The sequence below is a fragment of the Agrobacterium sp. RC10-4-1 genome (genome assembly GCF_014138475.1).
GTDB classification, from domain to species: Bacteria; Pseudomonadota; Alphaproteobacteria; order Rhizobiales; family Rhizobiaceae; genus Agrobacterium; species Agrobacterium pusense.
The window spans coordinates 571,496-629,166 of the sequence record NZ_JACJIT010000001.1 but is presented as its reverse complement, the minus strand read 5'-3'; the positions used below and the strand labels follow the sequence as shown (position 1 = coordinate 629,166).

General features: G+C 59.9%; 46 protein-coding genes (1 of these 46 cut by a window edge). 19 read left to right on the top strand and 27 right to left on the bottom strand.

Annotated features, from left to right (window positions below; genetic code table 11):
* The 4 genes from FHW77_RS02865 to FHW77_RS02850 all read right to left on the bottom strand — a co-directional run.
* On the bottom strand, positions 1–571 hold the 5' portion of the coding sequence (locus tag FHW77_RS02865; protein WP_244467014.1) for a PLP-dependent cysteine synthase family protein. It extends 392 nt beyond the left edge of the window; 571 of the gene's 963 nt are visible here — the first part of the coding sequence; it begins with the start codon at positions 569–571; the stop codon falls past the left edge of the window.
* Positions 572–644: 73 nt separating this feature from the next.
* Positions 645–1,898 (bottom strand): acyl-CoA dehydrogenase family protein, encoded by a 1,254-nt coding sequence (locus FHW77_RS02860; RefSeq protein ID WP_100911186.1) that lies wholly within the window; start codon positions 1,896–1,898, stop codon positions 645–647.
* A 46-nt stretch (positions 1,899–1,944) separates the two neighbouring features.
* Positions 1,945–3,036 carry a rhodanese-like domain-containing protein gene (locus FHW77_RS02855; protein WP_004445347.1) on the bottom strand — a complete coding sequence of 364 codons (1,092 nt, stop codon included), beginning with the start codon at positions 3,034–3,036 and terminating at the stop codon, positions 1,945–1,947.
* A gap of 41 nt (positions 3,037–3,077) precedes the next feature.
* Positions 3,078–4,685: an ABC transporter substrate-binding protein gene (locus FHW77_RS02850; RefSeq protein ID WP_004445348.1), complete on the bottom strand. Its 1,608-nt coding sequence runs from the start codon at positions 4,683–4,685 to the stop codon at positions 3,078–3,080.
* Positions 4,686–4,714: 29 nt separating this feature from the next.
* Between FHW77_RS02850 and FHW77_RS02845 the strand changes: the two genes are divergently transcribed.
* From FHW77_RS02845 to FHW77_RS02775, 15 genes are all read left to right on the top strand, one after another.
* Complete coding sequence (locus tag FHW77_RS02845) at positions 4,715–5,032, top strand: hypothetical protein (protein WP_072493089.1); 318 nt, start codon at positions 4,715–4,717, stop codon at positions 5,030–5,032.
* Between the two features lie 45 nt (positions 5,033–5,077).
* Entirely contained in the window at positions 5,078–5,920 is an 843-nt protein-coding gene (locus FHW77_RS02840; protein ID WP_004445349.1) for an NADPH-dependent oxidoreductase, read from the top strand.
* Positions 5,921–6,219: 299 nt separating this feature from the next.
* Positions 6,220–7,248: a ketopantoate reductase family protein gene (locus tag FHW77_RS02835; RefSeq protein ID WP_044459231.1), complete on the top strand. Its 1,029-nt coding sequence runs from the start codon at positions 6,220–6,222 to the stop codon at positions 7,246–7,248.
* Between the two features lie 51 nt (positions 7,249–7,299).
* The gene (locus FHW77_RS02830) at positions 7,300–7,872 is read left to right on the top strand and encodes a TetR/AcrR family transcriptional regulator (RefSeq protein WP_022562817.1); all 573 of its coding nucleotides are present in this window, start codon (positions 7,300–7,302) and stop codon (positions 7,870–7,872) included.
* A 12-nt stretch (positions 7,873–7,884) separates the two neighbouring features.
* Entirely contained in the window at positions 7,885–8,487 is a 603-nt protein-coding gene (locus tag FHW77_RS02825) for a 2-hydroxychromene-2-carboxylate isomerase (RefSeq protein ID WP_004445352.1), read from the top strand.
* 96 nt (positions 8,488–8,583) lie between these two features.
* Complete coding sequence (locus FHW77_RS02820; protein WP_044459230.1) at positions 8,584–9,960, top strand: FAD-binding oxidoreductase; 1,377 nt, start codon at positions 8,584–8,586, stop codon at positions 9,958–9,960.
* 38 nt (positions 9,961–9,998) lie between these two features.
* The gene (locus tag FHW77_RS02815) at positions 9,999–12,365 is read left to right on the top strand and encodes a molybdopterin guanine dinucleotide-containing S/N-oxide reductase (RefSeq protein WP_234942511.1); all 2,367 of its coding nucleotides are present in this window, start codon (positions 9,999–10,001) and stop codon (positions 12,363–12,365) included.
* Positions 12,366–12,737: 372 nt separating this feature from the next.
* Positions 12,738–14,393 carry an ABC transporter substrate-binding protein gene (locus tag FHW77_RS02810; protein ID WP_035206982.1) on the top strand — a complete coding sequence of 552 codons (1,656 nt, stop codon included), beginning with the start codon at positions 12,738–12,740 and terminating at the stop codon, positions 14,391–14,393.
* Between the two features lie 38 nt (positions 14,394–14,431).
* A complete protein-coding gene (locus tag FHW77_RS02805; RefSeq protein ID WP_111813886.1) occupies positions 14,432–15,442 on the top strand; it encodes an ABC transporter permease in 1,011 nt (336 codons plus the stop codon).
* The gene (locus tag FHW77_RS02800) at positions 15,439–16,284 is read left to right on the top strand and encodes an ABC transporter permease (protein ID WP_004445358.1); all 846 of its coding nucleotides are present in this window, start codon (positions 15,439–15,441) and stop codon (positions 16,282–16,284) included. The genes FHW77_RS02805 and FHW77_RS02800 overlap by 4 nt, the downstream gene beginning before the upstream one ends.
* Positions 16,263–17,981 (top strand): dipeptide ABC transporter ATP-binding protein, encoded by a 1,719-nt coding sequence (locus FHW77_RS02795; protein ID WP_044459229.1) that lies wholly within the window; start codon positions 16,263–16,265, stop codon positions 17,979–17,981. The genes FHW77_RS02800 and FHW77_RS02795 overlap by 22 nt, the downstream gene beginning before the upstream one ends.
* Positions 17,978–19,111 carry an LLM class flavin-dependent oxidoreductase gene (locus FHW77_RS02790; protein WP_004445360.1) on the top strand — a complete coding sequence of 378 codons (1,134 nt, stop codon included), beginning with the start codon at positions 17,978–17,980 and terminating at the stop codon, positions 19,109–19,111. Before FHW77_RS02795 ends, FHW77_RS02790 begins: the two co-directional genes overlap by 4 nt.
* A 108-nt stretch (positions 19,112–19,219) precedes the next feature.
* On the top strand, positions 19,220–20,323 hold the full coding sequence (locus FHW77_RS02785; protein ID WP_004445361.1) for an LLM class flavin-dependent oxidoreductase: 1,104 nt from the start codon (positions 19,220–19,222) through the stop codon (positions 20,321–20,323).
* A gap of 113 nt (positions 20,324–20,436) precedes the next feature.
* The gene (locus FHW77_RS02780; RefSeq protein ID WP_004445362.1) at positions 20,437–21,618 is read left to right on the top strand and encodes an acyl-CoA dehydrogenase family protein; all 1,182 of its coding nucleotides are present in this window, start codon (positions 20,437–20,439) and stop codon (positions 21,616–21,618) included.
* A 51-nt stretch (positions 21,619–21,669) separates the two neighbouring features.
* Positions 21,670–22,230: an NAD(P)H-dependent oxidoreductase gene (locus FHW77_RS02775; protein WP_004445363.1), complete on the top strand. Its 561-nt coding sequence runs from the start codon at positions 21,670–21,672 to the stop codon at positions 22,228–22,230.
* 362 nt (positions 22,231–22,592) lie between these two features.
* Here the strand turns inward: FHW77_RS02775 and FHW77_RS02770 are convergent, their stop codons facing one another.
* The gene (locus tag FHW77_RS02770; RefSeq protein ID WP_004445365.1) at positions 22,593–23,366 is read right to left on the bottom strand and encodes an SDR family oxidoreductase; all 774 of its coding nucleotides are present in this window, start codon (positions 23,364–23,366) and stop codon (positions 22,593–22,595) included.
* Positions 23,367–23,453: 87 nt separating this feature from the next.
* On the opposite strand from FHW77_RS02770, the gene FHW77_RS02765 reads away from it, so the two are divergent.
* A complete protein-coding gene (locus FHW77_RS02765) occupies positions 23,454–24,071 on the top strand; it encodes a TetR/AcrR family transcriptional regulator (protein WP_004445367.1) in 618 nt (205 codons plus the stop codon).
* Between the two features lie 114 nt (positions 24,072–24,185).
* Here FHW77_RS02765 and FHW77_RS02760 read toward each other — a convergent pair whose 3' ends face one another.
* The gene (locus tag FHW77_RS02760; protein ID WP_004445368.1) at positions 24,186–24,638 is read right to left on the bottom strand and encodes a hypothetical protein; all 453 of its coding nucleotides are present in this window, start codon (positions 24,636–24,638) and stop codon (positions 24,186–24,188) included.
* 426 nt (positions 24,639–25,064) lie between these two features.
* On the opposite strand from FHW77_RS02760, the gene FHW77_RS02755 reads away from it, so the two are divergent.
* The gene (locus tag FHW77_RS02755; protein WP_004445370.1) at positions 25,065–25,787 is read left to right on the top strand and encodes a DUF72 domain-containing protein; all 723 of its coding nucleotides are present in this window, start codon (positions 25,065–25,067) and stop codon (positions 25,785–25,787) included.
* An 87-nt stretch (positions 25,788–25,874) separates the two neighbouring features.
* On the opposite strand, the gene FHW77_RS02750 is transcribed toward FHW77_RS02755, so the two are convergent.
* The 5 genes from FHW77_RS02750 to FHW77_RS02730 form a co-directional block, all read right to left on the bottom strand.
* Positions 25,875–26,174: a hypothetical protein gene (locus FHW77_RS02750; protein ID WP_004445373.1), complete on the bottom strand. Its 300-nt coding sequence runs from the start codon at positions 26,172–26,174 to the stop codon at positions 25,875–25,877.
* Between the two features lie 463 nt (positions 26,175–26,637).
* Positions 26,638–27,942 carry an HlyD family type I secretion periplasmic adaptor subunit gene (locus FHW77_RS02745; RefSeq protein ID WP_004445374.1) on the bottom strand — a complete coding sequence of 435 codons (1,305 nt, stop codon included), beginning with the start codon at positions 27,940–27,942 and terminating at the stop codon, positions 26,638–26,640.
* 2 nt (positions 27,943–27,944) lie between these two features.
* Complete coding sequence (locus FHW77_RS02740; protein WP_004445376.1) at positions 27,945–29,696, bottom strand: type I secretion system permease/ATPase; 1,752 nt, start codon at positions 29,694–29,696, stop codon at positions 27,945–27,947.
* Between the two features lie 396 nt (positions 29,697–30,092).
* The gene (locus FHW77_RS02735; RefSeq protein ID WP_044459379.1) at positions 30,093–31,523 is read right to left on the bottom strand and encodes an NAD-dependent succinate-semialdehyde dehydrogenase; all 1,431 of its coding nucleotides are present in this window, start codon (positions 31,521–31,523) and stop codon (positions 30,093–30,095) included.
* A gap of 542 nt (positions 31,524–32,065) precedes the next feature.
* Complete coding sequence (locus FHW77_RS02730) at positions 32,066–37,999, bottom strand: Ig-like domain-containing protein (RefSeq protein WP_004445379.1); 5,934 nt, start codon at positions 37,997–37,999, stop codon at positions 32,066–32,068.
* 254 nt (positions 38,000–38,253) lie between these two features.
* Here FHW77_RS02730 and FHW77_RS02725 point away from each other — a divergent pair, with 254 nt between their 5' ends.
* Positions 38,254–39,117, top strand: a complete 864-nt coding sequence (locus FHW77_RS02725) for a LysR substrate-binding domain-containing protein (protein ID WP_004445381.1) — start codon at positions 38,254–38,256, stop codon at positions 39,115–39,117.
* Between the two features lie 68 nt (positions 39,118–39,185).
* On the opposite strand, the gene FHW77_RS02720 is transcribed toward FHW77_RS02725, so the two are convergent.
* The 11 genes from FHW77_RS02720 to FHW77_RS02670 form a co-directional block, all read right to left on the bottom strand.
* Positions 39,186–39,581, bottom strand: coding sequence for a c-type cytochrome (locus FHW77_RS02720; protein ID WP_182590347.1), 396 nt, complete (start codon positions 39,579–39,581; stop codon positions 39,186–39,188).
* 67 nt (positions 39,582–39,648) lie between these two features.
* The gene (locus FHW77_RS02715; RefSeq protein WP_004445384.1) at positions 39,649–40,209 is read right to left on the bottom strand and encodes a gluconate 2-dehydrogenase subunit 3 family protein; all 561 of its coding nucleotides are present in this window, start codon (positions 40,207–40,209) and stop codon (positions 39,649–39,651) included.
* Complete coding sequence (locus FHW77_RS02710; protein WP_034496957.1) at positions 40,209–41,894, bottom strand: GMC oxidoreductase; 1,686 nt, start codon at positions 41,892–41,894, stop codon at positions 40,209–40,211. Before FHW77_RS02710 ends, FHW77_RS02715 begins: the two co-directional genes overlap by 1 nt.
* Before the next feature lie 149 nt (positions 41,895–42,043).
* Positions 42,044–42,898, bottom strand: coding sequence for a sugar phosphate isomerase/epimerase family protein (locus tag FHW77_RS02705; RefSeq protein ID WP_004445388.1), 855 nt, complete (start codon positions 42,896–42,898; stop codon positions 42,044–42,046).
* A gap of 100 nt (positions 42,899–42,998) precedes the next feature.
* Positions 42,999–44,168: a Gfo/Idh/MocA family protein gene (locus FHW77_RS02700; protein ID WP_004445391.1), complete on the bottom strand. Its 1,170-nt coding sequence runs from the start codon at positions 44,166–44,168 to the stop codon at positions 42,999–43,001.
* Between the two features lie 11 nt (positions 44,169–44,179).
* The gene (locus FHW77_RS02695; RefSeq protein ID WP_004445393.1) at positions 44,180–45,229 is read right to left on the bottom strand and encodes a sugar phosphate isomerase/epimerase family protein; all 1,050 of its coding nucleotides are present in this window, start codon (positions 45,227–45,229) and stop codon (positions 44,180–44,182) included.
* A 33-nt stretch (positions 45,230–45,262) separates the two neighbouring features.
* Entirely contained in the window at positions 45,263–46,285 is a 1,023-nt protein-coding gene (locus FHW77_RS02690; RefSeq protein WP_004445395.1) for a LacI family DNA-binding transcriptional regulator, read from the bottom strand.
* 3 nt (positions 46,286–46,288) lie between these two features.
* Entirely contained in the window at positions 46,289–47,257 is a 969-nt protein-coding gene (locus tag FHW77_RS02685) for an ABC transporter permease (protein WP_004445396.1), read from the bottom strand.
* A 1-nt stretch (position 47,258) separates the two neighbouring features.
* Complete coding sequence (locus FHW77_RS02680) at positions 47,259–48,203, bottom strand: ABC transporter permease (protein WP_004445397.1); 945 nt, start codon at positions 48,201–48,203, stop codon at positions 47,259–47,261.
* Positions 48,200–49,693 carry a sugar ABC transporter ATP-binding protein gene (locus FHW77_RS02675; RefSeq protein ID WP_004445398.1) on the bottom strand — a complete coding sequence of 498 codons (1,494 nt, stop codon included), beginning with the start codon at positions 49,691–49,693 and terminating at the stop codon, positions 48,200–48,202. The genes FHW77_RS02680 and FHW77_RS02675 overlap by 4 nt, the downstream gene beginning before the upstream one ends.
* A gap of 102 nt (positions 49,694–49,795) precedes the next feature.
* Complete coding sequence (locus tag FHW77_RS02670) at positions 49,796–50,818, bottom strand: substrate-binding domain-containing protein (protein ID WP_004445399.1); 1,023 nt, start codon at positions 50,816–50,818, stop codon at positions 49,796–49,798.
* A 284-nt stretch (positions 50,819–51,102) separates the two neighbouring features.
* Between FHW77_RS02670 and FHW77_RS02665 the strand changes: the two genes are divergently transcribed.
* Positions 51,103–51,498: a (R)-mandelonitrile lyase gene (locus tag FHW77_RS02665; RefSeq protein ID WP_004445400.1), complete on the top strand. Its 396-nt coding sequence runs from the start codon at positions 51,103–51,105 to the stop codon at positions 51,496–51,498.
* Between the two features lie 86 nt (positions 51,499–51,584).
* Here the strand turns inward: FHW77_RS02665 and purU are convergent, their stop codons facing one another.
* From purU to FHW77_RS02640, 5 genes are read right to left on the bottom strand one after another with little or no spacing between them, the layout of a single operon-like run.
* A complete protein-coding gene (gene purU / locus FHW77_RS02660) occupies positions 51,585–52,469 on the bottom strand; it encodes a formyltetrahydrofolate deformylase (protein WP_004445401.1) in 885 nt (294 codons plus the stop codon).
* A gap of 54 nt (positions 52,470–52,523) precedes the next feature.
* Positions 52,524–53,078 (bottom strand): sarcosine oxidase subunit gamma, encoded by a 555-nt coding sequence (locus tag FHW77_RS02655; RefSeq protein ID WP_004445403.1) that lies wholly within the window; start codon positions 53,076–53,078, stop codon positions 52,524–52,526.
* 13 nt (positions 53,079–53,091) lie between these two features.
* A complete protein-coding gene (locus FHW77_RS02650) occupies positions 53,092–56,082 on the bottom strand; it encodes a sarcosine oxidase subunit alpha (RefSeq protein WP_004445405.1) in 2,991 nt (996 codons plus the stop codon).
* Entirely contained in the window at positions 56,079–56,399 is a 321-nt protein-coding gene (locus FHW77_RS02645; RefSeq protein ID WP_004445406.1) for a sarcosine oxidase subunit delta, read from the bottom strand. Before FHW77_RS02645 ends, FHW77_RS02650 begins: the two co-directional genes overlap by 4 nt.
* 11 nt (positions 56,400–56,410) lie before the next feature.
* Positions 56,411–57,664, bottom strand: a complete 1,254-nt coding sequence (locus FHW77_RS02640) for a sarcosine oxidase subunit beta family protein (protein WP_004445408.1) — start codon at positions 57,662–57,664, stop codon at positions 56,411–56,413.
* Positions 57,665–57,671: the final 7 nt, after the last annotated feature.

The window sequence follows — 57,671 nt, the reverse complement described above, 5'->3', positions numbered from 1 at the left end:
ACACGGTGCCGCCCGTACCAACGGTGGCGACCAGGATATCGATGTCACCTTCGGTATCGCGCCAGATTTCCGGCCCGGTCGTCTCGAAATGAACCTGCGGGTTGGCATCATTGGAACGCTGGCCGGTATAAAATGCATACGGATTTTCAGCCTTGATCCTGTCGATGATGCGATGGATGGCATCGGGCTGGAAGAGCTCCTCATTTTCGATCAGCTCGATCTCGGAGCCGAATTGCCTGAGGATGTTGATCTTGTCTTCGCTGATGGTATTGCGAAGATAAAATTTCGTGCGATAGCCGCGTGCGGAGGCAACCGCCGCAATTCCGATGCCTGTATTGCCACTGGTCAAATCGAAAAGAAGATCGCCCGGCTTCAATCGGCCGCTCTTCTCAGCCTCACATATGATGCCCCAGGCGGTGCGGTCTTTGACACTGCCTGCGGGATTGAGGTACTCGATCTTGGCGAGAATGCGCGATTGGAGATTGTATTTCGTCCGAATTCTGGCGAGTTCCACCAGCGGCGTATTGCCGACGAGTTCTGTAAAATCCCGATAAATCCTGCCCAATTTCACTATCCTGTTTGCACTGCGTGGATACCGAACAACAGGCTCCGATGCGTATCGCCCGTCGGACCGGATGTTTTGATCATGCTTCGGATTTTTCCTTCTGCGTTTGCGGTGCTATCCCCACGCCTCCATTTGGCGCCGGTGAGGCGCCGTTCACGGCGAAATCTCCAACGATACGGTCGTGATAGATACGGGGATTGTGTGAGGTTATCGTGCGGGCGTTTCGCCAGTGACGATCAAGACCATGGCTGCGTTTTGCGGCCGAGGCGCCAAGCGCATCGAAGAGGACAGTGGACGCATCCAGGATAAGGTTGCTGACCACCGTAACCGACTGGCTGACTTCCAGCTCCGCGTCACGGTTCGCAGATGCAATATGCTCCTCGTCTCCAGAGAGATTGGCATCATAGGCAGCCTGCAGGGCTTCTGCGGCCTTTAACACGATGGCGCCGGCGCTATAGGCCGCACCCCTGATCCGCCCCACGACCTGAAGCACCTGAGGGTCTTCAGAAAAACGCGCGGCGTTACTGCGTTGATAGACGCGTTTGCGCTCCGCAACATGGGGGGCGATTTCCAATGCGGCCGCGCGGCCGATCCCGGCAAGCGAGGCCAGATGGACGAGCTGGAAAAAGCCGCCTGAATAGCTGAAACGAAGCGCGCTCGGCTTGATGAGGTCCTCGGAAATCGCCACGTCGGTAAATCGCGCCGTGCCGCTGGCCGTCAGCGCCTGTCCGAAACCATCCCAGTCGTTGACGATTTCGACGCCTTCAGCCTTTGTGGGGACAAGCGCGCCAACCGGTATGCCGTCCCCATCCACGGCTCCAAGCGTGATCCAGTCGGCATAGAGCGAGCCGGTCGTATAATATTTCTCGCCATTCAGCCGCCAGCCGCCGCCATCCCGCGTGAGCTGGGTGGAATAGGTTCCAAGTTTGGCATCCCCGATTTCCGAAAAGCCGCTGCCAATGGTTTCGCCACGTCCGATCCGCTCCAGCCACGCATCCCGCCATGGCGAAGCTGGTGCATTCAGCAGATCTTCCGTAAAGCCAAGATGGCTGCGGTAAGCATTGGTGAGGTTGGGATCCGCCTGCGCGAGTTCAATGATCAAGCCAAAAAGCTCGGGAAGCGTCAGGCCCAGACCACCAAATTTCTCCGGCAGGCGCAATCTGGAAAAGCCGGCCTTTTTCAAAGCTTCGTAGTCATCGAAACGAAGCTCGCGTTCCAGATCGTGTCGTATTGAATCTTTGCCGATTTCGGCAAAAATTCCCCGAAACCTCTCGGCGATCGCGTCAAAACGTTTGCTGGGCGCAGAACCCCAGGCATGGCTGGCATTGGTCATTGCAAATTCCTGTCTGTGGAGCAGTCTGGCGAACACCCGCCCGGGTCTAGGCGGCTGCCGCTTCGGCACCCTGTTCGAAGTCGTGTAAATGGAGCGCGATTTCGAACCCTCTGCGTTTCAGCCAGTGGGCCACGACCCTGGCGCGGGCGCCGAGCAGGTCATCCACCAGAATGACCCGGGCACCGCGCACCGCGATCGTTCGATAGGCGACACCGAGAAGCTGCCCGCCTTCCGACGAAATTGAGCCCTGCAGATGGGAAGTCTCGAACTCTTCCGGTGTGCGCACGTCCAGGAAATAGGTCGTTCGTGATGGGTCCTTCAACCATGTCTCGGCGGTCGGGCGGTCGATGAAGAGCAGATCGTCATCCCTGGAAAAGGCCTTCAATCGCGCCTCTGCAATCTCTTTCGCGTTGGCGCTCACATGCGAATATGTCCGGGAGGGGCCTGTTTCCAGCTCAAATCCATCATCCGTCCAGCCGCGCGTCCCATCATGCAGGTAACTGACATCGTTTTCGACACCGGCGTCGATCAATGTCTGCGCGCCGAGAATTGCGCGGGGCAGGCCAGCGCAGGAGACGACGACCCTTGTTTTGGGCGAGGGAACGAGATCGGAAAAGCGCAGCAGGAGTTCTGCCCCGGGCACAGCAATCGCACCGGGCACATGTTCCTTTTCATATTCCGGCAATGTGCGCGTATCGAGGATGACAACATCCTCACCGGCTTCCTGCCACGCCTTGAGCTCACGCGCAAAAACCACAGGCGTGTTTTTCTCGCTTCTCACCTTCTGAACGAAAGGAACGCCAGGAATATCGAATGTCGGCAACGCCTCAACGCCACCTTCGATCCATGCCGGGATTCCGCCACGCAGAAAATGAATGTCGGTCCAACCCTTGGCGGCAAGCCGTTCGGCCGCCTGCTTTGCGCTGCCTTTTCCATCATCCACCAGCACGGTGCGCACGACGGGGCGAGGAATGAAGCGATCGATTTCCGCCTCCAGCCTGTCAACCGGAAGGTTGGCGACAAATAGCGGTGAAGCATACCCCACGTCCTCGGCGGCACGGATATCCAGAACCGCAAGTTCCCTGCCATCCCGCAGCCATTCGATGAGACGATCTTTTGTTACAGCAAATACGGACATTGCGTTTTCTCCTGACAAATCCGGAATTTTCATGCGGGGTTTCAAGCGGTCGGATCGAGCCACAGATCGCCGAAACTCCAGTTCAGCCCCTGCGCGCCGGTGACATAGTTCCTGACCCGCTTGTGCGCCACGATCTGGCTTCCCGCCGCCACGAGATCGACGGAGGCGACGTCGTCATGGATGAGATGCTGGAACTTGCTCCAGGTTACCCAGCGTTTCTTCGGATCCGGTTCGATGGCGGCCGCCTCAAGAAGCGCATCCGCCTCTGGATTGGCGTAGTTTGCCGCATTGGAAAAGGGCAGCCCGATCTTGAAATTCTTGCTCCAGTAGGCGCGCTGGATGCCGAGCGACGGGTCGAAGGTATTGGAGAGGGATTCCACCACAAGATCAAAGGCGCGGTCGGTGTAGACAGTTTTCAGATAGGTTGGCAGGTCGTATTTGCGGATTTCAACGGCAATGCCGATCTTTTCAAGCTGGCTGCGAAGAACATCGGCATAGCCAGGTGTCAGATAGGAATTATACGTCAATCGTACTGGAAAGCGCTTGCCGTCCTCCTTGCGCGGATATCCCGCCGCGTCGAGTAACTTTTCCGCTTCTTTCGGGTCGTAGGCATATGGCTTGACCGAAGCATCATACCAGTTGGGAAGGGCCGTGCTGACGGGGCTGGGTGATATCTGCGCATAACCGAAGAGCGCCACATTGACGATCTCGTCGAGGTTGATTGCCTTCGCAATGGCCAGGCGAACATCTTTCTTGCGGAAGATTTCGTTATCGTAATTGAAGAACAACTGCTGCTGCGGACCCGCATAGGCATAGGTATTCGTATCCAGAACGAGATCGGGGTTCTGCTTCAGCCGTTCGAGATCCGCCAGCGGCACCGGGTTGTCGCCAAGATCCACTTCCCCCGTCTCCAGCGCCACTGCCCGCGCAGCCGGATCGGTGATGATGCGCAGGATGATGCGATCAAGATAGGGTTTGCCGGCATCCCAATAATCGGGATTTCGATCGAAGATCAGATGGCTCCCCGGCGTCCATTCGGTCAGTTTGAAGGGGCCGGTGCCGATAGCAGTCTGCAGCGTCTGGCCATCCGCGGGCTTCAGCTTTTCGAAAATATGCTTCGGCACAATCGGCGATTCCGAACTCGATTGCGCAGCAATGAGAAACGGTGCGGGTTTGGACAGAACGATAATCGCAGTGAGGGGATCTGGCGTCTCCACCGCCTGAACGTTCTGGTACGTAATGCGGCCGCGTGGATGCGCTTCCTTGAGGCGGAAAATCGAAAAGGCAACGTCTTCCGATGTAAAATCTTTGCCGTCATGCCATTTCACATTTGGCCTGAGTTTGAACGTATAACGCAGGTGGTCATCGGAAACGGACCATTCCGTTGCCAGCAAGGGCTGCGGCGTGAGGTCGAAATCGAATGTGAGGAGGCCTTCAACAATCTTTGGGCCGATCGCCTGCCCCGTGCCTGACGATGTGTTGATGGCGAAAAGCGCGTTGCCGGGATCGACACGATAAAGCAGCCTGAGCGTGCCGCCGGAGACGGGCCGGCTCGCATCGCCACCCGCTGCGAAGACCGAACCAGGCAGGGCCGTTCCTGCCGTTGCCAAAAGAAGCATTTTATTGAACTGCCGGCGTCCGATCGTCATGAAAATCCCCGTTGGAAAACGTCGTTTCGATGACGAAAGCATCGGGGCAATGCAGCGCATTCCTAAGGATAAAATTCTTCCTCCTTGTCGAAGAAATCATTCCTTGCGGAATTTTATTTCAATACTTACGCAAGCAGGCACCAAAACTCGCGCTGAATTGCCCCATCCATCGGGATCTTCGTTGCGCATCCGGAGCAGATGGTGGAATGCGAAGAAATCTCGCCGGCGTTTGTTTCAGCATTCCCGTGGAAATGTTGTTTCATCTCAAAATCGCGATTGAGAAGGACATTGCTCGGCAGATGCCTCGGCCGGCCATATCAAATCACAGGAATTTGCCGCCTTTCTGATCCGCACAATTGAGCCCGCCCCCCACAATTATGGAGTTTCATCCGATGACCCCGCCCAGTCCGATTACCAAACTGGAAATCCCACAGCAGCGCGTCGAGGCCCGTTATGGAACGCAGGCCGATTTTTCTCCGCCTTTCTGGAATGACACCATCGACGCCTTGCTGAACCATCGCACCGCCCGCGCCTATCTGCCCAAGGCTCTGCCGGAGGGCAGCCTGGAGCTTCTGGTCGCCGCCGCGCAATCAGCGCCCACATCATCCAATCTTCAGGCGTGGAGTGTGGTTGCGGTGCAGGACAAGGAGCGCAAGGCACGACTGGCGGGTTTCACCGGCGGCAACGCCCATATAAAGGATGCCCCCCTTTTCCTCATCTGGCTTATCGACCTGAAGCGGCTGCGCACGGTCGCTTCACGCCAGGGGAATGAGGGTGAAGGACTGGATTACCTGGAAAGCTTCCTGATCGGCGCCATCGACGCTGCATTGGCAGCGCAGAACGCTGTAGCCGCGATTGATTCAGCCGGCCTGGGCTCCTGCTACGTCGGCGGCATCCGCAACAGGCCGGAGGACGTGGCCCGCGAACTCAACCTACCTGCCGAGACGGTTGCCGTCTTCGGCCTGACGGTCGGCTATCCTGACCCGGCGGTAAAAACAGATGTCAAACCGCGCTTGTCACAATCATCCGTTCTGTTTCATGAAACCTATTCGGAACCCGCCCACGATGACCTCAATTCTTATGATGAGGTATTAAAGGTGTTTCAGGAAAAACAGGGCCTGCCCCAAAATGGCTGGACAGGGCCCATTGCCCAGCGTGTGGAGAACGCCGCCGCGCTGAAGGGCCGTGCGGAACTGAGCCGGACGCTGCGTCGCCTCGGTTTCGCTATCAAATAAATTCCATTGCGGCTGACGGTATAACGAAGGCGCGCCCTTGCCCCGGCGATACAAGGCGCGGGCCGGGGCGGCGCAATCTCTCCCGAAATCACCGGTTTCGGGAACTTATTTTCTATAAAATTAGTAGATATAGAATGACCGGTCTTCCTTTGCCCCGCTCGAAGGCCTTACGATCCGTTCAGAATGCTCCTGAACGCATCCTGCCACCGTCCTCAACCGCCGCCGAAACCGCCGAACCAATCACCATACCAATATCTCCGTAAATCCGGAGCGTAAAAAGACAGGACGAGAAACGACAGATGCCACGTTATGTTATCATTGGCGCCGGCGCGGTGGGCGCGAGCCTTGCAGCACAGTTTGCACTTTCCGGCATTGATTATGCACTTTTCGGGCGGGGAGCCCAGATAAGCCATATCAGGCAGCATGGCCTCACCTTTCAACGACCCGCACAGACGCGGCAGATCGATCTGAAGGTCTTCGACCTGACGGATCTTCCGGAATTGAGACGGGATGATATCCTCCTGCTCACGGTGAAGGCTCAGGATGCCATAAGCGCACTCGCCTTCTGGTCCTGGCAGAACGTCTCCAACACGACGGCACCGGCGGCTGCACAGCTGCCTATAGTGACTTTTCAAAATGGACTGGCGACTGAAGCCAATGCCCTGAGAACATTTTCCAGGGTGTATGGCGCAAGCATTCTGACACCGGCGCGGTTCACAGAAACCGGGAAGGTGGTGGTTGGCGGCGAGCCGCAACTGGGCATCGTGACGGTCGGGCGTTTTCCGCTCGGACAGGATGACGTGACGACGCAGGTCACGGCAGACCTCAACAGGGCGGGATATCTTGCCGAGGCAAGCGACGATATCCGCCGCTGGAAAGCAGCAAAGCTCCTTCACAACGTTCGCAACGTCCTCGAACTCTTCGACGGCCCGGCCGATCTGAACGATAAGATCAGCGCGGCGCTGGTGGATGAAGCCCGCCATGTGCTCGACGCGGCAGGTTACACCCTCGCCTCGCCCTCCGAGCGAACCGTAGACATCTCGAACTGGCGAGTAGCGCCGAACAGCGGCATTCACCCGGGCCAGCAATCGACGTGGCAGAGTTTCAGGCGCGGAGCCTCAAGTGAGGTGGATTTCCTCAACGGAGAGATCGTATTGCTCGGCCGGCTTCACAATGTGCCAACGCCCTATAACGACGCTGTTCAGACGCTGGCCGGCAAACTGGCGCAACAGGGCGGGTTTTCAAAGCCGCTGCCGCTCGATGCAATCACGTCGCTCATCGCCGGCCCGTACCGGCCGGCGCAGCCCAATCCCGCCAGCCCTTCGTGATCGGCGGCCTCAAGCAGTGCGATTTATCAAACGACAGTGTGAAACGATATAATGAGAGAAGCCATATCAGACCATATACTCACCGCCGCCGGCACGCTCTTCTATCGCGAAGGCATCCGGGCTGTCGGCATCGATCGGATCATCGAGGAAGCGAATGTCGCGAAGGCGACGCTCTACCGGCATTTCCCTTCGAAGGATCATCTTGTTGCAGCCTATCTGGAAGCGCGTCATGAGCGGGTGATCCACGCGCTTCAGAACGTCGTGGATGCGGACATGGCTCCGAAGGAGCAGATCCGGCTGATTTTCGAGCAACTCCACGAAAAGGCCGACAGCCCGGATTTTCGCGGCTGCGCCTTCGCTCTTGCGGTTGCCGAACATGGCGAATCCGAACGGGTCGTGTTCGTTGCGCGTACCCATAAGGCGAAGGTCAGGGACCTGTTCGCCGCTATCCTGGCGAGAGCCGGCAGCACAGTGGAGATCGCCGCCGCCCATCTCTCACTTCTCTACGAAGGGGCGCTGGCGACCGTCGCGGTTGGACGCGACCCCAAGGCGGTGCTGATCGCGCGTGACTGCGCTCTCTCCGTTTTCGCCACGGCCGCCGCCTCCACCGATCAACCGAACTGAAAGCAGCAGACAATGACAAAGACGATCGATTATTTCTTCAGCATCGGCTCACCCTGGGCCTTCATTGGTGTTGAACCCTTTGCCGCCCTGGCGAAACAGCAGGGCGCCACTATCCGCCCTCACCTTATTCCGCTGATCGAGGAAAACGGTGGCATTTACTCGAAAAATCGCCCGGAGGCCAGACGCGCCTACTGGATCACGGATCTGAAGCGGTGGGCGGCATTGCGCGGAAAAGTGCTCAATTTCGACAATCGCGCTGCGCTCTCGGATCCGTCCCCGGCAGGCCTGATGGTTGCGGCGGCAATCGAGAAGGGTGAAGACTGGCTGAAGCTTGCAGTTGCACTGCAGGAGGCTTTCTGGGTCCGCCGTGAAGACATCGGCAAGGCCGACATCCGCCAGGCCATCGCGACGGCTGCAGGTTTCGATGCTGTGGCCCTCGACGAACATGGCAAAAGCGACGCGGTTGCTGTCTTGCAGAAGGCGAGCTTCGAAGCTGCCAGGGCCGCCGGTGTGTTCGGGGTTCCGACCTATCGCTATCAGGATGAACTCTACTGGGGGCAGGACAGCCTTCCGTTCCTCGAGCGTCATCTCAGGGGCGAAAAACTGGCCGCCTGATGTTCACTGCCAGATGGCGTCGCCGGCCGCGCGCCTCGCCCTCAAGGTTTGTAAGTCTGTCGCAGCGTTTTGCGACCCGCCTACACGGAATGTTTTATGCCTGACCTGTCTCCTTCTCTCATCCGATCCCTGCGAGACCTCCTTGGGGAGCGTCTTTCAACGTCGCCGACACTGCGCGAGCAGCACGGGCGGGGCGAGGCGCATCACGCAGCCGCCTTTCCCGATGCGGTCGCTTTCGCGGAAACCACCTCCGAAGTGTCCGAGATCGTGCGGCTATGTGCGGCGGAAAGCGTGCCCGTCATCGCTTTTGGCGCCGGCACTTCGCTGGAAGGGCATCTGACAGCCGTCAATGGCGGGGTCTCGATCGACCTTTCACGCATGTCGAAAATCACCCGTATCAGCAGTGAAGATCTGGATTGTACGGTCGAGGCCGGGGTAACGCGGGAGCAGTTGAACACATATCTGCGAGATATGGGACTGTTCTTTCCCATCGATCCCGGCGCAAACGCTTCGATTGGCGGCATGGCTGCAACCCGCGCTTCCGGCACCAACGCCGTCCGCTACGGGACAATGCGTGAAAACGTACTGGGCCTGACCGTGGTGCTGCCGACCGGCCAGGTTATCAAAACCGGCGGTCGCGCCAGAAAGTCTTCTGCCGGATACGACCTGACCCGGCTTTTCGTGGGTTCGGAAGGAACGCTGGGGATCATCACCGAAATAACCCTCCGCCTCTATGGAATACCCGAAACCATCTCGGCGGCGCTCTGCTCTTTCGAGAGCGTCGAACAGGCAGTCGCGGCGGCCATTCAGGTCGTTCAACTCGGCATCCCCGTCGCCCGCATGGAGCTCATGGACCGTGGCCTGATCACGGCCGTCAATGCCTATTCCGGGCTGGAGCTGAAGATCGAGGACACATTGGCTTTCGAGTTTCACGGCTCGCCCGCCGGCGTTCAGGAGCAGGTCGATATGGTGTCCGCCATTGTGGAAGACCATGGCGGCAAGGATTTCGAGTGGGCCAACGCCTCCGAAGAACGCAATCGGCTCTGGAAAGCGCGCCACAACGCGTTTTATGCTGTCGTATCGCAAAGGCCAAACGCCAAAGGCTGGTCTTCGGATGTCTGTGTTCCGGTCTCGCAGCTCAGCAACTGCATATTGAAGACCCGCGAGCTCCTGCAGGATTGCAGCGTACCGGCTGCCATTCTCGGCCATGTCGGCGACGGCAATTTTCATGTCGTCTTCGCGGTCGATCCCGGCAATGCGGAAGAGCTTGGCGAGGTGGCGGCCATCAACAAGAAGATGGTGCAATACGCCCTCTCGGTCGGCGGCACCTCGACCGGCGAACATGGCGTGGGCACCGGCAAGATCGCCTACCTGCGTGAAGAACATGGTGACGCGGTCGATCTTATGGCGCTCATCAAACATGCGGTCGATCCAGCCGGCATCATGAATCCCGGCAAAATCCTGCCGAGATAGAATGTTACTTTGCGATCCGCGACCGCTGGGGCGACACCATGAATTCCTTCAAGACTCACAGTTCTCACTGGGGGGCCTTCTCCGGGCGGCTCACAAATGGGCGACTGGAGATAAAGCCTCACTCCGGCGACCCCCATCCATCCCCGCTACTGGGCAATCTTCCGGCGATCGCCGACAGCCCCGTCCGCATCCGACGGCCCGCTGTCCGGCGGGGGTGGCTTGAGCGCGAAGCCGACCATGCACAGCGGCGGGGCGCTGACGACTATGTCGAGGTCAGCTGGGCCGAAGCGACGACACTGGTCGCCGACGAACTGAGGCGGGTCTACGACAGTCACGGTCCAAGCGCCGTGTTCGGCGGCTCCTACGGCTGGTCCAGTGCCGGTCGCTTTCATCACGCGCAAAGCCAGATCCACCGCTTCTTGAATGTCCTCGGCGGATATGTCCGGTCGGTCAACACCTATAGTTCCGGTGCGGCCATGGTCATAATCCCCCATGTCCTGGGCCCTTATGACAGCTTCGACCGAAAGAGCGTGACCTGGGATGCCATCGAACGCAGCAGCGAGCTGGTGCTCGCCTTTGGCGGGATGGCGATCAAGAATGCCGATGTCCACGGCGGAGGGATCAGCACGCACACGGTCCGGCAAAAACTTGCCGGCGCGAAGGCTCGCGGTGCGCATTTCACATTCATCAGCCCTCTGGCAGACGATTTCCCCGCTGAGGCGGATGCCGAGTGGCTTCCCATCATCCCGGGCACCGACGTGGCGATGATGCTCGGGCTGGCGCACGTCCTCGTTACGGAAGGGCTGCACGACCGGACGTTTCTGGAGCGTTATACGGTCGGATATGATCGGTTCGAAAACTATCTTCTCGGCAGGGAGGACGGCCAGCACAAAAGCCCGGAATGGGCGGCCGAAATCTGCAACATCGCGCCGGACACAATACGCAAGCTGGCGCGCAGGATGGCCGGTTCGAGAACCCTGATCACCGTCAGTCATTCGCTGCAGCGGGCCGATTACGGAGAGCAGCCGGTGTGGATGGGCATTGTGCTTGCCGCCATGCTCGGCCAGATTGGATCGGACGGCGGCGGATTTTCTTATTCCCTTGGCGCGCTGGGCAATATCGGCAAGAACCTGCTCGCCGTTCCCCTGCCAACGCTGCAGCAATTCAAAAACCCTGTGCCGGACTATATTCCCTGCGCACGCATCTCCGATATGCTGCTCAATCCCGGCACCGAGTTCCATTACAACGGGCGCACGCTTCTTTATCCTGACATCCGGCTTGTCTATTGGGCGGGCGGCAATCCATTTCACCATCATCAGGATATCAACCGGTTGCGAGCCGCTTTCAGGCGGCCGGAAACGATCATCGTCCACGAGTCCGCCTGGACCTCCACCGCCAGACACGCCGATATCGTGCTGCCCGCCACGACCACGCTTGAGCGTGACGACATCGGCGCCGCCGATCGCGATCCGCTGATGATCGCCATGAAGCGCCTGATCGCCCCCGTCGGCGAAGCACGCGACGATTACGAAATATTCGCCGGCATTGCCCGCGAACTCGGCAGGTTCGAGGCCTTCACCGAAAACCGCAGCAGCGGAGAATGGCTTGCCTTTCTATACGAAACGACCCGTCAGGCACTTGCCGCGTCGGGCCATGAGGCGCCGGACTTTGAAACCTTCTGGAAACGCGGAGAAATGCCCCTTCCAGTCAAGCCGGACGACGGTGGACCGGCGCGCGCTTTCCTTGAGAATCCCGCAACGAAACCGCTGGCGACCCCCTCAGGAAAGATCGAGATTTTTTCCGGGACCGTCGAGGGTTTCGGTTATGATGACTGCAAGGGTCATCCGCGCTGGTATCCACCCAGAGTGGAAACTCCAGACGATGCGCACCTCTATCCGCTGCATCTCGTCTGCAATCAACCATATCAACGCCTGCACAGTCAGCTGGACTATGGCGATTTCAGCCGTTCCACCAAGATCATGGACAGGGAGCCCGTCCGTATCCATCCAGCCGACGCCTCGGCCCGTGGAATATCTGACGGCGATGTCGTGAGGCTTTTTAATCAGCGCGGCAGCTGCCTGGCAGGCGCCCTTCTCAGTGAAGACGTCATGCCGGGGGTAATGCAGCTCGCTACCGGCGCCTGGTTCGAACCAGAGGATCCAACTGCCGAAAACTCGATATGCATCCACGGAAATCCAAATATTCTGACCCGCGATATCGGCACATCGAAACTGTCGCAGGCATCGACCGGCCAGATCGCGAAGGTGGAGATCGAGCGCTTCACCGGGGCTCTGCCGCCCGTGACAATTTTCCAGGCCATGCGATTTGTATCGCGAGACCAGGTCGGCCCAGACGCCGAGCCGTCGTCACTCCACGCCGGAACCCCGCATTCCAAGGGGCCCTGAAACACCAATCCAAACAGCCGCCGAAATGACGATAAAATAATTCACTAAATCCATAGAAAAAGAATAACCAGTCTTTCTCCCTCACGCCTGACTGCTAGGTTAAGGGCAAGACGGACAGCGCAGAAGGGATCGCGCCATGACTGGAATATGTAGAAGCGGGCGCGCTCCTCAGCCACGCAGGTTCTCGGGAACCGCTCGCTAGCGTCGCGTCGCCCAATCAGGCCACCAATGAACTCAAGCATCTCCTGCTCGGCCGAGAGGCCGGCGCGGCAACGGTTTTACATGCGTTTGAGCAGCCACCGCAGACGCACGCGCACACCAGGAGATGCCGAAATTGCAACGAAAAAACTTTGGAATTTTCAGGATCATACAATGACAAAGCGTCCTTTCTCATCGTCTCTTTCGCGTCGCCGCCTGCTTCTTACGGCTTCGCTCGCTGTTTCCGCCTCGCTGTTTTTATCGACGGCTGCACCTTTGAGTGCTGTGGCCGCAGACACGCCACATGATGGCGGTGACATCACGTTTCTGATCGATTCCCTGGGCGACACGTGGATCCCCAATAACAGCGCGATCTCCAGTTTCCAGGGCCATATATGGGGTCATGTCACGGATAAGCTGCTGTACGTCGATGCCGAAGGCAAGGTCAGCCCGTGGATTGCCGAGCGCTGGGAGCAGAACGACACCGCGACGGAGTTCACCCTCCACCTCAAAAGCGGCGTGACTTTCTCCGATGGCGAACCACTGGATGCCAAGGCCGTCGTTGCCAATCTCGACATCTGGTATGCCGGCCGCAAGAACGAGGGCATCAACCCGATCGGCCTCTTCCCCAAGACCTATGATCACGCCGAAGCGGTTGATGCGACGACGGTCAAGGTTTTCTTCAAGAAGCCCACGCTCGGGTTCATTCCGACGCTTGGCTACCACGGCTCCATCCTGATCTCTCCCAAGACCATTGCCCAGCCTGCCGGCCAGCAGGCGGACCTCAGCAAGACCGCCGGCAGCGGACCTTATGTGGTGGAGTCCTGGAAAGAGGGCGACCACGTCACCCTGGTCAAGCGCAAGGACTATAATTGGGGTCCCGCCGCAGTCGGCCACACCGGCCCCGCCTATCTCGATACCATCACCTACAAGCTGGTCTCTGAGCCATCCCTTCGCGTCGCCTCCGTTCAGTCCGGTCAGGCGGATGTCGCGTACAACGCCTCGCCCCAGGAACTGAAATCGCTCAAGGAGGAAGGCTTCACCATCGCGACCCCGCGTTATCTCGGCTTCGTCAACGGCTGGGCCGTCAACACCAAGCTTCAGCCCTATGATGATGTGAAGGTGCGTCAGGCACTTCAGGCAGGTATCAACCGTCAGGAAATCATCGACACAGTCTATACGCAGGACTGGAAGCTCGCGACGTCCTTCATCCAGAGCAACGTCCCGGGAGCCACGGATCACAGCGATCTCCTCGCCTACAACCCGGACAAGTCGGAAAAGCTTCTGGACGAAGCCGGATGGGTCAAGGGTGCGGACGGCGTTCGCGTGAAGGACGGCAAGCCGCTGGAATTGACGATCCATTCCAATCCTTATCTGGCAACCTCGAAATCAGTCGATGAGCTGATTGCCCAGCAGCTCGGCAGGCTTGGATGGAAGGTCAATATCAGGGCTTATGATGTCGTGACCTTTGGCGAGAAGGTCAAATTCGGTGGCGCCGCCGTTCCGACATATGAAGTCACCCGCAGCTTTATCGACGCCGGCACGGTCGCAAGCATCCTGACCAACGCCAATAATGGCGAGAACTGGTTTGCGCTGGACGAGCGTGATGCGACGCTCAACGACCTGCGCGACAAGATCGCTGGTGCAGGTTCCGTCGAGGATCGGAAGCCTCTGCTCGATGGCCTGCAAAAATACGTGCTGGAACAGGGCTACTTCATCCCGCGCACGCAAATCGTTCAGCGCATTTACGTGCAATCGCCGAAGCTGAAGGGCGAAGTCTATAACGGCGTCGCTTATGCCAGCTATTACACAGCGTTCATTGCCGAATGACACCAGCACCCACCGAGTAACGTCAAGGAGGTGACGGCATGAGCAATGCCTACCTAACCTACGCCGCAAAGCGGCTCGGCCAGGCGATCGTCGTCATCCTTCTGGCCTATGTCTTCACCTTCGTGGTCGTCAGCGTCCTGCCTGGCGACCCGATCACCAGCGTTCTGCGCAACCCGCAGAACGGCTTTACCGAGCAGGAGATCGCCGAAATCATTGCGGCACAGGGGCTGGACAGGCCGATCATCGTGCAGCTCTGGCACTCCCTGTCGGCCTTCCTGACAGGCGATCTGGGCATCTCGATGCGCTCCAACCGACCGGTCTCGACGCTCATCGCCGAGGTGCTGCCATCGACGCTGGTCTTCGCCACCGCCGGGCTGACCGTGGCGCTGATCCTCGCCTTTGCGGTCGCCTACGGCACGCAGGTCGTGCCGAAGCGTTACGGACAGGGATTGCTGCGCGCCTTCCCTTCCCTGTTCCTGTCGACACCAAATTTCGTCATCGGCCTGTTTCTGATCCACCTTTTCGGTTTTCAGCTCAGGCTGTTCCGGGTCATCGAACCCGACAGTTTCTGGGCCACGCTGTTTGCGGCGATCACCATCGGCATACCGTTTTCCGCACAGATTGCGGAGGTCCTGATCGCCAATCTCGATCATGAGGCAGAGCAGGATTACGCAGCGGTTGCCCGCAGTCGCGGCATCGGGCCAAGACGGCTTTTCACAACACATCTCCTCAAGCCTGCCTCCTTGCCCGTGGTGACGGTTATCGCCCTCACCGTCGGCGAACTTCTGGGCAACTCGCTGATTACGGAGACGGTATTCGGCCGCACCGGTATCGGCAGTCTCGTTCAGCGTTCCGTCAGCACTCAGGATCTGCCGGTCCTGCAGGCGATCGTCTCGCTGGGGGCCGTGGTGTTCGTCGTCGTCAACCTCATCGCCGATCTCCTCTATCCGCTGCTCGATCCGAGGGTAAAAATTATCGTTGGCCGAAAACGCCGCCTGTCGACGATCGATGACACGTCGCTTGGCCTTGAAACGGGGGCCAAACCATGAGCCTTATTTCCAGCCCGGCTTCCATCAGCAATCCGTTGGAGAGACTGAAAACTCTCAACATAACTGCAACGGTCGCCCTCTCCCTGCTTGTCATCGCAATCGTCGTCGCCTGGTCGATTGCACCGCAGCTTTTCACCACCCAAAGCCCGATCAACGGCGTCCCGGCTGACAAGCTTCTTGCGCCAAGTTTTGCCCATTGGTTCGGCACGGATCATCTCGGGCGCGATCTCTATACACGGGTCGTTTATGGCACCGCTTCATCTGTATCGAGCGCTTTGGTCGCTGTCGTCATCGGCGTCGTCATCGGCGGTGTGATCGGTCTGCTTGCCGGATTTTTCGGCGGCTGGGTGGATATCGTCTTTGCACGTTTTGTCGACGTGCTGTTATCCATCCCGAAGTTCCTGCTGGCGGTCATCATCGTCACGGCAATCGGCTTCGAGACAATCAACGCCGCCATTGCGACAGGCATATCGGCGATCGCCTTCTTCGCCCGTGTGGCGCGCTCAGAGGTCATCAAGACGCGTCAGGCGACCTTCGTGGAGGCATCGTTTCTCTCGGGTGGCTCACGCGGCTACATCGTGCTGAGACATGTGCTGCCAAACGCATCCCGCTCGATGTTGCCGCTGGCCGTCCTGCAATTCGGCGAGTCCATTCTCGTCATCGCCAGCCTCGCCTTCCTCGGCTACGGCGATCCGCCGCCCTCTTCCGACTGGGGCCTGCTGATCTCGATCGGCAAGGACTACCTCAAATGGCCCTGGCTCGTTTATGCGCCCGCGTTCGTTACGATCGTGACCGTCCTCTCTGTCAACAGGATCAGCCGATGGCTTCGCAAATCGCATTGAAAACAGCCCCGACCCCTCCCCGAATAGTGGCAGAGGCTCCGCAGCCCGCCATACCCCTGCTCGGCGTTGAAAATCTTGCCGTCTCCTACGGGCGGCAGGAGGTCGTGCACGGTGTCAGCTTCGAGCTTGAGCGTGGCGAAAGTCTTGCGCTGATCGGAGAATCCGGTTCGGGAAAGTCGACCATCGCAAAGGCTGTACTAAGACTGCTTCCCAACGGCGCAAACGCCACGGGCCGGGTCGTTTTCGACAGGCAGGACATTCTCGCATTGCCGGAACGGCGCTTCAGGCCTTTTCGTGGCCGCGAAATCGGCTTCGTGCCGCAGGATCCGGGCAACTCTCTCAATCCTGTGAGAACAATCGGCGCGCAGGCGCTGGAGGCGGCAGCGCTGACGGAAGAGGCCAACCCCGCAATCCGCAAGCTCCTCATTCTGGAAACATTCGCAAAGGTGGGTCTCGACAATCCGCAACGGGTTTACGATTCCTATCCGCACCAACTGTCGGGCGGAATGCTGCAGCGTGTACTGATCGCGCTCGCAATATTACCGCGCCCCGCATTGCTCGTGGCGGATGAGCCGACTTCGGCGCTCGACGTCACAATCCAGAAACGCATTCTCGATCTCCTCTCCCGTCTTCGCGATGAGCTGAACATCAGCCTGCTTCTCATCACCCATGATCTCGCAATAGCGGCGGAGAGGGCGGACAATCTCGTCGTGCTGAAGAACGGCGTCGTGCAGGAAGCGGGCAGGACATCGGCTGTTTTTTCCTCCCCCTCCTCTCCCTATGCCAAAAAACTCCATGGCGACGTGCCCGCGCTCAACCCGGAGCGTTATGCCAAATTTCGCGATCCGGGGTTCAGCCTTCTCGATAGTGACAAATCGCCAAAGATCGCTGTCAGCGGCGTTACCAAGCGCTTCACCGTCGATGGCAAAACCCTGACCGCTGTGGACGATATTTCGTTTACGGTTCCGACAGGCACGACACACGCGCTTGTCGGCGAATCCGGCTCGGGGAAAACCACGACCATCCGCCTGCTGCTGGGGCTCGAGCAGCCGGAAAGCGGCACCATCACGGTTGCCGACGAGAGCGTTACAAGCAAGAGCCGCGCTTCCCTGCGGTCGGTATGGCGGCATCTGCAACTGGTTTACCAGAACCCGTTCACGTCACTCGACCCGACATGGAAGGTGGGCCAGCTTGTTCGTGAGCCGCTCGACAGATTCGAGATCGGTGCTCCGAAGGAGCGATCCGAGCAGGTGCGGGAAGCTCTCGCAAATGTCGGCTTGAGCGAGCACCTCATGGAACGTAAGCCATCAGCCCTGTCAGGCGGGCAGCGTCAGCGTGTGGCAATTGCCCGTTCGCTGGTCCTCAAGCCTGATGTGATCGTGTTGGACGAACCCACATCCGCTCTCGATGTCAGCGTTCAGGCGGATATCGTCGAGGTTCTGCTGTCGCTGCAGGCGAAGCTTGGCCTGACCTATGTCTTTGTTTCGCATGACCTCGCCCTGGTCCGGCAACTCGCGCACAGCGTTTCCGTGATGCAGCGAGGCCGCATTGTCGAACATGGGACCGTCACCGAGATTTTCGGCAATCCGCGACACGAATACACCGCGTCGCTGCTGAACTCCATCCCATCGGGCATCGCCGGAACGGCCCGCACCCATGCAGCCCCGCACGCGCTGCGGAAGGAACAACTCGCATGAATATTGCAGCAGCGTCGCGCGACCTTCCCGCATTGTTCCGGCCGAAAAGCCGGCTGGGTTTCAATACGCGGGTATCATTCAACGACGATGACGGTCCGGCAAAGGGGCTCCGACAGGGCATAGAATTGTTCAGACAGGCGGAAAGGCTTGGGTATCAGTCCGGCTGGGCCTATCAGCGCCATTTCGACCACTATCTTTCTTCGCCGTTGCCCTTCTTTGCGGCGGCCGGCCAGCATACGCGGCACATTACGCTTGGCTCCGCCGTCATCCCGATGCGTTATCAGGACCCCATTCTGCTGGCCGAAGCGGCGGGCACGACCGACCTGCTGATCGACGGCCGGCTTGAACTTGCGATTTCAACCGGGGCAAATGGGGCGTTCGATGCCGTATTCGGATCCGTGGATACCGATGCCCGGACAGAGGCAAAGCGGCGACAGTCGCGTTTTCTTGCCGCCATTGCCGGTGATGTTCTGCACGTTGTTACGCCGAACGACGTTGGTGCGCCTCCGGGAGCCGAGTTGCGGGTGACCCCACACAGCCCCACCTTGCGCAGCCGTATCCGACAGGGCTCCGCCAGTATCGATTCAGCGATTCAGGCCGCCGAACTCGGTATCGGCCTGATTTCCGGTACCGTCCTTCACGATCAGGACGAAGGCGAGACGTTTGGCCAATATCAGGCGCGTATCATCGATGCCTATCGCACCCACTGGCTGCGAATCTGGAAGACAACGCCGCCTCCGGTCGCCGTTGCAGCGTCGATCCTGGTCGGCACCACTCCGGAACTGCGGGAAAAATATGCCGCCTATGACCTTGAACGTCGCACAGTCGGCATTGCGGCCTCACGCCCGAAGGGTGCGCTGGCTCCTGCCGGCCAACCGGCTGGTGCCATGATTTCCCCCGTTTTTCAGGGCGCACCGGATACGGTCATTGAGGTGGTACTGAGCGACCCCGGGCTGGCGGCCGCAGATGAGCTTGTCCTCTTTTTGCCTCCGGCTTTCGGATTGACCGAAAACGTAAGATTGCTCACCGATCTTGCGACGACGGTTGCTCCCTCCCTTGGGTGGAAACCCAGCCCTTACGACGCAGATGCGGACCCGGCGGCAATCGCCGGTTCTAGGCCACCAGAATAGTCAGGCAATATTTTCTACATTTTCCATAGAAATAGAAAGACCTGTCTTCCTCATATGCCACGTCGGCTTTAGCTTTCACTCGACATTTAGAAACAGCAAGGAGCTCCCATGGCTGCGGAATTCATCAGCGTCAGCTTTCCCAACGCATCCAATGATCTGAACCCCATCCCTGATGCTCCGGTCGATCCGCTGTTTCTGGAACGTTACGCGCGTGCACTGGATGACTACGGGTTCAACTACACGCTCATTCCCTATTCCTCCTCTTCGTTCGATCCCTTCACGCTGGGTGCGACGGTGCTTGCGCACACGAAGAACATCAAGATCATTGTCGCGCTCCGCCCCAACACCGTTTATCCGACGGTTGCGGCCAAGTCCCTCGCCACACTCGACCAGTTGAGCGGCGGGCGCGTTGTCGTCCACTTCATCGCGGGCGGGAGCGACGAGGAGCAGGCACGCGAAGGCGATTTCCTCAACAAGGAAGAGCGTTACGAGCGTCAGGAAGAATATATCCGCATTCTTCGCCTTGCATGGGCTTCGACGGAGCCGTTCGATTTCGAAGGCAAATACTACCAGTTCAAGCAGTTCCGCAGCGCCGTGCGTCCGACCAATGGCCTTATCCCGATTTCGCTCGGCGGCTCTTCGGATGCTGCTTATCGTATCGGCGGCTCCCTTTGCGACATTTTCGGCCTCTGGGGCGAACCGCTGGCTGAAACAAAACAGCAGATTGACCGTATCTACGCCGAAGCCGCAAAAGCCGGACGCACCGACCGCCCCCGGATCTGGGTTACATTCCGGCCGATCGTCGCCGAAACGGATGAACTGGCCTGGGAAAAGGCGCACAGGGTTCTCGACCGTCTGAACGAGAACCGCCAGAAGGGCCTGTCTCGTGCCCCGGTCAATGCAGCGCCTCCTGCCAATATCGGGTCCCAGCGTCTGCTGGATATCGCCAAGCGCGGCGACGTCCATGACCGCGCACTCTGGTATCCGACAGTTACCGCCACCAATGCCAGCGGCGCGACGACCGCCCTGGTCGGGTCGCCACGCACGATCGCCGACTCCATTCTCGACTATATCGACCTTGGCGCCGATCTGATTTCGATCCGTGGATACGACAACTATAATGATGCCGTAGACTACGGACGATACATCCTGCCCCTCGTCCGCGAGGGTATTCGCGAACGCGAAGAGGCGAAGAAGAAGGCAGCCGCCTGATGACGGCAGTCCGACCACGCCGTCGGACCGATCCACCTCTCTTCCAAGACCGGGATCATCCACCCCTGTGACGGGTGATCCCGCCTGCCGACCATGAGAAAGCCGCTATCCGCATGTCCTATGACCCCACCGCACTCGACGCAGCCGCGCGCGTCCTTTCCGAAGCCGCTCCGGATGCGGATCAGACCGGTCAGTTTCCCTGGACCGGTATTCGCGCCGTTCATCAGGCTGGACTTCTCGAAAGCACGGTGGCCACGCGTTATGACGGACCGGGAGGAACCTTGAGCACCGCAGCCCATATTCTGGCGGCGCTCGGGCGAGGCGATCCTTCTGTAGCGCTGATCAGCGCAATGACGATTTTTACACATCTCGGGCAGGCCACGAAGGGCCATTGGCCGGACGGTCTCTATAGGGAACTTCTTTCACAGGCAAAGCAGCATCCGCTTCTTCTGAACGCCGCGCGTGTGGAACCAGAGCTGGGGTCGCCGGCCCGCGGCGGATTGCCGGCCACGCGTGCGCACCGGACGGCAAATGGCTGGTCGATCACGGGCCGCAAGCGCTTCGTAACGGGTGCCTATGGCCTCACCCATTTTCTGGTCTGGGCGCATACCGATGAGGTTCAGCCGCGGGTCGGCACCTTCGTTGTCCCCAACGGTCTGCCCGGCATCAAGATTATCGAGAACTGGAAAAGCCTCGGCATGCGGGCGACCGGTTCGCACGATGTCGAGTACACCGAAGTTGAAATCCCGGCAGAAAATGTGCTGGAGCTCGTTGATCCCTCGGTCGCCCAGCAGGATAATCGCGGCCACGCGGCAATGACGCTTGCACTCACCGCCATCTATCTGGGCGCGGCCGAAGCCGCCCAAGAAGCATTCATCCGCTTCGCGCATGAGCGCGTGCCGGCTAATCTTGGCCGCCCGATTGCGCAAACGGAACGTTTCGTTGAGCTCTCGGGTGAAATCGACCTTCTGGTTGCCGGCGCCCGCCAGATCATCTTTGGCGCGCTCGCAAACCATATTGGCGATGCCGAACACCTGATAAGGGCCCGCCTTCTCGCCGGGAGGCAAATCCGCGACGCTGTCCAGCTGGCGGTCCGCGGCATCGGCAACCCCGGTCTCAATGCCGATCTCGGGCTCGAGCGTCATTTCCGGGATATCCAGTCAGTCCTCGTCCATGCACCTCAGGAAGACACGTCCGTCGCCATTCTCGGACGCGCCGCCTTTGAGAAGTGGAAGACCGGCGAGAATGATCGATCGGCACATCCGGCCGGGCTGTCGATTCTCAAGACGGCCTAGGGCGCGCAGACACAAACCGCATTTATGCAGGATCACCCGAAAGAAAGTTCAATGAGCAACAATCTGATCGTCGGTTTCTCCGGCAACACATCGCGGCCATCAAGCACAAAGCGCTTCGTCGAAAGCGTCAGCGAGGCGCTGGCCGGCCAACTGAGCCTGCAACATCAGGTTTTCGACGTTGAGGATCTCGGCCCCTCCCTAAGCTCGGCACGATCCGTAGCGGACCTGGAAGGCAGCGCGCGGCAGGTTGTTCAGACCATCATCGACGCTGAAGCTCTGGTGATCGGTTCACCGACTTACAAGGGAAGCTATACCGGCCTCTTCAAACACGTCATCGATCTTCTCGATCCCGCAGACCTCAGGGGCAAACCTGTCATCTTGACGGCGACAGGCGGCGGAGACCGGCACTCGCTTGTGGTGGAACACCAACTCAGGCCGCTATTTGCCTTTTTCGAAGCCTTCGTGACGCCGACCGCAATCTACACATCCGGCCGGGACTACGTGGAAGGGCAGGTTTCTCCCGTGGTGAACGCCCGGGTAAATCAGGCAATCGCAGAAGCTGCGCTTCTCGTCAAAGCTCGTTTCGGAAACGTAACAATCGCGGCAGAATAATTTAGAAATGGACGGCCTTCGCCGAGGTAGGCTGCAGGCGCGACCGAAAGCTATCGGAATTCGGCGGAACCCGCCGCGACAGCGCCGGTGGCTTTGCCTTGGGCTGCATCCCGCTCGATGGTCGTGCAAAGCGTTTAGACGGCGTGCCGGCAGGATCAATCTGCAGGGATCGGCGCGTCACATGTCCGCGACCACGCGTTTGCGCGTAGCTCGGCGGCACCGCACAAGGGGATAACGACGCCACGGACACGCGTAGCGCCCGTGGATGTGATGATAAACGACAAGCAAGCTGAACTTAATCAGACTCTCCTCGTGGGCTGCTTTTGCTTGAACAGCTTTAGCTACAGCAAGAGCAACGTACCCTAGATGCGGGCGCCGCCCGTTGCATCGATCATCTGCCCCGTCGTCCAGCGGGCATCGCTGGATGCGAGGAAGGTAATCACGTCGGCGATATCCTCCGCCTTTCCGACGCGCGAGAATACAGAGAGGGCTTCGGCGCCAGCGCGCGCTTCCGGAGACGACAGCCACTCTGCATTCATGTCGGTTTCCGTGACACCCGGCAGCACGGCATTGACTGTGATACCGCGCGTAGCAAACTCCGGTGCCAGCGCCAATGTCAACGTTTCCAGCGCGCCCTTGGACGCGGCGTAAGCGGGATGAGTCGGCGCTGCGATGCGCGTAAACCCGGTCGACACGTTGATAATACGGCCGTTTTCACGGATGTGATCGGCCACGGCCTGGATCAGGAAAAACGGCGCCTTGTAGTTGATCGTCATCACCTCATCGAACGCGGCTTCGCTCGTCTGCGTCAATGGCAGTGCGGGCGCGATACCGGCATTGTTCACGAGAATGTCGAGAGCGGTCGAGCCCGTCTCGACATGCGCTGCTTCGCTGAACCGCGCCCACAGGCTGTCGGCCGCGTCCTTGCCCTGTCTGAGATCGGCCTTCACGGCGACGGCCTTGACGCCGAGCCCTTCGATCTCGCGCACCGTGGCATCGGCCGCATCCGCGTTGGCGGCATAATGCACGCCAATCAGCGCGGCACCCTCCCTGGCAAAGGCAAGGGCAACCGCCCGGCCGATCCCGCGTGAACCTCCGGTGATAAGGGCTGTCTTGTCTGCAAGTCGTCTGGACATTGATCACTCCGTTGCCAAAATAAATAGTGACCCCTACAATAAGGAACGAAACGCATCTGTCAACAATATAATAGGGATCACTATTTTATGGAGACACCAGTCCGCAGACGAGGCAGACCCCGCCTGCTCGATCGCGACGTTGGGCTCGACATCGCGGCACGGCTGTTTTGGGAGCGCGGCTACGAAGGAACCTCAACCGCCGATCTGACGAAAGCGATGGGCATCAATCCGCCGACGCTCTATTCGATGTTCGGATCGAAGGAGGAGTTGTACCGCCAGGCGCTGGATTTCAGCATTGCTCGTGAAAACAGCCGTCGATCCGACATATTGCAGTCCGATCTGCCGCTTTACGAAGCTCTGAGGCTGTACCTCTACGATATTGCCGATGGAGACACCCAGCCGGACAAGCCGCGCGGATGCATGGTTTCCACGGCCGTCCTGCAGCATGCGGAAGAAAATGCGTCCGTAGCGCGTCTGACGGCGACATTGCGCGAGGCATCGATGCAGGCGCTCAAGACCCGCTTCGACCGTGCAGTCGACGAAGGGGAACTGCCGGCGCGAACCGATACCGACACGCTTGCCCGCTTTTATGGTGCAATCATCCAGGGCATGTCCGCCCAAGCCTGCGACGGCGCCTGCAACGCCTTGCTGAAGCGGCTGATCGACCTTGCCCTCGCAGCTTGGCCGGGAACGCGTATCCCCTGAGAAGGAGCAGGCCCATCGGGTGAGCTGACGATCATATTGTTACCCAGATCGGAGCTGATAACTGAAGCCTGCGGCAGAACGGAAAATTCCGCAGCCCTTCGGGTCGGCACGTTCTCAGATCTGCACTGGCTTGATGGTGTCTATACGGACATCGCCGTCCATCACCCCTCGCGTCAGACCCTGTCGACCGTGTTCCACTTCGATCACCGTATAGAGTTTTTCATCTCTAAAGGCGCTTGCATTCAACGTCGACACGTCTTCAGCAGGAAGGGCGTCGATCTCCATGAAATCGAGTTCCGCACCTGCAGCGACAATCCGTGCATCACCCGCCGTCCGCGCTGCGACGACCACGGTTCCGTGGGCAGGCGCATTCTGCCAGCGTGGGTCGTCCGGCGCCGCAACAGGTTCAAGGCGATAAACATTGAGGGTTTCGCCGGCGGCCGTTCCGCGCGCTATCTCGGTGGCATCGTCAAACTGAGCCTGGCTTTCAAGCGAGTAGCCGAACCGATTGTCGGTCGTGCCCGTGTTTTCAGCGTAATCGCCATCCGTGGATTTTGAGTTAGACATGATATCTCCTCTCTTTTCCGCCTTGACCCTTGGTACAAACCGCGGACCTTGTCGAAGTGTTCCAAGCCCGGTCGGAACTCAGCCATTAGCCAACTGGCAGCAGCGGAAATTTCAATCATCGGTCAGTCTCGGCTCCCGGGTCATTGTCCGGTTTCATCGCTACTCTCACGGGAAGACGCAGACGCCAACACCCAACACTGTGTAACCGGAATACTATTCGAGCACCCGGATTCGTCTCGATGCTGCAACCGGCTATTTACCAGCGAGCGACACTGAAAAGAGCCGGCTGGACCCCCGACCGGATCACCGTCGCGGAACCTTGTCAGCCGACGAGGTTTTAAGACGAACTTGGCTGGAGCAAATTCTTGAGCTGAAATCGAGCTTTAAAGAGTTGAACTGGATCCGGTGAGGTGAAGGAGACACAATTTGCCAATCATTGCCACTGCGGCCTGGTCCATCCCGAGAAAGGTGGCCGACCGGTTCCCGGCAGAAGGGAGCGGCCTTCAACGTTACGCCTCGGTCTTTGATGGAGTCGAAATCAATTCCACATTCTACCGTCGGCACAAGGCGTCCACCTTCGCGCGGTGGGCTGAATCCGTGCCCGACACCTTCCGTTTCTCTGCAAAGATGCCCAGAGAGATTTCGCAGACGCGCAGAATGAACGATATAGCCGAGCCGTTTGAAACTTTCATAGAAGACCTTGCGCCACTGGGTCGAAAGCGTGGACCGCTTCTGTGTCAGCTTCCGCCATCGCTTGCCTTTGATATCCGGACGTCAGACAGGGCGTTCGAGGCGATGCGTGGGTCTGATAAAGGGCAGATTGTCATTGAAGCCCGGCACGAGAGCTGGGCGTCGCAGGACGCGATTGATTTGCTGAAAACATACAAGATTGACCGCGTTTTCGCCGATCCGGCGCTCGTGTGGCCTGCGGAAACCTTCAACGAACCCCCGCGATATGTTCGCCTGCACGGAAAACCAAAGATCTATTATTCCACTTATAGCGACGATGAGATCAGGCACTTTTGCGAACTCGTTGCGCCTGACGGTTGGTGCGTCTTCGACAACACCGCCTCAGGCGCTGCAATCGAGAATGCTCTGAGCATGACATCCATGCCCGCACGCGATCCTGCGCGCAGGGCATCAGGATGATGCAGCCGCACTTGCGATATCAGTTCCGCGGACGAGGCAGGGATGATACACCGCGATATTCCCGCAAATTCACTGCAATTCCACCCATCATATTCCGGATCCGAAAAGCTCGCGGTCATCATCCCCTTCCCAGGGAGATGGCGCCGAGAGCCCACCGGTATTCGCCGCCGGAACCGGCATCCAGCACTTCAGCTCCGGTTCCGCATATTCAATTATCCGACCCGGTGAGGAATCCGAAGCTCGCCAGCCTTCTGCTCCGAGCCGGTCGCCATTGGACCAATAAACAAGATCCACCTGTGCCGGGCCTTGCTCCGACGAGCGGATCGTCACGAGAATCCGGGTACCGTCTTTCGGTGCGCTTGTCATGTGACGCCACGGCTGGTCCATTTTTGCTCTCCCTTGCCAATGCCCCAAGTTTTGCCTCGCCGCGAGAGGCGGTCAATTCAAACTTTTTGGAACTCGCACAATGCGGGCGCTTCGCTTCCAGTCCCGGCTTCAACACGGCCGTTCAGTTTCTCCGGAAAGCAAAAACACGGCACAGCATGAGCTGCCTGTCCCAGGTTGGACCTGCCTCGACGAACGCGATGCAGTTGCGAAGGGAAGCTACCCCCTAGGGTTTGTCGCACAACGATTAGCGGAAGGGGGCGTTACGGACATACAATCCGCTTCATGGAACGACACCGGGCCACATCACACGGAATAGTCACGCCCAAATCACGCCGCTTGGCGGCCTAACCGCTCAAAATTCCGAGCGCCCCATGAAAACTGCAACGCCACGCGCCAATGAAAGCGCATGACATCGCAGAATTGAGCAAACCATTTCGCTAGCTACGCCCCTCGCCCATTGCCTTCAGGCCTCTCTGAAGGTGCGGTTCGCCTGATCAATCAACGGCTTGAGGAAATAGGACAAGACGCTTCGCTCACCTGTCGTGATGAAAGCTTCCACCGGCATGCCGGGCATGAGGCTGAATTCGCCAAGACGCTTTATCTGCTCTTGCGACGTGGCAACACGTACCAGATAAAAGCTGGTGCCCGTTCGCTGATCCACCGTCACATCAGCGGAGATACGTTCCACCGTTCCGGTTATTTCCGGCGTCGTTTTCTGGTTGAAGGCGGAGAAGCGCAGGTTGGTCAGCTGACCGTAATAGATCTGATCGATATCCTGCGGCGCGACCTTGACCTCGACCACCAGTTTGTCGACTTCCGGCACGATCATCATGATCTGCTCGCCGGGCGCCACAACACCACCGATGGTGTGCACTGAAAGCTGGTGCACCACCCCATCCTGCGGCGCCAGGATATCGACGCGTTTCAGCTGGTCTTCGGCCGCCACCCGGCGCTCGACATATTCACCGATGCGCGCATCCATTTCGCGCAGATCGGAACCCACCTCTTCCGACCATTGTTCGTCGATTTGCAGGATTTGCAGCGAGGTTTCGCTAATCTTCGCTTCGACCCCGGCAATGCCGGCCATCAGCCGGCCAATATCACCGTCAATATCCGTGGCCTGACGCTCCAGTGTGCTGAGGCGGCTTTTTTCCATCAGCCCCCTTTCATGCAGGGAGCGAAAGCGTATGAGCTCTTCATCGACCATGCCCTGCTCGCGCAAATTCGCCGCGCGCTCGGCTTCCATGCCGCTTATCTCATCGCGAAGCTGTCGCACGCGTTGTTCGAGCTGGCGTTTTTTACTTTCGCGAACCGCCTTGCGGTTTTCATACAGGCGCTGTTCGGCATTCATCATGGCCAGAACCTCGCCATCGCCGGCGCGATCGAGCAGCGCTTGCGGAAAAATCACCCGCCCGGCCCGATCACGCTCGCTCTCCAGCCGCGCCTTGCGGGCGGTGAATTGATCGAGGCTCTTGACGATGATGGCGAGATTGGCCTTGGTCATCGTCGCATCGATACGCATGACGACATCGCCTGCCTTGACCCGGTCTCCGTCCCGCACGGCCAGTTCGCTGACAACGCCGCCCACGGGATGCTGGACTTTCTTCAGGCTGGTTTCCACCACCAGAGAACCCTGCGCGATGACCGCACCCACAATCTCGGTACCGACGGCCCAGCCGCCGAAGACGCCGACGAGGGTTAGAAAACCCAGTCCACCAACGAAAATATGGTTGCGGATCGAGCGTCTGAGTGTCTGCCATTCATCCATATTCAGATCTTTCCTGCTTCCGTGGCCTGCACGACCTTGAGGGCGCCTGCCGAACCACCGACCGGACGCAGCACCTTGGCGAGTACTTCCTCCTTGGCGCCGAAGGCCTGCTGCCGTCCGTCAGCGAGCATGAGCACCTTGTCCACGGCCAGAAGCGCGCTTGGACGATGGGCGATGATGACGGCCACGCCGCCACGCTCGCGAATGCCGAGAATGGCAGCCGTCAGCGCCTCTTCGCCTTCGGAATCGAGGTTGGAATTGGGTTCGTCGAGCACAACGAAGAACGGCTCGCCATAAAGGGCACGCGCCAGCGCTATCCTCTGTTTTTGCCCCGCCGACAATTGCCGGCCGGTTTCGCCTACCAGAGTGGAATAGCCATCGGGCAGGCTCACAACGAGGTCGTGGATGCGCGCAGCACGGGCGGCCGCGATGATTTTTTCCGAACTCGCCTGCCGGTCGAAGGAGGCGATGTTTTCCGCAATGGTGCCGTCCAGCAAGTCGATTGCCTGCGGCATGTAGCCGATGTGGCGCGCCAGCGCCTCTGCCGGCCATTGGTCCAGCGTTGCGCCATCCAGCCGGATCGAGCCTTTGAGCGGGCGCCAGAGGCCGACCAGCAACCGTGCGAGCGAACTTTTCCCCGAACCGCTCGCGCCGATCACGCCAAGGGCGCTGCCGGCCGCCAGCGTGAAGGCGACATCCTGCAGAACCGGCTCGGTCGCTTCCGGTGGAATGGCGCCGACACGTTCGACGGAGAGAAGGGAGCGGGGCGCCGGAAGGTCCATGCGCATGGCGGCATCCGGCAACAGCGCAAGCGTCTTTTCGAGACGGCGGCGGCTCTGCCGGGCAGCGATGAAGCCCTTCCAGTTGGCGATCGCGAGATCCACCGGCGCGAGCGCCCGCGCCGACAGGATGGAGCCGGCGATGATGATGCCGGGTGTCGCCTGCTCATTGATGACCAGCCACGCCCCAACCGCCAGAATGCCGGATTGCAGCAGCATGCGCAGCACCTTGCTTGCCACGCCGAAACCGGAGGCTATATCGCTTGCAGCGCGCTGTTCGCGCACATAAGCGCGATTGCCCGTCTGCCAGCGATCGCGCAGGGGCGGAACCATACCCATGACGGCGACGATGTCGGCGTTCCGGCGCACACTTTCAATCAACCGATTGCGCTGGGAGGCGTGTCGCGCGGCCTCCTCGACGGGGCGTCTGGAGACAAGCTCGGTCATCAGCGTGAACGCGGTGAGAATTGCGGCGCCGGCAAGCGCGGTGGCGCCGAGCCAGAAATGAAAGGCAAAACAGATGGCAATATAAGAAGGCAGCCAGGGCAGGTCGAACAAGGCCGTCGGCCCGCTTCCCGACAGGAAAGAGCGGATTGTATCGAGATCACGAAGCGGCTGTGCCTGGGCGCCGCTGACCGGCAGGCGCAATTGCAATCCGATCACCGCCTCGTAGACCCTCGAGGAGAGGACCTGATCGAGACGATCGGAGATGCGCACCAGAAGGCGCCCGCGCAGGGCATCGAACAGGCCCTGAAATACGTAAAGCGCCACCACGATGGCGAACAGCGCCACCAGCGTCGGCAGGCTGCGGCTGGGTAGGACGCGGTCATAGACCTCCATCATGAACAGCGAGCCGGTGAGATAAAGAATATTGACCAGGGCGCTCATGAGACCGACGCCGATGAAAGCGACGGCGCAGCCCGCAAATACACCCTTGATCTGACGAACATTACTATTGGCGGATTGGAAACGCATTTTACTGTCCATTGAAATCGCGGCGGCGGGATCAGCCGGCGGCAATACGCCTGTGACAATCTTCCGCGAACGGGAAAAAGCGCATCGCGAGCGGGCCGGCGATCATGTTTGAAGAGGTCGTCATCTCCTGCCCTTCCTTCGCGACACGGGAGTGGCCCGAGAGCCATGTCGGCACGCCTAGCGGCAAAGGCTAACGTGCGGATGACGGAGACCTGAAAAATCGTAAACGCGCCATAGGGATTTCCCATGGCGGCCATCGGTTTCGTAATGGGCTGCTGCTTCACCAGCCCACCCTGCGTTTCTCGTTGATGAACGACAGGCTGATCGCAGCCAGCGTCGCTGGCGCACAAATGTTACTGAGGGCGATGATCCACGGGAACCCGTGACGGCCGGCCGCTATATGCCGCCCATGCAGAGATATTTCATTTCAAGATAATCCTCCATGCCGTGGCGCGAACCTTCGCGGCCGATGCCGGATTGTTTGACACCGCCGAAAGGAGCTGCTTCCGACGACATACGACCGGTATTGATACCGACCATGCCATATTCCAGGGCTTCGGCAACACGCCACACGCGCTTGAGATTGGAGGCGTAGAAATAGGCAGCCAGACCGTAGATCGTGTCATTGGCTTCACGCACAACCTGCTCCGCATCGTTGAAACGGATGATCGGCGCTAAAGGTCCGAAAGTCTCTTCCTGCGCCACCCGCATCGCGCTGGTGACGCCGGTGAGGACCGTTGGTTCGAAAAAGGTTCCGCCATTGCCGACACGCTTGCCGCCGCACCTTATTGTGCCGCCTCTTGCGCCGGCGTCGGCCAGATGTGCCTCGATCTTGTCGATGGCGTGGCTGTCGATCATCGGACCGATGGTCACCTCGGGATCGAAGCCGTCGCCAACCTTCAATTCTGCCACCCGCGCAACGAATTTCTCCGAAAACTCATCGTGAACCGCCGACTGGACATAGATGCGGTTGGCCGAGACACAGGTTTGGCCGCCATTACGGAATTTCGCCTGAATGGCGCCTTCCACGGCTTCATCAATATCGGCATCGTCAAAAACGATGAAGGGTGCATTGCCGCCCAATTCGAGGTTGAGCTTCTTTATCTGCGGCGCGCATTGGCTCATCAGCAGCCGCCCGACTTCGGTTGAGCCGGTGAAGCTGATCTTGCGTATCCTGGCATTGGTGCACAATTCCGCACCGACATCGGCACCGTGACCGGCATAGATAAGGTTAAGCGCCCCCTCCGGAAAACCGGCAAGCCGCGCGAGCACGAACATTGCCCCTGCCACCAGCGGCGTCTGTTCCGCTGGTTTCAATACGATGGCACAGCCGGCGGCAAGTGCGGGCGAAATCTTCCGGGCGACCATGGATGAAGGGAAATTCCACGGCGTGATGGTGCCGACCACGCCCACCGGCTGCTTGATAACGAGCATCCGCCGATCGTTGGAAGGGGCGGAAATCGTTTCGCCATAGATGCGGTTCGCCTCCTCGGCATACCATTGCACGTAAGCAGCGGCATGGGCGACTTCGGATTTTGCTTCCGTGAGCGGTTTACCCATTTCTGCTGTCAGGATCGTTGCGAGGTCGTCCGAATGGAGAACAATCAGTTGGTGCCAGCGGCGCATCACCGCACTCTTATCCTTGGCCGGCAGGCTCTGCCACACGCCCTGCGCTTCAGCCGCGCGGTCGATCGCGTCCCGGGTTTCCAAGGGCCCCATATCCGGCAGCCGCGCAAGCAGCGCACCGGTCGAAGGATTTAAAACATCGAATTCCGCGCCCGACCAAGCCTTGCCGCCGAGAGCGATGCCTGCAAGATCGGAAAACAGATCCGGCCGGGCAAGCCTGCCGAGGAGAACAGGATAAAGCGACAAGGACGGTTCCCCCTTTGACACGACAACCCGAGCACGCCGACCAGCCGCTATTTCAGCGAATGACCGTCGGCTGACGGGCACCGGCACAGGTGGTAGCGCCGCACCGGAAAAACGTCAATCTTGCGCGTGCATTTGCGACAATCGATCAAGAAAATTCATGAGTCATCACACGCATCGACGATGAAAACCGCCCTCCCCTACATCGATTATGATTTGAGATGTTCCCCGGCAGCTGGTTCGACGCTGGCCATCCAACAGGTCGCCGTCCGAATATGGGCGATCCCGTCCAGCGCCAGCGCCGGTCAGCACGTCCGCTGCAGCAATATTGGCGACAGCGTGCTCTCCGGCCCCCGAGGGGCCAATGACGAAGACGTTTTCTTACTCGTCTTTGCCGACAGGATGGGCCACTCATGCCAGGCTCCCTCAAGCACAAACCCGCCGAAATCGGCGGGTTTGGCGCGATTTGAAGGGCACCCGGATGGATGCGCCCTTGTGGTTTACGCGAAGCGGAAGTCGTCGATGACGAATTGCTCGGTCTTCACACCATCGAAGGTAATCGTCGACCCGTCCTTGAAGGCGATCTCGGCACCGTGGTCGCCATCCGTGAAGACCCCGGAGGCGATAAACGCCTGGTAATCCGCAAAGACGTCCTTCGAGAGTTCGACGACATCCTTGCCGTCAGCGCCGGCCTGGAAGTCCGTCACCACATCCCGGCCGCTGCCGGCCGCGAAAACGAAGGTATCCGCACCACTGCCACCGGTCAGCACATCGTTGCCCGCCCCGCCGATCAGCGTGTCATCGCCCGATCCGCCGTTCAGCTGGTCGTTGCCAGCACCGCCGTGAAGAACATCATTGCCGGCGCCGCCCATCAGCATGTCGTTACCGGCGCCGCCCTCGACGATATCGTTGCCGTCACCAGCAACCACACGGTCGTTGCCAGCGCCCGCATCCACCATGTCGTTGCCGGCACCGGCCAGCAGCGTGTCGTTGCCGTCACCACCTTCCAGCATGTCCTTGCCATCGCCAGCCACCAGGACGTCGTTACCGTCAGTACCGCTGACGATGGTGTATTCGGTGTAGCCGTCCACAGTCACGGTTGTCGTGCCGTGCGCTTCGCCGCCATTGGCGTCGCGAACCGAATAAGTGAGCGTCACGACCGCCTGCTGGTCATCTTCCAGGGCCGCAAAGGCAGAGGAAGGATCAACAACCAGCTTGCCATCGACCACGGAGAAGGCGGCAGCGGCCTGCTCGCTGGTCAGCGCGAGACCGGTAACGGCCGCCACAGCGACGCTGATGAGCGTCAGGCGATCGCCTTCCACATCCGTGTCGTTGGCGACCAGATCGAAGCTGGCGTTATCCTTTTCCGATACGGTGATCCTGTCGTCTACGGCCACAGGCGCATCGTTGACGGGATTGATCGTGACGGAGACAACGCTCTCGGCACTGCCGCGCTTGCCATCGGAAACGACAACCGTGAAGCTGTCGGTTCCATTCACATTGGCGTTCGGCGCATAGACCCACTCACCGGTCGCCGCGTCGATCTTGACTTCGCCCTTCGCCGCGCCGGCATCGGCCTTGATGGCGAAGGTCAGCGTATCGCCATCGATATCGGATGCAACGACCTTGCCCTTCAGGACAACATCCTCATCCGTTTTGACGGCGATGGAGGCGGCAACAGGTGCGTCATTGACAGGCTTGACGGTGAAGCTTGCCGTCGCCTCGCTCGAACCGCCGCGACCGTCAGTGATCCTGTAGCTGAAGGACGCCGTGCCGTTGAAATCGGCTGCCGTGGTGAAGCGGATGCCCGTTTCCTCCATAACCGCTGTTCCACCCGCGACAAGGGAGACACCCGTCACCGCCAGCTGGTCGAGATCGGCGTCCTTGTCATTCGCCAGCAATGTGGCGAAGGAAATAAGGAAGGATGCCGCATCTTCATCGACTGCAGCCAGCGTATCGGCAGCAGCAACCGGGCCACGGTTGACAAGACCCTTGACGATCGCATCGCGGTTGAGAAGCGTTCCGTCGGCGAAGGTCACCAGTTCTAGACCGCCGCCAGCGAGCTGGTTGCGCAGCGAGATTTTTTCGCCGTTGCCGAATTCGATTTCGACGTTGTCGCCGAACTTGTGCAGGACGGCTTCGTTTCTGGCAATATCGTGCAGAACGAGAACGTCCTTGTCGCCCGTTGCACCAGCGGTCTCGACGATGTCGTCGGAGCCGTCACCGCGGCCATAGACATAGGTGTCGGAGCCATCGCCGCCGAGCAGCAGATCGTTGCCGGTGCCGCCTTCGATGACGTCGTCACCCAGACCGCCGGAGACGATATCGTTGCCCTCATTGCCAAACAGCACGTCGTCACCATTGCCGCCGGACAGCGCGTCACGCCCTGCCCCGCCCATCAGCACGTCGTTACCATCGCCGCCGGCTAGGCGGTCGTTGCCGGCGTTGCCGATCAACCGGTCATTGCCCCCGTGGCCGAAGATCGTTTCATCGGCATCTGTACCCACGAGGGTGTCGCGCGCTTCCGTGCCGTTGATGGTTGTGCCCGCCTCGAGGCCAGATTTCAGATTGACCACCGTCAGATTGTCGAAGGCCAGACCCTTATTACCCCAGGAATAGAGGCCGAAAGTACCCGCGTCGAGTTCGCGATCACCGATGGGATAGGCAAACAGCGCCTCTTCGTTGAGGAAAGCGGTGATCTTGTCGCCGATGACCTCGACGCGCAGCTTCGTATCCTGGCCAGGCTCATATTTGCCCGGCACCTGAGCGAGGATTTCCTCGATGCCGTTTCGCATCCGGACGAGATTGAAGATGCTGCCGGCGCCATTGCTCGGGGTACGATCAAGAATGCCGTCGGCATCCAGTTCGAGCTTGTAATAGTTTTTGCTGTCCTTGTAGCGGAACAGGAAGCCGAGGCCGTCCTTGTCAGGTGTCTGGAACGTTGTTTCGATGGCGTAGTCGGTCCATGCCAGCGCTGCCGGGTCGTTGAAGAGCGCATAAGTGCCAAGGCGCAGCACGTTGACGCCGTCCCCCATCGGGCTCCAGCCACGCTTCCAGTAGTCGGAGTTGGTTGCGCCGCTCCAGGTCAGCTCACGGCTTGCAAGCTCGGTTGTCTGAACCAGCCTGCCGTTGGAAATCAGCCACTCAGAGGACTTCCCATCCGGCCCGATACCGCCGAACTCACCCTCGTCAACAATCTTGAAGCGCGCCATGGCCTCAGCGGAGGAGAAATCCTCGGCAACGAGAATTTTCGCCTTCTCCACGACCGTAACATCAACGCGATCGGTCGAAACGGCACCGTTGGCGGAGGTGACCTTCAGGATCAGCCTATTGATGCCGGTATCGAGCGCGACGTCGACTTTTTTGCCTGTGGCGACGACATTGCCGTCGAGGTCCGTCCAGACGAAGCCAGTCAGATGCTCAGGGCTAAAGGAGCCGGATGCATCGAGCGTGACGGAAGCCTTGCCATCGCCATCCAGGTCGTAGACCCGCTGGTCGATCCCGGCCTTGGCGGTCGTGACCGCGCGCGTGACGACGATGTCATCGAAAACCGAGGCGCGCTGACCGCTGGAATAGACGCCAACCGTGCCGCCGGAGAGCGGCGACGTCGCATCCACGACGGGGCCGCCAAAGACGTTGTTGTCACCCAGAAAGACGTTGATGACGCCACCGACGACCGAGACGGTCAGCGGAAGCTCCATATTATACTGAACGCCCTCATTGACCGAGGCGAGCAGAACTTCATTGCCGCCCGAAACCTTGATCAGCTGGCGGCGGTTGGTTTCCCCATCCATCGAGAAGCGGTAGTAGTTGTTCGCGTCCTTATAATAGAAGTAGACGCCGATTGCGTCATTATCGAGCTGGATGAGCGTCGCTTCCAGGACGTAGTCGCTCCAGCCGGCCGATTGTCCGCCAATATAAACAAGCTTGTTGCCGGTCGCATCGCTCTGGTCGAAGAGCGATGCCTCCGGAGCGGCAAGGCCATCCGTTGTGCTCGAGCGCGAAAATACCGTGCCCTTGAGCAGGAAGTTGCCGGTGTTGCCATCGGTCGCGCCGAAATTGGTGGCCCAGCCGTCCGCCTTGCCGTCGTTGAAGTTTTCAACCAGCAGGGTGCGGTCGCCGCGAACGAGAACGTCAATCTTATCGGTGGTCTTGACGCCGTTGGCGTCGGTTGCAGTCAGCGTCAGCTTGTGCTTGCCGAGCGAAAGATCGGCAACCGCTTCCTTGCCTTCGGCAACCACATCGCCGTTCTTGTCCGTCCAGACGAATTTCTTGATGTCTGCCGACAGCAGTGATTTGGCGGCGGAGAGGTTAACGCTTGCCTTCGATGCACCGGTTGCTGCATTGGCGACGATGTCGTCACCGGCATCGGCCATGGCGCGCGCCTTGCCTGCACCGACATAGACGTTTTCGAACACTTCCTGATGGCCGCGATAATAACCGGTCAGGCCGTTGCGATCGATTTCCGGCTTGCTGCGGTAACCGTCGAGGTAATCGTCGAAGGCGGTGAAGTAGGTTTCGGTGGAGATGCGGTTATTGTCCGGATCGATGGTGATCAGGCGTATTGCGCCGTTGCCGCCGTTATTGCCGCGCGACTCGATGCCGTTGCCGGTGATTTCGCGGGATACGCCGTTCTGGTAGTTGACCAGGAACTGGAAGACCGGCTCGCCATACTGGTTGTAGGTGATGTCGGTTTCTGCGCCATCGCCGAAGATATGACCGGAGAAGGTCATGACGATGTTCGGATAACGGGACAACAAGACGCGGGCGACATATTCGCCGTCGTTTGCGCCGCGCTGGTCGGTGCGCATACCGTAATCGTAGCCGGCGCCTTCGTCATAGAGCGGCAAGGCCAGATTGTCCTGACGGCCGGCATAGCTCGTCAGCGAATGCGTTGCGAGCATCACGCGATGGTCGGGAAACTTCTCGATCACATCGCCCGCCCAGCGGATCACGTCGTCGCGCGGGCCGAATTCGAGCGAAATGGACAACCACTTGGTCCCATCAGGCGCGGTGAAGGTGCTGTAGGTGTTGCGGGCGGCGGCCTGTTCCTGATCGTAAGCGCCCCCGAAGGTGCCGGCATTGGTCGCCGCCTGCTTTGCAGCCGAGAAACGGCTGTCCAGCTGGTCGGAAGAATGGTTTGCGGCGTTGCCGGACGAGCCCTGATCGTGATTGCCGGGAAGCAGCGCATAGGGCAGCTTGCCATCGAGCTTGCGCAGCGCAGATTCGGCAATATCCCATTCGGACGACTGGTTGTTCTGGGTGATATCGCCCACATGGCTCATGAAGACGATGTTGTGGCTCTGGCGGTTATCGACCAGCCACTGCGTCATGTCGCCGAAGAGATGCTTGATGCCATCGTTCGAGGTATAGTCCTGCGTGTCCGGAAAAACGGCGATCGTATAGGCGTTCGGGCCGGCCACACGCACACGAAAGTCGTCGGCCATGCTTTTGCCGGCAGCGTCCGTCGCGGTCACACGAATGTCGGAGTGGCCGAGTTCGGCAAAGTCAAGCGTCAGCTTGTTGCCTTCCGCAAGGACCGCATTCACGACCTTGTTTTCGCTGTTCTGCACGGTGAAGGTAAGCTTTTCGCCGGAGAAGTACTTCGACAGATCGATCGTCACGTTTGCCGCGTCGGGCGTCACCATCATGTCCTTGATCATGGCGGTTTTTGCCACGGCCGACGGATCGACAGGGGCCGTCTCGCCAATTCCCAGGACGTTAGCCTTTGCAGGCGTCGTGAATTCGAGCGTGGTGCCCTTTGCGGTAATCGTTCCCGTGCCGATTGCGGGTGCGGCCGAGCCTTCCGAGAAACGGACTTCGAGAGCGCCTGTCTGCTCTGCCGCCTGCTTCATTGCATCCGGCAGAATACCCGATGCTTTTGCTGCGCCCAGATAGGACATTTCGGCCTTCGTCAGCACTTTCTGGAGAAAGAGGAAATTGCTGAGATAGCCGGGAGATGTTTCGCCATCCTCATCCGAGAAGATCAGGAAGCCTTTGGACAGGTCGATGGCGAAGCGTCCCGGGTTGGACGATATCTGCTGGGTCGCGATATAGTCGCCATTGACGTATTTATTCATCGAAACGGTGCCGTTCGAATTCTTTTCGATCGTGACACCAATACGGTTCCAGGCATCCAGTTTGGCCGTGCCGCGATAATTACCGCCGATGCCGATACCGTAGCTGGCACTGCTTGCAGAGCCAAAAATGTCACCGTCGTTGCTGTTGGTAAGATCCGTCTGAAGGAAAGGTATCCATTCGGTGGAGCCGCCCGAAGGGAAATAGACGTCATATACCAGGCTGTAGGACGTTACCGTGCCGGTGACACCAGGCGAAACGAGAATGCTCTGCTGCTGCGAGAGGTCCGGGATCTTCAGCAGCCAATCGGAAGAGGTTTCGATGGGGTTGGCGATCGAGTTTTGCGAAGTCGTCATCTCTTGGGCCTTTTTGCGTGAAACGGATTGGCCGAGGCCATGGCGGCACGATTAGAGGCAGGGGCTAACGCCCGGATGACGAATTCCTAACAAAGTGTAAACGCGCCATAGCGATTTCCCATGGCCGCCATCGGTTACGCCACAGGGTAAACGAAGCCTTCCCGCGGGCGTCATGGTGTTGTCAGCGTTTTCGCCGATAATCGCACGGCAGAAGGAAGGCGCACACGGCGCTAGCGCCGGCAGAACAGGATCTCATGTCGACCACCCAGCTGAAAGCCTTTCACATCGTCGCGCAATCGGGCGGTTTTTCTCAGGCCGCGCGGGACATGGCGATCAGCCAATCCACCCTTTCAGCCCATGTGCGCGAGCTGGAGGCGATCAGCGGTGTGAACCTTCTGGAAAGAAAACCGCGGGGGGTGAGCCTCAGCCCGCAGGGCGAACGCCTGTTCGAAATCACCGCGCGCCTGTTTCAGGCCGAAAACGAGGCCAAGGCCTTCCTGCGCGGCGATACGGGTTCTGCGGGCGGGCATCTGCGCGTTGCAGCGGATGGTCCCGTGCTGCCGCTGCCTATTCTTTCGCGCCTGAAGGCCGAGCGGCCGCAGCTAACCTTTTCGCTCTCGGTGGACAATTCCGCGCGGGTGATGGAACAGATCATCGATTATCGCGCCGATGTCGCCATTACCGCCCGTGCACCTGATGATCCGCGCCTCTATGGCGTCAAATTCCTCAGCATGCGGCTTGGCCTGTGCGTGCCCGTCTTTCACACGCTGGCGGCGCGGGAGAGCGTCTTCGTGGCAGAGCTTGAAGGCCTGTCCTTCGTCATGCGAGAACGGGGATCGCGCACCCGCGAAATCTTCGAAAAGAACCTTGCCGATCACGGTATCTCCATCCAGCCCGTCATAGAAATCTCCTCCCGCGAGGGCGTGCGAGAAGCCATCGCCAACGGTGTGGGATGCGGCGTGGTGGCCGATCTGGAATTCGGTCACGACGCGCGCCTTTCCTTCGTGCCGCTCTGCGATGCCACCGAACTCATCGATGAATATGCGATCTGCCTTGCCGAAAGACGACATCTGCCGCTGGTGCGAAGATTCATCGAGGAAGCGGGGCGGGTTCTATGACATTGGCCGTCCTCTCCCGGCAGCAGCCGGAAGGAGGATCAGCCTATCCTCCCCCGCCTCCGCCGCCATCACTCTGCAGGTTTCGAAGCCGCGCTTTCAATATAGGCAATGCGATTGTCCAGATCTTCCGGCTTGCTGATGCCGGCCAGCGCCATCTTGTTGCCAGGGATTTTCTTTTTGGGCGCGCTCAGGAATGCCCGCAATTCTTCCGGCGTCCAGACGAGGCCTTCCTCGCCCGCTTTTTTCATCGCTGCCGAGTAAGTATAGTCCGGCACGCCGCCCGCCGCGCGGCCGATAATCCCGTTAAGCTGCGGGCCGACCCTGTTTTTAGCGCCCTCACCGATGGCGTGACAGGCGGAACACCGCTTGAAGACGGCCTCGCCCTTGGCAACATCGCCCTCCGAAAAAGCAGGAATGGCGCTTGCGGCAAACATTGCCGCCGCGATGATTGTTATTTTGCGCATCGTGTCATCCTTGTCTTGCCGCTTGAGTACGACCCGTCCACGGAAGCAGACGGGTCGGCGATTTTCTTCAGGTCGTGCCCCAGGCAGGCGTGCCCTTCTTGTAGGGAACGCGATCCTCGAAGCCACCGGGAATCTCGTCATAGACGAGAACTTCCGTGGCGCCGATCTTCGAGGTGAAGAAACCAAGCAGTGTCAGCTGCTTGACCAGCGTGAAAGCATGCGGTTTTGCCGGCGACTGTTCCGCTTTGGCCTGTTTGTCCAGCACAGAAAGCAGCGCCTGGCGCTGTTCGACGGTCAAATCCACAAAGGCCTTCCCGTGTTCGGCCTGACTGCGTTTCTCGATGTCGGAAATGGCCGAAAGGAAGAGTGTCCGCTGTTCGTCAGTGTAGCAATCGGCCGCATAGACGGCCATGAATGCACCGACTTCCGCGTCCTTCGCGCCCGGCGTGGAGGTCCGCGGAATGATGGTTTCCGCCACCTCGTCCAGAAAGCGGATTTCCTCGGGCGTAAAGACATGGGCACCCCCGGCGGGCCTGGCAGCGTTTTCGGCGGCTGTCAGGATATCCGCACCGATCAGCGGCAGGCCGGTCGCAACGGCTATGAGTTTCAGCAGTTCGCGTCTGTTCATCACAGGTTCCCCTTCTTCAGTTCGGAAACGGCGAAATCGGCCGCACGCGCGGTCAGCGCCATATAGGTCAAGGACGGGTTGACGCAGGAGGCCGAAGTCATGCAGGCGCCATCGGTGACGAAGACGTTCTGCGCATCCCAGACCTGGTTGTTGCCGTTAAGGACAGAGGTTTTCGGGTCGCGTCCCATGCGGGCCGTTCCCATTTCGTGAATGCCCATGCCCGGCGCATAGCTGCCACGACTGGGCTTGACGTTCTTGATGCCGACCGCCTCGAACATCTCGACGGCGTCATTGACCATGTCTTCGCGCATGTCGAGTTCGTTCTGCTTCATCTCGACATTCATGGAAAGGACCGGCAGGCCCCACTTGTCCTTCTTCTCATGATCCAGCTTCACGCGGTTCTCATGATAGGGCAGCATTTCACCGAAGGCGGTCATGCCGATGGTCCAGCCACCCGGCTCGGTCAGCGCTTCCTTGTAATCGGCGCCGATATTCAGTTCCGCGATCTCCCGCTCCCAGCGCGACCGGCTGGCGGAGCCCTGATAACCGAAACCGCGCAGATATTTGCGCTTATCGTCACCGGTATTGCGGAACCGCGGAATGTAGAAGCCCGCCGGACGGCGGCCCTTGAAATAGAAGTCCTCGAAACCTTCCACCTGGCCGGTGGCGCCCATGCGGAAATGGTGATCCATAACATTATGGCCGAGTTCGCCGGAGCTGCTGCCAAGCCCGCCTTCCCAGACATCGGTGGCCGAGTTCATCAGCACCCAGGTCGAGTTCAGCGTCGATGCGTTCAGGAAGATGATGTCGGCGGTATATTCATAGGTCAGGTTTGTCTCGGCATCGATGATCTCGACACCGCGTGCCTTCTTCTTGTCCTTGTCATAAAGGATTTCCTTGACGATGGAGAAGGGACGAAGCGTGAGATTTCCCGTAGCGACCGCTGCCGGCAGGGTGGATGCCTGCGTACTGAAATAGCCGCCGAAGGGACAGCCCAGCCTGCATTTGTTGCGGAACTGACAGCGCGTGCGTTCCTGATCGGGAAGTTCCTGGGTGATGTTGGCGCAGCGCGAATTGATGAGGTGGCGCGTGCCCTTGAACGCCTTCTTCAGCCGGCTTGCGACATCCTGCTCTACGAAATTGAGAGGAATGGGCGGCAGGAATTCCCCGTCAGGAAGGATGTCCAGCCCCTCGCGGCTGCCTGAAATGCCGGCGAAGCGCTCGACGTAGTCATACCAGGGGGACACGTCCTCATAACGGATCGGCCAGTCAACGGCGATGCCTTCTTTCGAATTGGCCTCGAAATCGGTCTGCGACCAGCGATAGGTCTGGCGTCCCCACAGCAGCGAGCGGCCGCCGACATGATAACCGCGGAACCAGTCGAACCGCTTTTCCTCGACATAGGGCGTTTCCTGCTCATCGGCCCACATGCCAAGCGTCGCCTCTTCCAGCAGATAATCGCGGCTGAGAACGGGATATTTCGCCTTCATTTCCTGCGTGGCGCGGTTGCGATGGGGGTAGTCCCAGGCTTCCTTGTCGGCATTCTGATAGTCGGTGACGTGTTCGATATTGCGGCCACGCTCCAGCATCAGAACCTTCAGGCCCTTCTGCGTGAGTTCCTTTGCGGCCCAGCCTCCACTGATGCCCGAGCCGACAACAATCGCATCATAATGATTGTTTGCCATGATAACTCCTCCGATGTGAGCTTGGAAAAAACGACAGGGCAAAGCGCTTCCCGTCGCGGCGCGGCGGAAAATGGACATGCGTCTGTCGAACCTCATGCTCCCCGCCGAAACCGGCCGCCGGGGAGCGGTTCTGGTTTTACTGGCAGTGTTTACTGAATGGTCGGCAGGTGTTCGTTGAGGAACGCGTTGCCCTTGGTTACGACCGCTTCGGCATCGAGCGGAAGGTCGTGCTCGAGGATGAACCATTTTGCGCCGGCATGTTTGGCCGCCGGCAGGATCGTCTTCCAGTCAAGCGTGCCGGTGCCGAGTATGGCGAAGCCGCGTTCGTTTTCCGCCGTGCCCGTCGGTGCATTGTCCTTGGCGTGGATGGCAAAAACCTTGCCCTTCAAGGTACCGAGGAATTCTGCGGGATCATTGCCGCTGCGCGCCACCCAGGCGACGTCGACTTCGGCCTGCAGTTTCGGGCCGGCGGCGTCGAGCAACAGTTCCAGCGCCGTCTTGCCGTCGAACTTTGCCATTTCAAAGTCGTGGTTGTGATAGGCCATGGAAAGGCCCGCAGCGGACAGCTTGTCCGCATAGCCGCCCAGTTCCTTGCCGAAGGCGGTCCAGCCAGCGGCGTCCTTTGGTCGGTCTTCCGGCTTCAGGAAAGGTACGGTCACGACAGGGTTGCCGACAGCCTTCTGTTCGGTGATGACCTCGTCGAGGTTGCCGCGCAGCTTGTCGATCGGCACATGCGAGGAAATGACCTTGATCTTGTGCTTTTCGAGAAGCGTGTTCAATTCGCTGGCGCTGACCTTCTGCATGTCCACCGTTTCCACCGCGGAAACGCCCGCGCGGTTGAGGATCGTCAGCTGCTCCTCCAGCGTTCCGGAATTGCGCAGCGTATACATCTGCGCGGCAATCGGCAGGGTCTTGCTGTCATCGGCAAAAACCGGATTTGCGAAACTGGCTGCCAATGCTGCGACGACTGCCATGCCTGCGAATTTTGACTTGAACGTTTTCAAACGCGTAACTCCCTTTCCGTTTGATCAATGTGACGACACGTGTACCTTTGCTGGGCATCACCTTCGGCGCCCTGTGTCGTCTCCTCCGATAGGCTGCGACCTAGATATCGATATTGATCCAGGTCGAGGTCTGGCTGGAACGAACGGCGGCATCGATGAATGCGAGACCCGCAAGGCCGTCCTCCATGCCGGGGTAAATCACCTCCCCGGCGGCTGCTTTTCCCTCCCTTTTGGCAATGATTGCATCTGCGGCTTCGCGGTAGATCGTCGCAAAACCCTCGAGATATCCTTCCGGGTGCCCCGATGGCACGCGGCTGACACGGTTGGCCGCGGCTCCTGCGCCTGCGCCGTTGCGGGTTATGAGCCGCTTCGGCTCCCCGTAAGGGGTGAACCACAGCTCATCCGGCACGCGGTGGTGCCATTCAAGCCCGCCCTTTTCGCCGTAGACCCGCAGCGACAGCGCGTTTTCATTGCCGACTGCGATCTGGCTTGCCCAAAGCATGCCCTTGGCGCCGCTTTCGTAACGCAAAAGAATATTGGCGCTGTCATCCAGCTGCCGGCCCGGCACGAAAGAGGTCAGGTCGGCATAAAGACTCTTCGGGATTTCACCGGTAACAAAGGCGGCGGCGTTGAAGGCGTGGGTGCCGATATCGCCGATGGCGCCGCCCGCGCCGGAGCGGCTGGGATCGGTGCGCCATTCCGCCCCCTTCGCACCGGTCTTCTCAACCGCCTCGGTCAGCCAGTCCTGGGCATATTCGGCCTGAACGTGGCGCAGCTTGCCAATGGCTCCGTCAGCCACCATCTGCCGCATCTGCCGCAGCATGGCGTAGCCGGTGTAATTATGCGTCAGGACAAACAGGCTGTCCGACGCCCTGACGATCTCGGCCAGCGCCTTTGCTTCCTCAAGTGTCGCGGTCACAGGCTTGTCGCAGATGACGTGAATACCGGCCTCGAGAAAGGCCTTTGAGGGCGCAAAATGGAGGTGATTGGGCGTCACGATGGCGACTGCCTCGATACCGTCGTCTCGACCGGCCTCTGCCGCGGCCATCTCCTCGAATGAGGCATAGGAACGCTCCGGCGCGATGCCGAGCAGGGTTGCCGAAGCGGCCGCACGCGCGGGATCGGAGGAAAGCGCTCCGGCCACGAGCTCGTAACGGTCATCCAGCCGGGCCGCGATGCGGTGCACCGCACCGATAAAGGCGCCCTGACCGCCGCCGACCATTCCGAGACGGATACGGCGGCTGTCGAATTTTTTTGGTGTGGAAGACATGGCTATCCCTTTCAGAGGCCGAGAAGGCGACGATTGGCGGCATCATCGACGCCGCTCTTGGCGAAATCGTCGAAGGCCCGCTCGGTCACACGGATAATGTGGTTTTCAATGAAGGCGACGCCTTCGCGCGCGCCGTCTTCCGGGTGCTTCAGCGCACATTCCCATTCCAGCACCGCCCAGCCATCGAAATCATATTGGGTGAGCTTCGAGAAAACCGCGCCGAAATCGACATGCCCGTCGCCCAGCGAACGGAAACGGCCCGGCCGATCGACCCAGCTTTGATACCCGCCATAAACGCCGGAACGGCCGGTTGGATTGAACTCGGCATCCTTGACGTGGAAGGCGCGGATACGCTCGTGGTAGATATCGATGAAGCCGAGATAATCCATCGCCTGCAGCACGAAATGCGAGGGATCGTAGAGGATGTTGGCGCGCGCGTGGTCGCCGGTGGCTTCGAGAAATCGCTCGAAGGTGACGCCGTCATGCAGGTCCTCACCCGGATGCAGCTCGTAGCAGAGATCCACGCCATTTTCCTCGAAGGCATCGAGAATGGGTGTCCAGCGCTTGCCGAGCTCGGCAAAGGCCATTTCGACAAGGCCCGCCGGGCGCTGCGGCCACGGATAAACGAACGGCCAGGCGAGCGCGCCGGAGAAGGTCGCATGGCTCTTGAGGCCGAGATGCCGCGACGCCTTCGCTGCGCATTTCAGCTGATTGACCGCCCATTCCTGCCGCGCCTGCGGCTTTCCGCGCCGTTCGGCCGGAGCGAAACCGTCGAACATCTCGTCATAGGCGGGATGAACGGCAACGAGCTGGCCCTGAATATGCGTCGAAAGCTCGGTGATCTCGACACCGATCTCGGCCAGACGGCCCTTGATCTCGTCGCAATAGTCCTTGGATTTCGCAGCCTTTTCCAGATCGAAGAGCTTGGGGTCGGTCGGCACCTGGATGCCCTTGTAGCCGAGCGAAGCCGCCCATTGGCCGAGATTGTCGAGCGTATCGAAAGGGGCCTCGTTTCCGGCAAATTGCGCGAGGAAAATCGCCGGGCCTTTGATCGTCTTCATGTCCTTACACTCCTTGCATTCACAGTCTGGCCGCTACCGGTGCGGCGGTCGGCACGGCGCGACCGAGCCGCGCACCACCAGTTCGGTATCCAGCACGATGGTCTCGGCGGTGCGTTTGCCATTCAGCCTGTCCACCATCAGCGCCATGGCCCTTCGGCCCATTTCCTGCCGGGGCTGACGCACCGTCGTCAGCGGCGGCTCAAAGGCATTGGCGAAGATGATATCGTCGAAGCCGATGACGGAGACGTCACCCGGGACCGACAGACCCCTGCCCCGCAACTCGCTGATCGCGCCAATCGCCATCTGGTCGCTCGATGCGAAGATCGCGGTAAAGACAATGCCGCCTTCGAGAAGACCCGCAATCGCCTGCCGGCCGGCCTCAATGCTGTAATCACCCGTCACCACCAGTTCGTCGGCATAAGCTATGCCGGCCTCCGCAAGTGCCGCGCGGTAACCGTCGAAACGTTCCTGCGCCAGACTTTCCGGTACGGGACCGGCCAGATGCACGATCCTTTCATGTCCCGCTTCCATGAGGTGACGCACGGCGTTCATCGATGCGGCGCGGTTGTCCACCTTGACGGTCGGCAATGCGAGGCCGGGCACCGTCTCCGACGCGATGACGATCGGCGGCAGCGCATCGCCCTGATCGAGAAGCTCGGACGGGAACTGCCCGGTCATCAGGATGAGGCCGTCGGCATGTTTCTGCCGTACCATATCGATGTGGGTCGCCACACGGTGCTCGTCATTGCGGGCATCGCCCATAAGCACCTTGAAGCCCGCTTCGCCCGCCGCTTCCTCAACACCCTTGTAGATTTCGAGATAGAAGGGGTTGCCGATATCGCGAACGAGAAGGATGACGGTGTTGTTGGATTGGCGGCGGAAACTGGCCGCCTGCGCATTGGGAACGAAGTTCGCCTGCCGAACGGCATCGAAAACCTTCTTGCGGGTTTCCGGGCGAACCTTGTCGGGTTGCTGCAGCGCGCGCGATACTGTCGCGATGGAGACACCCGCGAGAGCTGCAACTTCCCTGATATTCGAACTGTGGTCTTTGCTCATCTGTCACACACGCAACTGCTTTTGGCGGCCATAAAGCAGCATCAGCGCTAGCAACGTGACACCGAATATGATCTGCCGTGCCCATACATCGAGGTTGAGCGTTATCAGTACGCTTTGCAGAATGGTGAGCGCAACTGCGCCGGCCATGGTTCCGACATATCCGCCAGCCCCGCCGGCCAGCGAGGTGCCGCCAATGACCACTGCGATGATCGACGGAAGCACATACTGGTCGCCGACAGAGATGAAGGACGTGCCGGTATAGCCGATGACGCAAACCCCGGTCAGGCCAGCGAACAGGCCGGAAAGGCCATAAAGCAGCGTGCGGATCAGCGGAACAGGAAGACCTACCAGCGTCGCCGCCCGCTCGTTGGAGCCGATGGCGTAAATGGCGAAGCCGAAAGCCGTGCGGCGCAGGACGAAGAGCATGATCGCGGCGATGCCCAGCCAGACGAAGAGTACACCGGGAATACCGAAGATGAGGGGGCGGTTGATGAAACCTGCGAGCAGCGGTGCCGCCGCACCTGACGGAACGCCCTGCGAATAAACCACCAGCCCGCCCTGGATGACCGCCGTCATGCCAAGCGTCATTACCAGCGGCGGAATGCGCACGAAGGTGATGCCGAGACCGTTGATGAGGCCGATCAGGAACGGAATGCCGCCCGCAACCAGAATGGCAAGGGGAATACCGGCATTCTGCCCGTTCATCATATTGCCGGCAAGCACCGCGCCGAGCGAGATCATCGCGCCGACGGAAAGGTCGATGCCTTCGCGTCCGCCGAGGATAACGAGATTCTGGCCCGCCGCGACGATACCGAGAATGGCGGCAATCGTCAGCAGCCGCACGATCTGCGATCCCTGTGCGAAGCCGGGCGACAACAATTCGCCGACAAGCAGCAGGAAAGCCGATGCGCCAATGGCGATGGTCAGGGGATCGGTGAGAAGGGTTTTGAGTTGCAAGCCGGGATTGGTCATATCAACGCCTCGTCACCAGAACGCCACCGGCCAGAGCCGTCAGCACGATCAGACCCTGCACCAGTGTCTGGTACTCGAAGGGCAGGCCCGCAAAGAAGATCACATTGCCGATCATGCCCAGCACCAGCGCGCCCGCGATCGACCCGGTCGAACTGCCGAAGCCGCCGGAAAGCGCCGTACCGCCCAAGACCACCGCAGAGATGGAAGATAGCGCCAGACTTGCGCCGAGAAGCGGATCGCCCGAGGCCGTCTCACCCGTCAGGCAGAGCGCCGCCAGCGCGGAGAAAAGACCAGAGATCATGTAAGCGCCGATACGGATGCCGGAGAGGCGTAGCCCCGTCTGGAAGGCGCCGGTGCGATTGCCACCCACCGCAAGCAGATGCGTGTGAAAAGGAATACGCGACACGATAAGCGTGAAGGCGATGCCGGCAATCAGCACCCAAAGCACGAAGGGCAGGCCGAAGAAGCTGCCGGAATAGGTCTGCCAATAGGCCTCCGGCACCGGCAGGCCCGCCTGCGGCAGAACCCAGATCGCCATCCCGGCAAAGATGATGCCTGTCGCGAAGGTGGTCACGATCGGCTGGAAACGCAGGCCCGAAATGAAGAGGCCGTTGACCAGGCCGCAGAGTAGCCCAACGGTTACACCCGCTGCCATGCCGGCGACGACAGCGCCAGTCGTGCCGCCAAGAGCAGCAATGACGCTGACGGTGACGACATTGGCGAGCGCCACGATGCTGCCAACCGACAAATCTATATCGCCCGCCAGAATGACATAGGTCTGGCCGATGGCGACCAGGATCAGCGGCAGGAACGTCGTCAGGTTCGATTGCAGCACCGAGGGCTGAACGAAGGACGGTTGCAGAAACGTATTCACGGCGACGAGAACGGCAAGAACGACGAGGGTGATGACCCATGGCTGCCTGCGCAGGAAACCGGAGACGCTCATGCGGCATCTCCATAAGCGGCGCGGGTCATGTTTACAGATGTCATGTCGGCTCCGGTCAGTTCCGCAGAAATGCGTCCACCGTTGAACACAAGAATGCGGTCGGCATATTCGAGGATTTCCGCATCTTCCGAGGAGTAGAGAAGAATGGTCGCGCCGGCATCGGCCTGCTGCCGCATCAGCGCAAAGAGGTCGGCCTTCGCGCCGAGATCGATGCCCTTGGTCGGATCGTCGAGCAGCAGCAGTTTCGGTGCCGTGGCAAGCCAGCGGGAAATGAATATCTTCTGCTGATTGCCGCCCGAAAGCGTGCCGATCGCCATATCCAGGCCGGCAAACTTCGTCTTCATATCATCCGCGACCTTTTGCACCCGCGGCTTCAGCGTGGCGGGCCGGACCAGCCGCATCTTTTCGCGCACCATCAGGGCCGCGACGAGATTTTCAAAGATCGACCGGCCCTGAAGGGAAGCGTCACGCCCGCGGTCGCCCGAGACATAGGCAAAACCGTTGTGAACCGCGTGCGATGGCTTGCCGATGGTAATTTCACGGCCATCGAACCATGTCTGGCCCGTCGCAAAGGGCGTCGCGCCGAACAGCCCCTTCAAAAGCGCCGACTGTCCCTGCCCCTGCAGGCCGGCCAGACCGACGATTTCACCCGGATAGGCTTCAAGACTGACACCGCGCAAGCCTTCGCCTGTAACATCCGTCACCTTGAGGCTGGGAGTTGCGGCAGCGCGTCCCTGCTGGCGGGCAGGTGCTGCGCGGACATCGCCGACCATATCGTGCACCACAGCTTCACGCGTGGTTGCCGCCGTATCGAGCTCCGAAATCGTTGCGCCGTTTCGCATCACGGTAATGCGGTCGCAGACGGCAAAAACCTCGTCGAGACGGTGGGAAATCATGATGGTCGAGACACCATCCGCCTTCTTGGCCCGGAGTATCTCAAAAAAGCGCTGGGACTGGCGACCATCGAGCGCTGCCGTAGCCTCATCCATAATCATGAGGCTGGCATTCTGGGCAAAGACCTTGAGGATTTCGACGAGCTGGCGCTGATCGGGCGGCAGAGTGCCAACGATCGCATCCGGCTCCAGTCCTTCGCCGGCCACGCCGTCAAACAGGGCGATCAGCCTTGCCGCCTCGGCTTTCAGCACCTTACGGTCAACAAAAATGCCACATTTCGGCTCCCGGCCGAGAAAGATGTTATCGGCAACCGAAAGCTGCGGAACAAGGCTGAGTTCCTGGTAAAACAGCGCAATACCGGCGTCTTCGGCGTCACGCGGGCTCTTGAAGCGCACATCTTCGCCCTTGAATTTGATCGTGCCGCTCGTCGGCGCCACCGCGCCCGCAACGATTTTGCAGAGCGTGCTCTTGCCGCAGCCATTGGCGCCCAGAAGCGCGTGAATTTCACCGCGACCGACAGTCAGCCTGCCGTCGGAAAGCGCACGCACGGCGCCAAAATTCTTCGTTATGCCGGCCGCTTCCAAAGCGTTCGCCATCGCATGTCCCCGAATAATGCTTGTCACAGGCGGCCAGCCAACGCGCGGTCCGCACTCGAAATTCCGGTTCGGGCCGGCGCTTCCGCCGGCCCGGGACGGTTCTTATTTAAAGAACTCGCCGGCCTGTTCCGGCGTCACGGTCGCCGTGACGGACCAGTAACCGGGCTTGCCTTCTGCAGCCTTGATATTGTCAGCAAGGTTTTCGTTGCTGACGAAGGGGATCGGAATATAGATGGCGTTGCCATAGGTGCCGCCAAAGATACCGTCCTTGAATTCCTTGCCCTGAAGCTTCAGGACAGCGACATTGAGCGCACTGGCCATCACGCCGGGCGGATTGACCGAGGCGCCGGAGTTGAATTTTTCCTTTTCCCAGCGGGTCATGAAGTCCTTGCGGATTTCACCGGTCGCAGCAATGTCCTTGGTCTTGCCGGCGGCTTCGATGGCGCGCCACGCGCCGTCGGCCATGCCGTCCTGCACCCAGACACCGCTGATGTCGGGATAAGTGGCAAGCAGGTTCTGCATGGCCTGCTGCCCCTGCGCCTGATCCCAGCTCGCATTGGCTTCGTTCAGCACCTTGATGTCAGGATATTTCTTGAATACTTCGCGATAACCGGCGACGCGAGCTTCGTTTGCCGGATTGCCCGCGATACCGTTGATGGCGACGACGCTTCCCTTGCCCTTCAGCGCATCCGCCAGCCATTGCGCCGACTGCGCGGCCCATGCCTTCTGGTCGATACCGACATAAATCGCATCCTTGGAGGACACTTCGGCGTCGGTTGCGATGACGAGGATGTTGCGCGCCTTGGCCTGCGCGAAGATTGGATCGAAGGCGGTCGGGCTGCCGGGATTGATGAGGATCGCATCAACGCCCTGGTTCATGAAATTTCGGATATGACCGATCTGCCCCTGCACGTCGACATTGCCGCTCTGGACGACAACCTCGACCTTGACGCCCTTTTCGCCCCACGCCTTCGCGGCAGCCTGAGCTTCCTCGATCATTTGCGTGCGCCATTCGCTGCCGACGAAAGAATTGGAAAGACCGATCTTGAAACTCTGTTCCTGCGCGTGCACGGACGTGCCCGCCGCCAGCACCATCGCGGCAGCAGCCAACAAATGTCTAAACATGAAAACTTGCTCCTCCAAGCAACGGATATCGACTATGAAACCGTTTACATCAGCGAATGTAACCGTTTTCATAAGCGAGTCAATCCCGAGATTGATTTTTGTCGAGCGGTCTGAAAAGGTCGCGGAAGCGGCCGGCGCAACTCTCGGAAACGCGCGAGAATGAAGCGCGTGGCGGAGACCGGAGGCAGGGCTTCACAGAATGCGGAAAGCGATGACCCCGCCCTGTGGGCGACGGCAGGCCCCGCGCTTCCCACCGGCCTGGAACATCAGTCAGGAGAATGACCATGGAAATATTGCGCGCAGGAACACGGGCATCGGCAAAAGGCCCCGCGGCCTGGTTTACGGGCACGGTCCGCATCGATCCGCTCTTCAACCCCTTCGATGCAGAGCGGGTGCAGGGCGCTCAGGTTACATTTGAACCCGGGGCGCGAACGGCATGGCACACCCATCCCCTCGGTCAGACGCTGATCGTGGTTTCCGGTCTCGGCCGGGCGCAGCGTGACGGTGGCCCGGTGGAGGAAATCCGCCCCGGTGATATCGTCTGGTTCGCACCGGGCGAGAGGCACTGGCACGGGGCCGCACCTGATGTGGCCATGACCCATATCGCGCTTCAGGAGGTCAAGGACGGCAAGGTGGTGGACTGGCTGGAACAGGTCACCGACGATGAGTATGACGGTTGACCCGGCACCGGACGAGGGCGGCTGCCGTTCAGCAGCCCGCGCCTGTTCAAGGGGATGGCGGAGCCGGGGCTACGGCAGCGCCGCGCTCAGCCCATCCGCTCCGAGACATATTCTCCCGGCGAGGCGGGGAAAACCACGGTCCTGTTGCCATTCAGGAAAACCCGGTGGTGGATATGGGCATGTATCGCGCGCGCCAACACCTGGCTCTCCACGTCGCGGCCGAGTGACACATAATCCATCGCGCTCTGTGCATGGGTTACCCTGATCGTGTCCTGCTCGATGATCGGCCCTTCATCGAGATCGGCGGTGACGTAGTGGGCGGTTGCTCCAATCAGCCGTACCCCGCGCTCATAGGCCTGCTTGTAGGGATTTGCGCCCTTGAATGATGGCAGGAAGGAATGGTGGATGTTGATGATGCGGCCCGACATTTCCTGGCACAGCCGGTCCGACAGAACCTGCATGTAACGGGCGAGAACGACGAGTTCCGCGCCAGTATCCTGCACCACCTGCAGGATTTCCGCTTCGGCTTCCGGTTTTGTCTCAGGCGTGACGCGGATATGATGAAACGGAATGTCGTCGTTCACGACCTGCTTCTGATAATCGAGATGATTGGATATCACCGCGACGATCTTCACCGGCAATGCGCCGATGCGGGAGCGATAAAGCAGATCGTTGAGACAATGACCGAAGCGCGACACCATGATCACCACTCTGGTTTTGCGGGAAAGGTCGTGGATGTCGTATTGCATGTCGAAGTCGACGGCGACCGGACCAAAACCCTCGGCGAGAGCGTCCCGCTCCAGCCCCTGCTCCGAAACGAAGCTCAACCGCATGAAAAAACGGCCGGTTTCCTGATCGGTGAATTGCGAGCTGTCATTGATATTGCAGCCGGACCGCGCGAGATATCCGGATACGGCCGCAACGATGCCGCTGCGCGCCGGGCACGAGACTTTCATGACATAGGTGGTCAAATCCTGCTCCCCTTGGTGGATCAGCTCCTGGACGGTTCTGAAACTGCAACGCGTTCAGGCGGTTTCGGCGGCGAGCTCCCTGCAGCCGGTTTCAAGCAGATGGCCGAGATGCGACGCGAAACTGTTCCAGACATCCATGCGGAACCGGTTTTCAGCGTCTCGCCAAAGCACCACGGTCACGCCGTCGAACATCGTCCGGCGTCCCTCGCCAACGGCAATGGTGTCGATGTCGCGGGCGCAGCCCAATGTCAGCAACTCAGCAGCCCGCGGACCTTCGATCAACATCGTCACTTCACGGCCGGAAATGTCGACAAGACTGTGCGGAAGGTCGGCATAAACGTCTGCGCAGGCCGCGATCAGCCTGTTGATTTCGGCCGTCGGTGCAACGACGGTCCACTCGTCGGGACCAAGGCGCAGAACTTCAATCTCACCGGAAGCGGCGCGGGCGCCGATCCGGTCGGGCAAGTCGAGGCCGAGGGCAGCGTTGAGCGGCGCCAGATCGCCGCGCGCACGCAACGAAAACCGGGCTTGTGCGGCCGAGATGCTGACCCGTGCCGCTTTGCTTTCGGCAAGCACGCCGGAAACGGAGGAGGAAACGCGCATGTTCATTGTCGGCTCCGGGTCAGATTTTAAGGCGGGTGTTTTCGGGATCGACAAAGACCATCCCGGTGATTTTTGCGGCAATGGTGCGGTCCAGCATGGGAATGTAGACGGTCTCGCCCATCCGCTCATGGCCGCCTTCCACGAGAGCCAGCGCGATCGGCTGGCCAACGGCATCCGAATGGTAGGATGACGTTACGTGGCCAACCATCTTCATCGGGATCGGCTGTTTCGGGTCGAAGACGATCTGCGCGCCCTCTTCCAGCTTCGAACGGTCTTCCGTCAGTAGACCGACGAGATGGCGGCGGCCCTTGGCGACGAGATCGGGTCGCGCGAGACCGCGCTTGCCGACGAAATCGGGCTTGTTTTTGCCAACGGCCCAGCCCATCGCCGCATCATAGGGCGTCACCGTGCCGTCAGTATCCTGGCCAACGATGATGTAGCCCTTTTCCGCGCGCAGCACATGCATGGTCTCGGTACCATAAGGCGTGATCTCATATTGCTGACCGGCCTCCCACAGGATTTCCCAGAGCTTGCGACCGAGCGGTGCCGGCACATTGACCTCGAAGCCGATCTCGCCGGTGAAGCTGACGCGGAATAGCCGCGCCGGCATGCCGGCAACGGTGCATTCCACGCAGGACATATGCGGGAAGGCCTCTTCGGTCAGCTCGACACCTTCCACCAGCGGCGCGAGCAGCTTTGCCGCATTCGGGCCGTTGAGAGCGATGGTGGACCATTGCTCCGTGGTCGATGTCAGCCAGACATTCAGATCGGGCCATTCCGTCTGTAGGTAATCCTCCATCATGTTCAGCACCCGGGCGGCACCGCCAGTCGTGGTGGTGACGTGGAAACGGTCTTCGGTCATGCGGCCGATAACGCCATCATCACGGATGAAGCCGTCATCGCCGAGCAGCAGGCCATAACGGCAGCGACCGGCGGCAAGCTTTGTCCAGGGATTGGTATACATGCGGTTCATGAACTCGACCGCATCAGGACCGACGACCTCGATCTTGCCCAGCGTCGAGGCATCGAAAATGCCCACACTCTGGCGCACCGCCCGGCATTCGCGGCGAACGGCGGCATCCATATCCTCGCCAGGCTTTGGAAAATACCAGGCGCGACGCCATTGCCCGACCGGCTCGTAAACCGCGCCATGGGCCTCAGCCCAACTGTCGATCTGCGTCTTGCGCGTCACTTCGAAATGCGCGCCGCGGTGATAACCGGCGAAGGCACCAAAGGTTGTCGGCGTATAGGGCGGACGGAAGGTGGTGAGCCCAACTTCCGGCTGGCGTTTGCCCAGCGCTTCCGCAGCGATGTTGAGGCCGTTAATGTTGGACATCTTGCCCTGATCGGTGGCCATGCCATTGGTGGTGTAGCGTTTGACATGCTCGATGGAGCGCATGCCCTCGCGCACGGCAAGCCGCAGGTCCTTGGCGGTCACATCGTTCTGGTAATCGACAAAGGCCTTGGCCTTGCCGGCATCGCGGTCGCTTGGTAGTTCCGTGTGCGATACACCGCTGCCGATGCGATCATGATCGACCGCATGGCTGAAAACATTGGCGGCCTTGCCAAGGGCCGCGACGACTTCACGCCCCCGCTCCGCCCCATCCTTCAGCGCGGCCTCGATGCCCCAGAGCCCGCGTCCGGCGCCCGCTATCACACAATCCTCATTGGTGAGCGCTGGCAGGAAGGTCGTGCGCTCGTCATCCCAGGCGATCTTGCCCTGCGTGTGGGAAAAGAGATGCAGCGACGGCGTCCAGCCGCCAGACATCAACACGGCATCGCAGGCAATTTCCTGACCTGCGCCGACAGTGGAACCATTCACCGGATTGACGCGAACCGACTTGACGCGCAACCGCCCCGACGTCGCCGTGACCGTATGTGAGAGCTTGACCGGAATGCCGAGCGCACGCGCCTCGTTTACCAGCTCCTCGCGCACCTTGGCGCGGGTATCGACAATGGCCTGAACAGGTGCGCCAGCACCGTGAAGATCGAAAGCGGCATACCAGGCGCTGTCATGGCTCGTCACCACCACCGGACGATTGCCGACCTTGACGCCATAGCGGTTGAGATAGGTCTGGGCGGAACCCGCGAGCATCACGCCCGGCCGGTCATTGCCGTGGAAAACCAGCGGCTTTTCCAGTGCGCCCTGCGCCAGCACCACCTGACGCGCCCGAACGCGCCACAGGCGTTCGCGCGGCGTATCCTTCGGCACGGTTTCGAGATGGTCGGTCAGCTTTTCGCAAAGGCCGATCATGTTCTGGTGGTAATAGGCAATCGCCGTGGTGCGTGTCATCACCTTGACGCCCTGATCCTTCAGGGCCTTCAATTCATCCGCCAGCCAGATCCATGCGGGCTTGCCATCGATCTTCGCCTGCGGTTCGGACAGCAGCGTGCCGCCGGCTTCGGCATTTTCATCGACCAGCACGACCTTGAGGCCATCCACCGCCGCCGCGCGCGCGGCTGCGAGGCCGGCAGGACCCGCACCGACGATCAGCACGTCGCAATGCAGGTTACGCGAGGCATAGGTGTCAGGGTCTTCTTCTTTAGGGGAGACGCCAAGACCCGCGGCCGCGCGGATGAAGGGCTCATAGACCTTGTTCCAGAAGCTCTTCGGCCACATGAACGTCTTGTAGTAGAACCCGGCCGAAAACAGCATATAGGCCATGTCATTGACAGCGCCGATATCGAATTTCAGGCTCGGATATTTGTTCTGCGAGGTGGTTTCCAGCCCGTTCCAGATTTCCTGCACCGTGGCGCGGGTATTGGGCTCGAACCGGCCGGCGCCGCGGCGGGTGCCGATCAGCGCATTCGGCTCCTCGGAACCCGCCGCCACCGGGCCACGCGGGCGGTGGTATTTGAACGAGCGGCCCATGAGATGCACGCCATTGGCGAGAAGCGCGGAGGCGACGGTATCGCCCTTGACGCCGCGATAGGTCTTGCCGTCGAAGGTAAAGCTGACCGAACGGGAAGCATCCACCCGGCCCCGGCCGGAAACGCGATAGGAGTTCATTTCGACACCTCGGAGCTTGCGGTCAAGCGTGTCAGGGAGGACAGTTCAGGGCGCGGCTCACCCGCACGATAGGTCGTGAGGAAACGGTCACTTACCGTGTCGCGCACGGCGTTGAAGAAGCGGCCGCAACCATGCAGGTGCCGCCAGCGCTCGAAATGCGGACCTTTGACGTTTTCGCGGATGAACAGGAATTCTTCCCATTGCTCATCGCTCTGCGACGAGGGATCAGCAGCGCGGACGACATGGGCCTGCCCGGCATAGGTGAATTCGGCTTCGGGCAACGTTTCGTTGCAATAGGGGCAGCGGATCAAAAGCATGGTCGTTATCCTCAGTGCGCCACGGCGGCGGCGGCGGCCTCGTCGATCAGGCGGCCGGATCGGAAGCGTTCCAGCGTGAACGGCGCATTGATCGGGTGCGGTTCGTTTTTGGCGATGGTCCAGGCGAAAGTGTGGGCAGCGCCCGGCGTGGCCTTGAACCCGCCGGTGCCCCAGCCGCAATTCACATAAAGACCAGCGACAGGGGTCTTGCCGAGGATGGCCGAGCGATCCGGCGTGACGTCGACAATGCCGCCCCATTTGCGCAACATCCGCATGCGGTTGAAGATCGGGAAGATTTCGACGATGGCGGCGATCGTATGCTCGATCAGCGGCAGGCCACCGCGCTGCGAATAGGACGTATACTGGTCCGTGCCCGAACCGATCACCAGTTCGCCCTTGTCCGACTGGCTGATATAGGCGTGCACGGCGTTCGACATGACAACACAGGGGAAAATCGGCTTGATCGGCTCCGATACCAGCGCCTGCAGCGGATAGCTTTCGAGCGGCAGGCGGACACCGGCCGTATCCATGACGACAGAGGTGTGGCCGGCGGCGGAGACTGCGACCTTCTTTGCCTTGATGAAGCCCCTCGCCGTCTCGACACCGGCAACGGAACCGTCGGCGTTGCGGCGAATAGCGGTGACCGGGCAATTCTGGATGATATCGACACCGCGGGCGGCGGCACCGCGCGCATAACCCCAGGCGACCGCATCGTGGCGCGCCGTGCCCGCACGCTCCTGCAATGCGCCCCCCATGACAGGGTAACGCGCATAAGGCGAAAGGCTCAAGGGCGGGCAATATTCCTTGCATTCTTCAGGCGTGAGCCAGCGATTGTCGACGCCGTTCAGACGGTTGGAGTGGATATGACGCTTGAAGCTCTGCACGTCGTGAACATTATGGGCCAGCATCAGCACGCCGCGCCGCGAATACATGACGTTGTAGTTCAGTTCCTGGCTGAGATTTTCCCATAGATCAACGGCGTGATCGTAAAGGCGGGCGCTTTCGTCATAGAGATAGTTGGAGCGGATGATCGTGGTGTTACGGCCGGTATTGCCGCCGCCAAGCCAGCCCTTGTCGATGACCGCAACATTGGTGATGCCATGCTGGCTGGCCAGATAATAGGCCGCCCCAAGACCATGGCCGCCGGCACCGACGATGACCACGTCGTATTCGGCCTTCGGCTGGCTGTCGGGCCATTGTTCTTCCCAGTTTTTATTGCCCGTCAGGGCATTCTTCAAAAGACTGAAAGCATTAAAACGCGTCATGATCGGA

What these genes read in the sequence shown, in the direction of transcription:
- FHW77_RS02690 (WP_004445395.1), bottom strand. Translation starts at nt 46,285, where the DNA reads ATGAGCAAAGACCACAGTTCGAATATCAGGGAAGTTGCAGCTCTCGCG.
- FHW77_RS02860 (WP_100911186.1), bottom strand. Translation starts at nt 1,898, where the DNA reads ATGACCAATGCCAGCCATGCCTGGGGTTCTGCGCCCAGCAAACGTTTT.
- FHW77_RS02750 (WP_004445373.1), bottom strand. Translation starts at nt 26,174, where the DNA reads ATGGACCAGCCGTGGCGTCACATGACAAGCGCACCGAAAGACGGTACC.
- FHW77_RS02775 (WP_004445363.1), top strand. Translation starts at nt 21,670, where the DNA reads ATGAGCAACAATCTGATCGTCGGTTTCTCCGGCAACACATCGCGGCCA.
- FHW77_RS02725 (WP_004445381.1), top strand. Translation starts at nt 38,254, where the DNA reads ATGTCGACCACCCAGCTGAAAGCCTTTCACATCGTCGCGCAATCGGGC.
- FHW77_RS02730 (WP_004445379.1), bottom strand. Translation starts at nt 37,999, where the DNA reads ATGACGACTTCGCAAAACTCGATCGCCAACCCCATCGAAACCTCTTCC.
- FHW77_RS02650 (WP_004445405.1), bottom strand. Translation starts at nt 56,082, where the DNA reads ATGAACTCCTATCGCGTTTCCGGCCGGGGCCGGGTGGATGCTTCCCGT.
- FHW77_RS02820 (WP_044459230.1), top strand. Translation starts at nt 8,584, where the DNA reads ATGCCTGACCTGTCTCCTTCTCTCATCCGATCCCTGCGAGACCTCCTT.
- FHW77_RS02795 (WP_044459229.1), top strand. Translation starts at nt 16,263, where the DNA reads ATGGCTTCGCAAATCGCATTGAAAACAGCCCCGACCCCTCCCCGAATA.
- FHW77_RS02855 (WP_004445347.1), bottom strand. Translation starts at nt 3,036, where the DNA reads ATGTCCGTATTTGCTGTAACAAAAGATCGTCTCATCGAATGGCTGCGG.
- FHW77_RS02810 (WP_035206982.1), top strand. Translation starts at nt 12,738, where the DNA reads ATGACAAAGCGTCCTTTCTCATCGTCTCTTTCGCGTCGCCGCCTGCTT.
- FHW77_RS02655 (WP_004445403.1), bottom strand. Translation starts at nt 53,078, where the DNA reads ATGAACATGCGCGTTTCCTCCTCCGTTTCCGGCGTGCTTGCCGAAAGC.
- FHW77_RS02800 (WP_004445358.1), top strand. Translation starts at nt 15,439, where the DNA reads ATGAGCCTTATTTCCAGCCCGGCTTCCATCAGCAATCCGTTGGAGAGA.
- FHW77_RS02830 (WP_022562817.1), top strand. Translation starts at nt 7,300, where the DNA reads ATGAGAGAAGCCATATCAGACCATATACTCACCGCCGCCGGCACGCTC.
- FHW77_RS02850 (WP_004445348.1), bottom strand. Translation starts at nt 4,685, where the DNA reads ATGACGATCGGACGCCGGCAGTTCAATAAAATGCTTCTTTTGGCAACG.
- FHW77_RS02765 (WP_004445367.1), top strand. Translation starts at nt 23,454, where the DNA reads ATGGAGACACCAGTCCGCAGACGAGGCAGACCCCGCCTGCTCGATCGC.
- FHW77_RS02805 (WP_111813886.1), top strand. Translation starts at nt 14,432, where the DNA reads ATGAGCAATGCCTACCTAACCTACGCCGCAAAGCGGCTCGGCCAGGCG.
- FHW77_RS02645 (WP_004445406.1), bottom strand. Translation starts at nt 56,399, where the DNA reads ATGCTTTTGATCCGCTGCCCCTATTGCAACGAAACGTTGCCCGAAGCC.
- FHW77_RS02675 (WP_004445398.1), bottom strand. Translation starts at nt 49,693, where the DNA reads ATGGCGAACGCTTTGGAAGCGGCCGGCATAACGAAGAATTTTGGCGCC.
- FHW77_RS02760 (WP_004445368.1), bottom strand. Translation starts at nt 24,638, where the DNA reads ATGTCTAACTCAAAATCCACGGATGGCGATTACGCTGAAAACACGGGC.
- FHW77_RS02720 (WP_182590347.1), bottom strand. Translation starts at nt 39,581, where the DNA reads ATGCGCAAAATAACAATCATCGCGGCGGCAATGTTTGCCGCAAGCGCC.
- FHW77_RS02835 (WP_044459231.1), top strand. Translation starts at nt 6,220, where the DNA reads ATGCCACGTTATGTTATCATTGGCGCCGGCGCGGTGGGCGCGAGCCTT.
- FHW77_RS02845 (WP_072493089.1), top strand. Translation starts at nt 4,715, where the DNA reads ATGACGAAAGCATCGGGGCAATGCAGCGCATTCCTAAGGATAAAATTC.
- FHW77_RS02710 (WP_034496957.1), bottom strand. Translation starts at nt 41,894, where the DNA reads ATGGCAAACAATCATTATGATGCGATTGTTGTCGGCTCGGGCATCAGT.
- FHW77_RS02740 (WP_004445376.1), bottom strand. Translation starts at nt 29,696, where the DNA reads ATGCGTTTCCAATCCGCCAATAGTAATGTTCGTCAGATCAAGGGTGTA.
- FHW77_RS02700 (WP_004445391.1), bottom strand. Translation starts at nt 44,168, where the DNA reads ATGTCTTCCACACCAAAAAAATTCGACAGCCGCCGTATCCGTCTCGGA.
- FHW77_RS02815 (WP_234942511.1), top strand. Translation starts at nt 9,999, where the DNA reads ATGAATTCCTTCAAGACTCACAGTTCTCACTGGGGGGCCTTCTCCGGG.
- FHW77_RS02770 (WP_004445365.1), bottom strand. Translation starts at nt 23,366, where the DNA reads ATGTCCAGACGACTTGCAGACAAGACAGCCCTTATCACCGGAGGTTCA.
- FHW77_RS02745 (WP_004445374.1), bottom strand. Translation starts at nt 27,942, where the DNA reads ATGGATGAATGGCAGACACTCAGACGCTCGATCCGCAACCATATTTTC.
- FHW77_RS02715 (WP_004445384.1), bottom strand. Translation starts at nt 40,209, where the DNA reads ATGAACAGACGCGAACTGCTGAAACTCATAGCCGTTGCGACCGGCCTG.
- FHW77_RS02670 (WP_004445399.1), bottom strand. Translation starts at nt 50,818, where the DNA reads ATGTTTAGACATTTGTTGGCTGCTGCCGCGATGGTGCTGGCGGCGGGC.
- FHW77_RS02840 (WP_004445349.1), top strand. Translation starts at nt 5,078, where the DNA reads ATGACCCCGCCCAGTCCGATTACCAAACTGGAAATCCCACAGCAGCGC.
- FHW77_RS02665 (WP_004445400.1), top strand. Translation starts at nt 51,103, where the DNA reads ATGGAAATATTGCGCGCAGGAACACGGGCATCGGCAAAAGGCCCCGCG.
- FHW77_RS02780 (WP_004445362.1), top strand. Translation starts at nt 20,437, where the DNA reads ATGTCCTATGACCCCACCGCACTCGACGCAGCCGCGCGCGTCCTTTCC.
- FHW77_RS02685 (WP_004445396.1), bottom strand. Translation starts at nt 47,257, where the DNA reads ATGACCAATCCCGGCTTGCAACTCAAAACCCTTCTCACCGATCCCCTG.
- FHW77_RS02695 (WP_004445393.1), bottom strand. Translation starts at nt 45,229, where the DNA reads ATGAAGACGATCAAAGGCCCGGCGATTTTCCTCGCGCAATTTGCCGGA.
- FHW77_RS02790 (WP_004445360.1), top strand. Translation starts at nt 17,978, where the DNA reads ATGAATATTGCAGCAGCGTCGCGCGACCTTCCCGCATTGTTCCGGCCG.
- FHW77_RS02785 (WP_004445361.1), top strand. Translation starts at nt 19,220, where the DNA reads ATGGCTGCGGAATTCATCAGCGTCAGCTTTCCCAACGCATCCAATGAT.
- FHW77_RS02640 (WP_004445408.1), bottom strand. Translation starts at nt 57,664, where the DNA reads ATGACGCGTTTTAATGCTTTCAGTCTTTTGAAGAATGCCCTGACGGGC.
- FHW77_RS02825 (WP_004445352.1), top strand. Translation starts at nt 7,885, where the DNA reads ATGACAAAGACGATCGATTATTTCTTCAGCATCGGCTCACCCTGGGCC.
- FHW77_RS02680 (WP_004445397.1), bottom strand. Translation starts at nt 48,203, where the DNA reads ATGAGCGTCTCCGGTTTCCTGCGCAGGCAGCCATGGGTCATCACCCTC.